At 65.7% G+C, this 57,671-nt stretch carries 47 protein-coding genes (2 of these 47 cut by a window edge); 32 read left to right on the top strand and 15 right to left on the bottom strand.

The annotated features are described in order from the left end of the window. Window positions 1-1,203 carry the 3' portion of a C4-dicarboxylate transporter DctA gene (dctA, locus tag PKKP23_RS03175; RefSeq protein ID WP_126875754.1) on the top strand. Its footprint begins 132 nt before the window's first position, so only the last 1,203 of its 1,335 coding nucleotides appear in the window; its start codon lies beyond the left edge, outside the window; its stop codon occupies window positions 1,201-1,203. 171 nt (window positions 1,204-1,374) lie between these two features. Further along, on the top strand, window positions 1,375-2,592 hold the full coding sequence (gene dinB / locus PKKP23_RS03170) for a DNA polymerase IV (RefSeq protein ID WP_126875753.1): 1,218 nt from the start codon (window positions 1,375-1,377) through the stop codon (window positions 2,590-2,592). Between the two features lie 185 nt (window positions 2,593-2,777). Here the strand turns inward: dinB and PKKP23_RS03165 are convergent, their stop codons facing one another. Further along, the gene (locus PKKP23_RS03165) at window positions 2,778-3,728 is read right to left on the bottom strand and encodes an ATP adenylyltransferase family protein (protein WP_126875752.1); all 951 of its coding nucleotides are present in this window, start codon (window positions 3,726-3,728) and stop codon (window positions 2,778-2,780) included. Window positions 3,729-3,867: 139 nt separating this feature from the next. Here PKKP23_RS03165 and PKKP23_RS03160 point away from each other — a divergent pair, with 139 nt between their 5' ends. Then, window positions 3,868-5,172: an amidohydrolase family protein gene (locus tag PKKP23_RS03160; RefSeq protein ID WP_126875751.1), complete on the top strand. Its 1,305-nt coding sequence runs from the start codon at window positions 3,868-3,870 to the stop codon at window positions 5,170-5,172. Between the two features lie 209 nt (window positions 5,173-5,381). On the opposite strand, the gene PKKP23_RS03155 is transcribed toward PKKP23_RS03160, so the two are convergent. Next, entirely contained in the window at window positions 5,382-7,484 is a 2,103-nt protein-coding gene (locus PKKP23_RS03155) for a M3 family metallopeptidase (RefSeq protein WP_126875750.1), read from the bottom strand. 519 nt (window positions 7,485-8,003) lie between these two features. Here PKKP23_RS03155 and PKKP23_RS03150 point away from each other — a divergent pair. Continuing rightward, window positions 8,004-9,224 carry an acyltransferase family protein gene (locus tag PKKP23_RS03150; protein ID WP_126875749.1) on the top strand — a complete coding sequence of 407 codons (1,221 nt, stop codon included), beginning with the start codon at window positions 8,004-8,006 and terminating at the stop codon, window positions 9,222-9,224. Window positions 9,225-9,226: 2 nt separating this feature from the next. On the opposite strand, the gene folD is transcribed toward PKKP23_RS03150, so the two are convergent. From folD to fixL, 3 genes are all read right to left on the bottom strand, one after another. Beyond that, window positions 9,227-10,081, bottom strand: a complete 855-nt coding sequence (gene folD / locus PKKP23_RS03145; protein WP_126875748.1) for a bifunctional methylenetetrahydrofolate dehydrogenase/methenyltetrahydrofolate cyclohydrolase FolD — start codon at window positions 10,079-10,081, stop codon at window positions 9,227-9,229. 410 nt (window positions 10,082-10,491) lie between these two features. Next, complete coding sequence (fixJ, locus tag PKKP23_RS03140; RefSeq protein WP_017777977.1) at window positions 10,492-11,136, bottom strand: oxygen response regulator transcription factor FixJ; 645 nt, start codon at window positions 11,134-11,136, stop codon at window positions 10,492-10,494. Next, window positions 11,133-13,646 carry an oxygen sensor histidine kinase FixL gene (gene fixL, locus PKKP23_RS03135; RefSeq protein ID WP_017777978.1) on the bottom strand — a complete coding sequence of 838 codons (2,514 nt, stop codon included), beginning with the start codon at window positions 13,644-13,646 and terminating at the stop codon, window positions 11,133-11,135. The genes fixJ and fixL overlap by 4 nt, the downstream gene beginning before the upstream one ends. A 273-nt stretch (window positions 13,647-13,919) precedes the next feature. Here fixL and aceE point away from each other — a divergent pair, with 273 nt between their 5' ends. The 3 genes from aceE (at window position 13,920) to lpdA (ending at window position 20,444) form a co-directional block, all read left to right on the top strand. Next, on the top strand, window positions 13,920-16,625 hold the full coding sequence (gene aceE, locus PKKP23_RS03130; RefSeq protein ID WP_126875747.1) for a pyruvate dehydrogenase (acetyl-transferring), homodimeric type: 2,706 nt from the start codon (window positions 13,920-13,922) through the stop codon (window positions 16,623-16,625). 89 nt (window positions 16,626-16,714) lie between these two features. Beyond that, the gene (aceF, locus tag PKKP23_RS03125) at window positions 16,715-18,418 is read left to right on the top strand and encodes a dihydrolipoyllysine-residue acetyltransferase (protein WP_126875746.1); all 1,704 of its coding nucleotides are present in this window, start codon (window positions 16,715-16,717) and stop codon (window positions 18,416-18,418) included. Window positions 18,419-18,671: 253 nt separating this feature from the next. Beyond that, window positions 18,672-20,444, top strand: coding sequence for a dihydrolipoyl dehydrogenase (gene lpdA, locus PKKP23_RS03120; RefSeq protein WP_126875745.1), 1,773 nt, complete (start codon window positions 18,672-18,674; stop codon window positions 20,442-20,444). Between the two features lie 260 nt (window positions 20,445-20,704). On the opposite strand, the gene PKKP23_RS03115 is transcribed toward lpdA, so the two are convergent. Next, window positions 20,705-21,271: a phasin family protein gene (locus PKKP23_RS03115; RefSeq protein ID WP_017777983.1), complete on the bottom strand. Its 567-nt coding sequence runs from the start codon at window positions 21,269-21,271 to the stop codon at window positions 20,705-20,707. A 795-nt stretch (window positions 21,272-22,066) separates the two neighbouring features. On the opposite strand from PKKP23_RS03115, the gene pbpG reads away from it, so the two are divergent. Then, window positions 22,067-23,233, top strand: coding sequence for a D-alanyl-D-alanine endopeptidase (gene pbpG, locus PKKP23_RS03110; RefSeq protein WP_017777984.1), 1,167 nt, complete (start codon window positions 22,067-22,069; stop codon window positions 23,231-23,233). 146 nt (window positions 23,234-23,379) lie between these two features. Here pbpG and PKKP23_RS03105 read toward each other — a convergent pair whose 3' ends face one another. Next, the gene (locus PKKP23_RS03105; protein ID WP_017777985.1) at window positions 23,380-24,192 is read right to left on the bottom strand and encodes an IclR family transcriptional regulator; all 813 of its coding nucleotides are present in this window, start codon (window positions 24,190-24,192) and stop codon (window positions 23,380-23,382) included. A 210-nt stretch (window positions 24,193-24,402) separates the two neighbouring features. On the opposite strand from PKKP23_RS03105, the gene PKKP23_RS03100 reads away from it, so the two are divergent. From PKKP23_RS03100 to iscX, 12 genes are all read left to right on the top strand, one after another. Next, window positions 24,403-25,134: a (Fe-S)-binding protein gene (locus tag PKKP23_RS03100; RefSeq protein WP_026122083.1), complete on the top strand. Its 732-nt coding sequence runs from the start codon at window positions 24,403-24,405 to the stop codon at window positions 25,132-25,134. 9 nt (window positions 25,135-25,143) lie between these two features. Further along, the gene (locus tag PKKP23_RS03095; RefSeq protein WP_126875744.1) at window positions 25,144-26,556 is read left to right on the top strand and encodes a lactate utilization protein B; all 1,413 of its coding nucleotides are present in this window, start codon (window positions 25,144-25,146) and stop codon (window positions 26,554-26,556) included. 221 nt (window positions 26,557-26,777) lie between these two features. After that, window positions 26,778-27,038, top strand: a complete 261-nt coding sequence (locus tag PKKP23_RS03090; RefSeq protein ID WP_126875743.1) for a hypothetical protein — start codon at window positions 26,778-26,780, stop codon at window positions 27,036-27,038. A 147-nt stretch (window positions 27,039-27,185) separates the two neighbouring features. Then, on the top strand, window positions 27,186-27,668 hold the full coding sequence (locus PKKP23_RS03085; RefSeq protein ID WP_126875742.1) for a low molecular weight protein-tyrosine-phosphatase: 483 nt from the start codon (window positions 27,186-27,188) through the stop codon (window positions 27,666-27,668). Window positions 27,669-27,814: 146 nt separating this feature from the next. After that, complete coding sequence (gene iscR, locus PKKP23_RS03080) at window positions 27,815-28,348, top strand: Fe-S cluster assembly transcriptional regulator IscR (protein ID WP_017777990.1); 534 nt, start codon at window positions 27,815-27,817, stop codon at window positions 28,346-28,348. 112 nt (window positions 28,349-28,460) lie between these two features. Next, window positions 28,461-29,684 (top strand): IscS subfamily cysteine desulfurase, encoded by a 1,224-nt coding sequence (locus PKKP23_RS03075; RefSeq protein ID WP_126875741.1) that lies wholly within the window; start codon window positions 28,461-28,463, stop codon window positions 29,682-29,684. Window positions 29,685-29,741: 57 nt separating this feature from the next. Continuing rightward, window positions 29,742-30,179: a Fe-S cluster assembly scaffold IscU gene (gene iscU, locus PKKP23_RS03070; RefSeq protein ID WP_017777992.1), complete on the top strand. Its 438-nt coding sequence runs from the start codon at window positions 29,742-29,744 to the stop codon at window positions 30,177-30,179. Between the two features lie 210 nt (window positions 30,180-30,389). After that, window positions 30,390-30,713: an iron-sulfur cluster assembly protein IscA gene (gene iscA, locus PKKP23_RS03065; protein WP_042301183.1), complete on the top strand. Its 324-nt coding sequence runs from the start codon at window positions 30,390-30,392 to the stop codon at window positions 30,711-30,713. Between the two features lie 117 nt (window positions 30,714-30,830). Further along, a complete protein-coding gene (gene hscB / locus PKKP23_RS03060) occupies window positions 30,831-31,358 on the top strand; it encodes a Fe-S protein assembly co-chaperone HscB (RefSeq protein WP_017777994.1) in 528 nt (175 codons plus the stop codon). Window positions 31,359-31,434: 76 nt separating this feature from the next. Beyond that, window positions 31,435-33,303, top strand: a complete 1,869-nt coding sequence (gene hscA / locus PKKP23_RS03055) for a Fe-S protein assembly chaperone HscA (RefSeq protein WP_126875740.1) — start codon at window positions 31,435-31,437, stop codon at window positions 33,301-33,303. 285 nt (window positions 33,304-33,588) lie between these two features. After that, window positions 33,589-33,930, top strand: a complete 342-nt coding sequence (gene fdx / locus PKKP23_RS03050; protein WP_017777996.1) for an ISC system 2Fe-2S type ferredoxin — start codon at window positions 33,589-33,591, stop codon at window positions 33,928-33,930. Between the two features lie 15 nt (window positions 33,931-33,945). Further along, complete coding sequence (iscX, locus tag PKKP23_RS03045) at window positions 33,946-34,143, top strand: Fe-S cluster assembly protein IscX (protein ID WP_017777997.1); 198 nt, start codon at window positions 33,946-33,948, stop codon at window positions 34,141-34,143. A 136-nt stretch (window positions 34,144-34,279) separates the two neighbouring features. Here iscX and PKKP23_RS03040 read toward each other — a convergent pair whose 3' ends face one another. The 5 genes from PKKP23_RS03040 to PKKP23_RS03020 all read right to left on the bottom strand — a co-directional run bounded on the left by PKKP23_RS03040 (window position 34,280) and on the right by PKKP23_RS03020 (window position 41,047). Continuing rightward, entirely contained in the window at window positions 34,280-35,017 is a 738-nt protein-coding gene (locus tag PKKP23_RS03040) for a glycine zipper 2TM domain-containing protein (RefSeq protein WP_126875739.1), read from the bottom strand. 368 nt (window positions 35,018-35,385) lie between these two features. Continuing rightward, window positions 35,386-36,912 (bottom strand): lysine--tRNA ligase, encoded by a 1,527-nt coding sequence (gene lysS, locus PKKP23_RS03035; RefSeq protein WP_126875738.1) that lies wholly within the window; start codon window positions 36,910-36,912, stop codon window positions 35,386-35,388. A gap of 34 nt (window positions 36,913-36,946) precedes the next feature. Further along, window positions 36,947-38,051 (bottom strand): peptide chain release factor 2 gene (gene prfB, locus PKKP23_RS03030; protein ID WP_126875737.1). Its coding sequence is split into 2 segments (ribosomal slippage): window positions 36,947-37,969 and window positions 37,971-38,051, totalling 1,104 coding nucleotides; the frame shifts between segments, so codons are not numbered across the junction. A 52-nt stretch (window positions 38,052-38,103) separates the two neighbouring features. Further along, complete coding sequence (gene recJ, locus PKKP23_RS03025; protein ID WP_126875736.1) at window positions 38,104-39,810, bottom strand: single-stranded-DNA-specific exonuclease RecJ; 1,707 nt, start codon at window positions 39,808-39,810, stop codon at window positions 38,104-38,106. Between the two features lie 118 nt (window positions 39,811-39,928). Continuing rightward, window positions 39,929-41,047, bottom strand: coding sequence for a regulator (locus PKKP23_RS03020; protein ID WP_126875735.1), 1,119 nt, complete (start codon window positions 41,045-41,047; stop codon window positions 39,929-39,931). 252 nt (window positions 41,048-41,299) lie between these two features. On the opposite strand from PKKP23_RS03020, the gene PKKP23_RS03015 reads away from it, so the two are divergent. From PKKP23_RS03015 to ftsB, 9 genes are all read left to right on the top strand, one after another. After that, window positions 41,300-42,553: a lipoprotein-releasing ABC transporter permease subunit gene (locus tag PKKP23_RS03015; protein WP_126875734.1), complete on the top strand. Its 1,254-nt coding sequence runs from the start codon at window positions 41,300-41,302 to the stop codon at window positions 42,551-42,553. Beyond that, entirely contained in the window at window positions 42,546-43,292 is a 747-nt protein-coding gene (gene lolD, locus PKKP23_RS03010) for a lipoprotein-releasing ABC transporter ATP-binding protein LolD (RefSeq protein WP_017778005.1), read from the top strand. Before PKKP23_RS03015 ends, lolD begins: the two co-directional genes overlap by 8 nt. A gap of 110 nt (window positions 43,293-43,402) precedes the next feature. After that, window positions 43,403-44,191, top strand: coding sequence for a TatD family hydrolase (locus tag PKKP23_RS03005; protein WP_126875876.1), 789 nt, complete (start codon window positions 43,403-43,405; stop codon window positions 44,189-44,191). A gap of 197 nt (window positions 44,192-44,388) precedes the next feature. Further along, entirely contained in the window at window positions 44,389-47,082 is a 2,694-nt protein-coding gene (locus PKKP23_RS03000; protein WP_126875733.1) for a ComEC/Rec2 family competence protein, read from the top strand. A 207-nt stretch (window positions 47,083-47,289) separates the two neighbouring features. Then, a complete protein-coding gene (locus tag PKKP23_RS02995; RefSeq protein WP_126875732.1) occupies window positions 47,290-48,093 on the top strand; it encodes an alpha/beta hydrolase in 804 nt (267 codons plus the stop codon). Between the two features lie 118 nt (window positions 48,094-48,211). Beyond that, window positions 48,212-49,873 (top strand): CTP synthase, encoded by a 1,662-nt coding sequence (locus PKKP23_RS02990; protein WP_017778010.1) that lies wholly within the window; start codon window positions 48,212-48,214, stop codon window positions 49,871-49,873. After that, the gene (kdsA, locus tag PKKP23_RS02985; protein WP_126875731.1) at window positions 49,870-50,724 is read left to right on the top strand and encodes a 3-deoxy-8-phosphooctulonate synthase; all 855 of its coding nucleotides are present in this window, start codon (window positions 49,870-49,872) and stop codon (window positions 50,722-50,724) included. The genes PKKP23_RS02990 and kdsA overlap by 4 nt, the downstream gene beginning before the upstream one ends. A 135-nt stretch (window positions 50,725-50,859) precedes the next feature. Continuing rightward, window positions 50,860-52,143 (top strand): phosphopyruvate hydratase, encoded by a 1,284-nt coding sequence (gene eno, locus PKKP23_RS02980; RefSeq protein ID WP_017778012.1) that lies wholly within the window; start codon window positions 50,860-50,862, stop codon window positions 52,141-52,143. Between the two features lie 86 nt (window positions 52,144-52,229). After that, a complete protein-coding gene (ftsB, locus tag PKKP23_RS02975; protein ID WP_126875730.1) occupies window positions 52,230-52,679 on the top strand; it encodes a cell division protein FtsB in 450 nt (149 codons plus the stop codon). Between the two features lie 30 nt (window positions 52,680-52,709). On the opposite strand, the gene PKKP23_RS02970 is transcribed toward ftsB, so the two are convergent. The 3 genes from PKKP23_RS02970 to PKKP23_RS02960 form a co-directional block, all read right to left on the bottom strand. Next, window positions 52,710-53,099 (bottom strand): hypothetical protein, encoded by a 390-nt coding sequence (locus tag PKKP23_RS02970; protein ID WP_126875729.1) that lies wholly within the window; start codon window positions 53,097-53,099, stop codon window positions 52,710-52,712. Between the two features lie 136 nt (window positions 53,100-53,235). Further along, complete coding sequence (hslO, locus tag PKKP23_RS02965) at window positions 53,236-54,186, bottom strand: Hsp33 family molecular chaperone HslO (RefSeq protein WP_126875728.1); 951 nt, start codon at window positions 54,184-54,186, stop codon at window positions 53,236-53,238. Window positions 54,187-54,320: 134 nt separating this feature from the next. Next, window positions 54,321-54,845, bottom strand: a complete 525-nt coding sequence (locus PKKP23_RS02960; RefSeq protein ID WP_017778016.1) for a gamma carbonic anhydrase family protein — start codon at window positions 54,843-54,845, stop codon at window positions 54,321-54,323. Between the two features lie 316 nt (window positions 54,846-55,161). Here PKKP23_RS02960 and PKKP23_RS02955 point away from each other — a divergent pair, with 316 nt between their 5' ends. The 3 genes from PKKP23_RS02955 to PKKP23_RS02945 all read left to right on the top strand — a co-directional run. Further along, window positions 55,162-55,992, top strand: coding sequence for a ferritin-like domain-containing protein (locus tag PKKP23_RS02955; RefSeq protein WP_126875875.1), 831 nt, complete (start codon window positions 55,162-55,164; stop codon window positions 55,990-55,992). A gap of 117 nt (window positions 55,993-56,109) precedes the next feature. After that, window positions 56,110-56,994, top strand: coding sequence for an alpha/beta fold hydrolase (locus tag PKKP23_RS02950; RefSeq protein WP_126875727.1), 885 nt, complete (start codon window positions 56,110-56,112; stop codon window positions 56,992-56,994). Window positions 56,995-57,164: 170 nt separating this feature from the next. After that, window positions 57,165-57,671 carry the 5' portion of a 3',5'-nucleoside bisphosphate phosphatase gene (locus PKKP23_RS02945; protein ID WP_126875726.1) on the top strand. Its footprint extends 324 nt past the window's final position, so only the first 507 of its 831 coding nucleotides appear in the window; it begins with the start codon at window positions 57,165-57,167; its stop codon lies beyond the right edge, outside the window.

Genomic DNA, 57,671 nt, shown 5'->3' with positions numbered 1-57,671 from the left:
TTCATCCGGCTGATCCGGATGCTGCTCGCGCCGATCATCTTTGCCTCGGTAGTGGTGGGCATTGCCCGCATGACGGACATTCACGCCGCGGGGCGCGTGGGCATGAAGGCGATCGTCTACTTCGAGATTGCGTCGACGTTCGCGCTCGGCATCGGTCTCGTCGTCGTCAACGTCGTGCAGCCGGGCCGCGGCATGAACGTCGATCCCGCACACATCGACAGCGCGGCCATCGCGAGCTATACGCACGCCGCCCATCAGCACGGCATGCTCGACTTCTTCATGAGCATCGTGCCCAACAGCGTGGTGGGCGCCTTCGCCAACGGCGAGATGCTGCCCGTCATCTTCTTTTCGGTGCTGCTCGCTGTGTCGCTTGCGCGACTGGGCCCGCGCGCCGCGCCCTTCGTCGACATGCTCGACATGTTCCTGCAGGCGATGTTCGGCGTGGTGCGCATCGTCATGTGGGTCGCGCCCATCGGCGCGTTCGGCGGCATGGCCTTCACGGTGGGGAAGTACGGCATCGGCACGCTTGCCTCGTTCGGCGAATTGATGCTGTGCCTCTACGTCACCTCGATCGCGTTCGTCGTGATCGTGCTGGGCCTCGCCATGCGGCTGTGCGGGCTGTCGTTATGGAAGTTCCTGCGCTACATCAAGGACGAGATTTTCGTGACCTTCGGCACCGCCTCCACGGAAGCGGTGTTGCCGCAGATGCTCATCAAGCTCGAAAAGCTCGGCTGCGCGCGGCCGGTGGTGGGCATGGTGCTGCCCACGGGCTACACCTTCAACGCCGATGGCACCGCGATCTACCTCACGATGGCGGCCATCTTCGTCGCGCAGGCCATGAACATTCACCTGAGCCTCGGGGACCAGCTGCTCGTGCTGGCCGTGCTGCTGCTGACCTCGAAGGGTTCGGCGGGCGTAGCGGGCGCGGGGTTCGTCGCGCTGGCGGCGACGCTTGCCTCGATGCGCAGCATTCCCGTCTCGGGCCTTGTGCTGCTGCTCGGCGTGGACCGCTTCCTCAACGAGGCGCGCGCCGTGACGAACCTGATCGGCAACGGCGTGGCCACGGTGGTCGTGGCGCGCTGGGAGAAGGCGATCGACATGAACCGCGCCCGCGCCGTGCTCGATCGCGGCGCGTTGGAGGCCGATGAGTTAGAGGCCGATGAGCCGGGGCGGCCGCTCGTGGGAGCGGAAGCCGAAGGCTGAAGTCCGGCGCGCCAGGGGCGTGGGCGCGGGCCATTCGCTCCGAGGCGATGGCGTGCCGGGCGTGGCACGGGCGACCGCGAGGCCGATTTCATGTCGCACTGCACGCTTGAAAAGCATACTGTGTTTTTGTACAGTACTGTCACCTCGAACGTGACGGATGCCGCCTGATCCATGCCGCCCGCGCCGGCTGACTCCCCCGCCCGCAAGATCATTCACTGCGATTGCGACTGCTTCTACGCGTCGGTCGAAATGCGCGACGACCCCTCGTTGCGCGGGCGGCCGCTCGCCGTGGGCGGCCGCCCCGACCAGCGCGGCGTGATTGCCACCTGCAATTACGAGGCGCGGCGCTTCGGCGTGCATTCGGCCATGTCGTCGGCGCTTGCCATGCGCAAGTGTCCGGACCTGCTGATCCTGCCGTCGGCCATGGAGAAGTACCGCATCGCGTCGCGTCAGATCATGGCCATTTACTACGACTACACGGCCGACGTCGAACCGCTTTCGCTCGACGAAGCCTACCTCGACGTCTCCCAATCCGACCGCTGCAAGGGCAGCGCGACGCTCATCGCCAGGGAGATTCGCGAGCGTGTGCGCGAGACGGTGGGCGTCACCGTGTCGGCGGGCGTGGCGCCCAGCAAGTTCATCGCGAAGATCGCTTCGGACTGGAACAAGCCGGACGGGCTTTTCGTGGTGCGTCCGCACGAGGTGGATGCCTTCGTCGCCGCGTTGCCGGTGCGCAAGATTCACGGTGTCGGCAAGGTGACGGCGGCGAAGCTCGAAAAGCTGGGCCTCACTACCTGCGCGCAACTGCGCGAGTGGCCGCTCGTGGATCTGCACCGGCACTTCGGCGTGTTCGGCCAGCGGCTTTACGAACTGGCGCGCGGCATCGACGAGCGCCCCGTCCGCGCGGACCGCGAGCGCAAGTCCGTGAGCGTCGAGACCACCTATGTGACCGATCTCCAGACGCTCGACGAATGCGCGGCCGAATTGCGGCGCCTCACGGCGCAACTGGATGCGCGCATCGAGCGGGCCGGTGCCGCTGCGGCCGTGCGCAAGCTGTTCGTGAAGATCCGCTTCGCCGATTTTCAGCGCACCACGGTGGAGTGCGTTGGCGAGGCGACGCATCTGCCTACGCTGCTCGCGCTGCTCGAGAAGGGCTTCGCTCGACGCAATCAGCCGGTGCGGCTGCTGGGCGTGGGCGTACGGCTGGAAGAGGACGACGCGGCGCTGCGCGGACAGTTCACGCTGTTCGATGAAGACGGCGAGGATGTGCCGCTGGCCCACGCCGAGGAAGCCGACGACGAAGGCGACGACGAAGCCGGCATCGAGGTCGACCAGCAGGCCGGCATCGACGAAGAGGCGCAAGGGCACGAGGATGATCGGCGCGCGTGATGCGGTGCGGCTGATGCCGTGACGACTGCTTCGCGGCGGAGGGCAGCGCGCTTGTTGCGTTGGGCCGTGCGAGGCCTGGCCGTGTCGCTTGCAGCCTTGTAGCCTTGCAACCTCGTCGCATCGAGTTGCGTCCTCGCGGAATCCGTGCGGGTCGCGAACCGTTGCCCCTTATCGGTTATCAACCATCAGCCAGGCGCTGCCGGCAATATCGTCGCCCCTGGCAGCGTCACGCGCTCCAGCAGCTTCATCGGCCCCCATCTTTTCACCACATCCAACTGCTGCGCGTCGCGCACGAACAGCGATCCCGCGAAGCCCAGCGCGTTGACCGATACGCCCTCCACGCATTCCGCGGCGCGCGGCACGACCAGCATCCAGCGGCGTGTGGCGAGCAGGTTGTACGGCCCCGATTGCAACTGCTCTCCCGTCGTCTCGATGCCGCTCATGCCTGCCGCCGCCAGCAGCGCGCGATAGGCGCTTTCGAGCCTGCGCGCGGCTTCGTCGCGAAATGCATTGTCGGCGGGCAGGTCGAGCCGGCAGAACGCGTGGCAAAACGGCAGTGCCGGCACCGATTGCGGTACCCCGCAGGCGGGCGGCACGTCGCGCCAGGCCGCTTCCATCGGCACGCTGCCGCCTGGGCCGCCATCAGACGCGAGCGGCACCATCTGCAGATGCTTGTGCGGCTGACTTGCGCCCGCGGCAGGGCCACCGTTGTAGAAGCCGAGCCCGTCAAACTCCGCCATGCAGGCCGCGAGCGCCGTGAAGTCGGCGAGGTCGAGCCATGCTTCCTGGCGTTCGAAGGCGCGCGTCACGATCAGCAGATGGTGATCGATGACGTTGAACTTGTTGAGCAGCGCGACGTGCGTGGGCGAAACGCTCGCGACGAACAGGTCGGGATCGTAGGGCAGGAAGGGGTTGCAAGGCGTGTGCGCTGCTGTGCGCACTGAAACTTGCGCCTCGCGAGCGCGCGCCTTGAGCGCGAGGCTCGACACCTGACGCACGACGAAGCGTACGCCGTGATCTTCAATCGAAGTCTCGGTGGTCTCGATGGGGCGCAGCGCCTCGCATCGCAGCGCGTGCTCCGTTTGCCGCAGCAGAGCCGGCCAGAGCGTGCCGGGTTGCAGTTCGAGTGTGTCCATGGCGATGCATGTTAGTACAACGCGGACGTCGGTCGGAAAGCGCCCACGTGCCGACGTAGTCGCGCCTTCACATCGACATGCCGGACTTCCCGCACACTTTCTGTCGCCGATAAAATCGACGGACACTCAGGAGCCGCTCATGGACCTCATCATCCGCCGCGCCGTGTTGCCCGGCATGTTCGCGTCGCATCAGAACGCCCACGGCGAAGCTGGGACCGTCGATATCGGTATCGAGGGCAGCCGCATTGCCGCCGTGGAGCCGCGGCTTGCCGCCACGGCGCGCGAAGAGATCGACGCTTCGGGTTCGCTCGTGAGCCCGCCGTTCGTGGACGCGCATTTCCACATGGATGCCACGCTCTCGTACGGCCTGCCGCGCGTGAACGCGTCCGGTACGCTGCTGGAGGGCATCGCGCTGTGGGGAGAGTTGAAGCCTCAACTGACGCAGGAAGCGCTCGTCGAACGCGCGCTCGAATACTGCGACTGGGCCGTGGCGCGCGGGCTGCTGGCTATTCGCAGCCACGTGGACGTCTGCGACAGCCGGTTGCTCGCCGTCGAGGCGTTGCTCGAAGTGAAGCGGCGCGTGGCGCCGTATCTGGACCTGCAACTCGTGGCCTTTCCGCAGGACGGTCTCTTGCGCAGTCCCGGCGCGTTCGACAATCTCAAGCGCGCCATCGCGATGGGGGTGGACGTGGTAGGTGGCATTCCGCATTTCGAGCGCACGATGGCCGACGGCTCGGAATCCGTGCGACTTCTGTGCGAGTTCGCGGCGGACCAGGGCCTGCGCGTAGACATGCACTGCGACGAGTCCGACGATCCGCTCTCGCGTCACATCGAAACGCTCGCGGCGCAGACGCATCGACTCGGCCTGCATGGCCGCGTGGCGGGCTCGCATCTCACGTCGATGCATTCCATGGACAACTACTACGTGAGCAAACTGCTGCCGCTCATGCGCGAGGCGGGCGTGGCCGCCATCGCGAATCCGCTCATCAACATCACGCTGCAGGGGCGCTCCGACACCTACCCGAAGCGGCGCGGCATGACGCGCGTGCCGGAACTCGCCGCGGCGGGCATCGAGGTGGCATTCGGCCACGACTGCGTGATGGACCCGTGGTACAGCCTCGGCTCCGGCGACATGCTCGAAGTGGCGCACATGGGCCTGCACGTCGCGCAGATGACGGGCCTGGACGCCATGCGCGCGGCGTTCGACATGGTCACCGTGAATCCGGCGCGCATCCTGGGGCTCGAAGGGTATGGCATTGCGCCGGGCTGTGAGGCGAACTGCGTGGTGCTCGACGCGCGTGATCCTGTCGAAGCGATCCGTCTGCGTGCGACGCGGCTCTCCGTGGTCAGGCGCGGCAAGGTGGTGAGCCGCATGCCCGCTGCGCGCGCGGCGCTTTCTCTCGAAGGACGGCCGCACGAGATCGATTTCCGGCTGCATCGCTGAGGTTGCTTTCGATCGCCTCACCGGGCTCACACGAGGCACCTACGAGGCACCTACGAGGCACACACAAGGCACACACAAGGCACACACAAGGCACACACAAGGCACATACAAAACAAAGCGCGCGGCGGAAGGTACCCGCTGCGCGCTTTTTTTTGCTTACCTGCTTGTCTGCCGCAGTCGCAAAATGCCGCGGCTGAGACCCGCAGACCTCAGTGCGACACCGTCTCCGTCATGCCGTTGTGGCGCAGCAGGGCGTCGATGGTCGGCTCCCGGCCGCGGAACGCCTTGAACGATTCCATCGCCGGCCGACTGCCGCCCACTTCCAGAATCTCGCGGCGATAGCGCGTGCCGGTGGCCGCGTCGAGCACGCTGCCGCTTGCGCTCTGTGCGGCTTCCTCGAATGCGGCGTACGCATCGGCCGACAGCACTTCGGCCCACTTGTAGCTGTAGTAGCCCGCCGCGTAGCCGCCCGCGAAGATGTGGCTGAACGTGTTGGGCCAGCGCGAGAAGGGCGCCTGCGCGATGACGTGGAAGCGCTCGTTGATCTCGCGGGCGAGGTCGTTGGCGCTCTTCGCGCCGGCCGCGTCGAAGTCGACGTGTAGCGCCATGTCGAACATCGAGAACACGATCTGCCGCAGTGTGCCGAGCCCGCTCTGGAAGTTCTTCGCTGCGAGCATCTTGTCGAACAGCTCGCGCGGCAGCGGCGCGGCGGTATCGACGTGCTGCGTCATGTCGGAGAGCACGTCCCACTCCCAGCAGAAGTTCTCCATGAATTGCGACGGCAGCTCGACCGCATCCCACTCCACGCCGTTGATGCCCGACACGCCCAGCTCGTCCACGCGCGTGAGCATGTGATGCAGCCCGTGGCCGAATTCGTGGAAGAGCGTGATGACTTCGTCGTGCGTGAAGCACGCGGGCCTGCCACCCACCGGCGCCGAGAAGTTGCAGGTGAGGTACGCGACAGGCGTCTGCACGTCGTTGTGGCCGCGGCGGCGGCGGGTGCGCGCGTCGTCCATCCATGCGCCGCCGCGCTTGCCTTCGCGCGCGTAGAGGTCGAGATAGAACTGCGCGACGAGCGTGCCGTCCGGGTTCTCGACGCGGAAAAAGCGCACGTCCGGATGCCAGACGGCGGCTTCGTCGCGGCGAATCTTCACGCCGAAGAGCGTTTCGGTGACCTTGAAGAGACCCTTGAGCACGACGTCTTCCGGAAAGTACTGCTTGACCTCGTTTTCCGAGAACGAATAGCGCTTCTGGCGCAGACGTTCGCCGGCGAACGCGACGTCCCAGGGTTCGAGCGCCGTGAGACCCAGCTCGGTGGCGGCGAACTCGCGCAGCTCCTTCCAGTCGCGTTCGCCGTGCGGACGCGCGCGCTTCGCGAGGTCTTCGAGGAAGCTCATGACCTGCTCGGGCGAGTCCGCCATCTTCGGCGCGAGCGACACCTCGGCGAAGTTGCGGTAACCGAGCATCTTCGCTTCTTCGGCACGCAGGGCCAGTTGTTCGGCGATGTTCTCGGTGTTGTCCCATTCGGGCTTGCCGCCGCCGTACACGGGCCCGAGTTCCGAGGCGCGTGTCACGTAGGCGCGATACATCGTCTCGCGCATCGCACGGTTCTCGGCGTACTGCATGACCGGGAAGTACGAAGGAAAGTGCAGCGTGAATTTCCAGCCGCTCTTGCCTTCCTTTTCGGCGGCTTCGCGGGCGGCGGCGACAGCGTCTTCAGGCAGGCCGGCAAGCTGCGATTCCTCGGTCGCGATGTACGCGTAAGCGTTGGTGGAATCGAGCACGTGGTCCGAAAAGGCCTTCGAAAGCGCAGCCTGGCGTTCCTGCAGTTCGGCGAAACGCGGCTTTTGGTCTTCGGGCAGTTCTGCGCCGGACAGGCGGAAGTCGCGCAGCGCGTTGTCCAGAATCTTGCGGCGCTCGCCGGAAAGCAGCGCGAAATCGCCGCTTGCGGCAAGGGCCTTGTACTTCTCGTAGAGCGCGAGGTTTTGCCCGACGCTCGACCAGAACTCGGTCACGCGCGGCAGGTTTTCGCCGTAGACGGCGCGCAGTTCGGGCGTATCGGCCACGGCATTGAGGTGGCCGATCACGCCCCAGGCGCGCGACAGCGGTTCGGTGGCGCGCTCCACCGGTTCCACGACGTCGACCCACGACGCGGGCGTGGCCGGCAGGCTCGCGCGCTCCACGGCGGCGTTCGCGTTGGCGAGCAGCACGTCGAGCGCGGGCGTGACGTGCTCGGGGCGGATGTCGCCGAAGCGCGGCAGATCGGAGAAGTCGAGAAGCGGATTCTTTTGTGTCGATGAGGTAGTGGACATGGTGCTTCCTGTCTGTCGCGGTGGGTTGCGGTGTCTGGGCAAAGGGATCACGGGCGCGGGCTCGCGTGCGGCTCGCCCGAAGCCGCGGCGGCGTGTTTCGGTCCGCCCTGTGCGTCCGGATACCGACATTATTGGGGCGCGGCGCGCTCTTTCCAACCCGCTCGCCGGGCTCTGTGCACGGTAGCAGAAGTTGCCGGGCCATGCTCGGGCGAGGCGCCCGCGCAGCTTGAGCCAGGGCACGGAACCGGCAAGAGGCGGACGAAGGGCGCCCGTCACGCCGTGCGGCAATCGGTATCGGATCGTGGGTGAGCGAACAGTTTTTCGCCGGGACGCGGCCCATCATGCAGGCTCGCCGCGGTGTCGGCTGCGAAGGCGCTGCCCACTTATTCGCGTGATCCTTCGCGTGACTCTTCGCGTGACTCTTCGCGTGACCCCGAGGGATCGCCAATCGATCCGCGCTTTCGCTGCGCCTGTTCGCATTTCCACTATCGCCGACGTCCGCCTACGGATGCTGCCGCCATGACCTTGCTTTCGCATGCCCTTGCACGCGGGACCCCGCCCGGCACACTGCGCCGCGGCAACAATTTCGATCTCGTGCGCCTCTTGGCCGCCGTCGCGGTGGTGTACTGCCATTCGTTTCTGATGCAGCCGGGCGACAGCGCGATTGACCCGGCCACCGCCACCCTTGGCTTCGACTCGTTCGGCGCGCTCGGCGTCTATGCGTTTTTCCTGATGAGCGGCATGCTCGTGACCGCGAGCTTCGTGCGGCAGCGCTCGGTCATCCGCTTCGTCGCGCTGCGCGTGGCGCGAATCTGGCCGGCGGTGGCCGTGGGTTCGCTGGTGGTCGTGCTGGTGCTCGGCCCGCTCTTCACGACACTGCCGTTGTCCACCTACTTCGGTTCGCGCGCGACGTGGATCAACCTCGACAATTTCAGGACCATCGTGCTGAAGGAGGGCTGGGTGCTGCCCGGCGTGTTCGAACACAACCGCTTCGCGCACGACATCTGCGCGCCGCTCTGGACGCTGCCCATCGAGGTGCGCTGTTATCTGATCGTTCTGGTGACAGGCACGCTCGGCTTGCTGACTTCACGGCGCGGCACGCTGGTGGCGTTGGCAATCGGACTGCTGGGGTTCGTGCTGCGCATCCACGTTCATCCGTTTCACATCGGCATGCGCGACTTTTCGGTGAAGGCGGGCGGCTATTCGTTCTGGCCGGAGCTGTTCTTCATGTTCGGCATGCTGCTCTACGCGTGGCGTGCCGCGGTGCGGCTCGACGGACGGGTCGCGCTGGGGCTCGTGGCGCTCTACCTCGCGCTGCATCATTCGGAGGCCGCGCAGCCGCTGTTCTATCTCGCCTTCGTCTACGGCGTGCTCTGGATGGCGACCACGCCCATGTTGCGCCGCCTCGTGCCGCGCAACGACTACTCGTACGGCATCTACATCTACGGGTTCGTGGTGCAGCAGTGCGTGGCCAATCTCGCGCCGCATCTCGATCATCTGACGGCCGTGCTGATCGCCGCGCCGTTCATTCTGGCGTGCGCGGCGCTCTCGTGGCACGGCGTGGAGCGTCCGGCGCTCAGGTGGGTGCGGGCGCGCACGGAGCGCGCCGTACGACGCCGCGCCGTGCTGGAATCGATGACCGGCGAAGGCGAGGCTGAAGAACTGACCGCGTGGGGCGAAGCGGGCGAGTTACCCGACGACGCCGCCCCGGGAATGGTGGGAGATGCGCCGGCGCGCTGAGGTCAACCCGCGGCAGCCCGCTCGGCCGCTTCGATCGTGTTGACGAGCAGCATCGTGATCGTCATCGGCCCCACGCCGCCCGGCACCGGCGTGATATGGCCCGCCACTTCCTTCACGCCCGCGAAATCAACGTCGCCGCGCAGCTTGCCGGCGTCGTCGCGGTTCATGCCTACGTCGATCACCGTGGCGCCCGGCTTCACCATGTCGGCGGTGAGAATGTTGCGCTTGCCGACGGCAGCGACCACCACGTCGGCCTCGCGCGTGTGCGCAGCCAGATCGCGGGTCTTGCTGTGGCAGATGGTGACCGTGGCGCCGGCTTCGAGCAGCAGCAGCGCCATCGGCTTGCCGACGATGTTCGAGCGGCCGATCACGACGGCGTTCGCGCCCGCGAGCGCAATGCCGTAAGCCTCGAACATCTTCATCACGCCATACGGCGTGCACGGACGAAAGAGCGGCTTGCCCGTCATCAGTGCACCGGCGTTCGCGACGTGAAAGCCGTCGACGTCCTTTTCCGGCGCGATTGCCTCGATCACCTTGTGGCTGTCGATGTGCGCGGGCAGCGGCAGCTGCACGAGAATGCCGTGGATCTTCGGGTCGCGATTGAGTTCGTCGATGCGCGCGAGCAGTTCCGCTTCGCTGAACGTGGCGGGATAGCGGTCGTAGGACGAGAAGATGCCGTTGTCTTCGCAGGCCTTCACCTTGTTGCGTACATAGACTTCGCTCGCCGGATTGTCGCCCACGAGTATGACCGCGAGGCCAGGCTGATGGCCGCGGGCGGTGAGCGCGGCGGCGCGTTGGGCTACGTCGGCGCGCAGCGTCTTGGAAAGGGCGAGTCCGTCGATCAGGGTGGCTGTCATGGTCGGTCGAAAGGGGCAGTTCGGAATGCGGGCGGCGCGTGTGAACGCTGCCATGCGGCGGCGCGGACGGGACACGTTTGGCGCGCATGGCCATGAACCTGTCGGTTCAGGGACAGCACGTGCCTTTTTGTGCTGCTGCGCGGCAGGCCGCTTTGAAGTCCGGAATTATACCTTTGCCGCCTGGCGTTCCTGCCGGGGAAAGGCAGCGAGCCTCGCGAAGTTCAGAGGCGGGCGGAGGGATGAAGGGAGCGGAGAGATGAAGCGAGCGGAGCGAAAACCACACATTGCGCCCGAACTGGCATTGCGCCCGAACTGGCACCGGGGGCGATAGCCCGGCATGCCGTCCGGTGCGGCGCTCCATGAGACGCCCGGTGGACCGGCATGCGGGACTTCGGCGCTCGCGCCTGCGCTTACTGCGCCTGCTGCGGCTTGTTCGACAACGCCAGACGCAGCAGGTCGGCCACCGTGTTCACGTTGAGCTTTTCCATGATGTTGGCGCGGTGCGCTTCCACTGTCTTGATGCTGATGCCCAGATCGTCGGCAATCTGCTTGTTGAGCCGGCCCGCGATGATGCGCTCGAGCACCTGATGCTCGCGCGCCGTGAGCTTGCCGAGCCGCTCGGCGGCCGCGCGCTGTTGCTGCACGCTCGAGCTTTCGCTGCGCGCCTTTTCCAGCATGCGCTCAACGAGCTTGCGCAGTTCGGCTTCGTCGAACGGCTTCTCGATGAAGTCCATCGCGCCCTTCTTCATGGTGGACACGGCCATCGGCACGTCGCCGTGGCCCGTCACGAAGATGATGGGCAGCGAGGCGTTTTCGGCGATCAGGCGCTCCTGGAGTTCGAGCCCGCTCATGCCCGACATCCGCACGTCCAGAATCAGGCACGCGATCTGTCCCGCCTGGTGCGCCGGCTGGTAGGCCTCCAGAAACTGTTCGGCCGAGACGAAGCACTGCACGCGGTATCCGTTCGCTTCCAGGAGCCAGCGCAGCGAGTCTCTTACGGCCTCGTCGTCGTCGACGACAAACACGGTTTCCTGGGTGGTGACTGGGCTGTTCATAGCTCTCCCGTAACGGTTTGGGGTGTCGGCACTTCGGACCCGCCGTGACTCGGGCCGTCAGGTTCGCCTATAGGCAGACTGCAGTGGAATGTGGCGCCCGTGACGTGACCGTCGCTTTCGACGTTGTTCACGACCCAGAGGCGCCCGCGATGGGATTCGATGATTGAGCGGCAGATGTTGAGGCCCATGCCCATGCCGTCGGACTTCGTGCTGTAGAACGGTTCGAAGAGCCGCTCGGCGGTGGCTTCGTCCACGCCCGGGCCCTGGTCGACCACGCTGATACAGACAAAGCCGCCGTCGAGCCTGACGACCACGCGGATCACCGGGTCCACGGCGTTCGGGCGCGCCTCGGCCATGGCTTCGGCGGCGTTCTTGAGTAGGTTGACGAGCACCTGTTCGATCAGCACCGGGTCGACGTAGATGACCGGCATGCGCGAGCGGATGTCCGTGACGATGCGGATGCGCCGTTTGCGCGCTTCGATTTCGGCGAGGCCCACAGCGTCGGCGACGATGTCCGAGACGCGGGTGGCCTGGCGTTTCGGTTCGCTGCGCTTCACGAATTCGCGGATGCGCTTGATGATCATGCCGGCGCGCACAGCCTGCTGGGCGGTCTTTTCGAGCACGGGCAACAGATTGTCAGGAGTAGTGCGCCCAGATTTAACCAGCGCAACGGTTCCGGAGCAATAGTTGTTGATCGCCGCGAGCGGCTGGTTGAGTTCGTGCGCGAGCGACGACGCCATTTCGCCCATCGTCATCAGACGGCTCGTGAACTGGAGTTTTTCGTCCTGCTGGCGCGCGAGTTCCTGGGCCTGCTTGCGCGTGGTGATGTCGGTGGCGATCTGCATCTGCGCGAGATGGCCGTCCACCCACTGGATGTACTGGCGCCGCACCTCGAACCACTTCTGGATGCTCTGCACGTAGACTTCCTGCGCGTCCGCCGTGCTTTCCGTGAGCGCCGCCGCGGGCAGGCCGGCGTAGGTGTCCACCATGTCGATCGAGTCAGAGGACGCCTGCGCGCTGTCGAAGCCGCCGCCCGCAAGCTCCAGGTGCCCGTCCGGACGGATGCCGAAGAGGTGCCGGTAGTAGCGGTTGGCGAACAGGAGTTCGGCTTCGTCGGCGGCCAGCACCGACACGGCGGCGTCGAGGCTTTCCAGCACCGTGGTGAAGCGCTCGTGCGCGGCGGCCAGTTCTTCGCGGGCGCGTTTGGGCTCGGTGATGTCCGTCATCGACGACATCCAGCCGGTCTGCCGGCCCGAACTGTCGATGAGCGGCGACACGTAGAGCCGCGCGTGAAAGAGTGAGCCGTCCTTGCGGCGCACGCGCAGCTCGAAGCCCGAGCTCGGTGCCTTGCCGCGCAGCGTCATGTCGAGCTGGCGCTGCATTTCCGGATACGCGTCTCGCGGCCAGTATGGAAACGGCGCCGTCTTGCCGACGAGGTCGCTTTCGTCCCAGCCCGTCATGCGGCAGAACGCGGGGTTCACGTGCGTGATGCGGCCGTGCATGTCGAGCACGCGCATGCCGATCAGCACCGAGTTTTCCATCGCGCGGCGGAAGAACGCTTCGGCATAGAGCGCCTGCTGCGCTTCGAAGCGCTGGCGCGTGTGCTTCCAGAGACTCCAGAGGCTCCAGAGCACGAAGCACGACAGACCCGCCACCAGCCACACCAGCGTGTTGTTGGTGAAGTTGGTCATCTGCGGGTATGCGTACACCCGCACTGAGACGCCCTGGCCCGGCGGATCGAGCGGCAGGTCGTAGAACTGGTCGCGCGGCAGCCGTGGGCGGGTCGACGTGGTGGCGAGCTCGCGGTTGTTGACGTCGATGATCGAGATCTTGTACTTGGCCGAAAGCTCGGGCGGGATGTCGTGCTTCAGGATGCCTTCGATCGAGAACACCGCGGCAATCGAGCCGAGGAAGTCGCGGTCGCGGTACACCGGCGTCTGCAGTGTGATGTAGCCGTTGCCGAGGTCGTCGTAGATGAGCGGCGAGTACACCTGGCGGCGCGTGCTGCGCGCTTCGCCGAAGGCGGCCTTCACGGCCTCGTCCATCTGGTTGTCGTTGGGGCGCGCGAGCCGCTGGCCGAGCACGGGCAGCGCCGTATCCGGCCAGCGCGGCGTCTGCGCGCTCGTGTACCAGTTCATGTAGAGGATCTCGGGATGCCCCTGCATGATGTCCGTGGTCGACACCTGAAACGAATGCGGATCGGCATGGCCCGCGGCGAGGTCGCGGGCAAGCGCCTGGAGCTGCTCCTGGGCGCCTGTCATCGAGAGGCGGATCTGCTGCTGCGCCCAGGCGACGTTGCGATACAGCGTGTCTTCCTGCTGTTGCTGCTCCCGGCGGTTGAGGCTCCACAAAATGAGGCTCATGACGATCAGAAACACGAGGATCGACAGGAGCGGCGTGAGCAGATAGGAATTGGACCACCACGGTCCGTGGTGCCAGCGGGTCGGCGAAGGCTCGCTCCGGTTGCCGGGCGGCCGCGCCGAGCGTGCGAAAAGCCGATCGGTCAACATGGCAGGATTGTAGCTCAGCGCATGTCACCTAAATGACGTGAAAAACGCAGCAAATCAAGGGCAATTCGGCGCAGACTGGCCGACGTAACGACGTCGGACCAGCAAATCTGGCGTGCGCTGCAGCAATTTTCCGCATTGTGAGAAACGATCTCGCGATCCAAAATTTTTGTTGCGCGGGCCCGAACGCAGTCATTACAATCGCCCGAAGCTGCGCGGCGGGGCTTGCGCCCGCGTCGTCCACTCATCAGCGACCGTTACATTCAGGAGACGAGCATGTCCGCTGTACCCGACGAAGTCCTCAAATATGTTGCCGCCGACAAGGACGACGATCCCCAGGAAACCGCAGAGTGGCTCGACGCGCTCGATGGCGTGATCTCCGCGGTCGGCCCCGACCGCGCCCACTACCTGATCGAGAAGCAGATCGAATTCGCCCGCGTACACGGCGAACACCTGCCGTTCTCGGCCAACACCCCGTACATCAACACGATTCCGGTCGCGCGCCAGGCCAAGAACCCCGGCGACCAGGACATCGAACATCGCATCCGCTCGTACACCCGCTGGAACGCCATTGCCATGGTGCTGCGCGCCGGCAAACACACCAACGTGGGCGGCCACATCGCGTCGTTCGCCTCGGCGGCCACGCTCTATGACGTCGGCTTCAACCATTTCTGGCACGCACCCTCCGTCGAGCACGGCGGCGACCTGGTGTTCGTGCAGGGCCACTCGTCGCCGGGCGTCTACTCGCGCGCGTTCCTGCTTGGCCGTCTCACCGAAAAGCAGCTCGACAACTTCCGCCAGGAAGTGGGCGGCGAGGGCATCTCGTCGTACCCGCACCCGTGGCTGATGCCGGACTTCTGGCAGTTCCCGACCGTGTCGATGGGTCTGGGCCCGATCATGGCGATCTACCAGGCCCGCTTCATGAAGTACCTGCAGGCGCGCGGCATCGCGAAGACCGAAGGCCGCAAGGTCTGGGCGTTCCTCGGCGACGGCGAGACGGACGAGCCGGAATCGCTCGGCGCGATCGGCATGGCCGGCCGCGAACGCCTCGACAATCTCGTGTTCGTGATCAACTGCAACCTGCAGCGCCTCGACGGCCCGGTGCGCGGTAACGGCAAGATCATCCAGGAACTCGAAAGCGAGTTCCGCGGCGCGGGCTGGAACGTGATCAAGGTGATCTGGGGCAGCCGCTGGGACGCGCTCTTCGCGCGCGACAAGACCGGCGCGCTGATGCGCCGCATGATGGAAGTCGTGGACGGCGAATACCAGACGTACAAGTCCGAGTCCGGCGCCTACGTGCGCGAGCACTTCTTCAACACTTCGGAGCTGAAGGCGCTGGTCGCCGACTGGTCCGACGACGATATCTGGAATCTGAACCGCGGCGGCCACGATCCGCACAAGATCTACGCGGCGTTCCACGAGGCGACCCAGACGAAGGGGCAGCCTACCGTGATCCTGGCCAAGACCATCAAGGGCTACGGCATGGGCGAGGCCGGCCAGGCCATGAACATCACCCACCAGCAGAAGAAGATGCAGGTGGACCAGCTCAAGAAGTTCCGCGACCAGTTCCGCCTGCCGATCAGCGACGAACAGATCGTCGACGTGCCTTACCTCACGTTCGAGGAAGGCTCGAAGGAACTCGAGTACATGCGCTCGCACCGCCAGACGCTGGGCGGCTATCTGCCCGCGCGCCGCGAGAAGGCCGAATCGCTGCCGGTGCCGGCGCTCGAAGCGTTCGAGCCGCTCTTGAAGGGCACGGGCGAAGGTCGCGAAATCTCCACGACGATGGCGTTCGTGCGGATTCTCAACATCCTTCTGAAGGACAAGGCGCTCGGCAAGCGCGTGGTGCCCATCGTGCCGGACGAGTCGCGCACGTTCGGCATGGAAGGGCTCTTCCGCCAGATCGGCATCTGGAACCAGGACGGCCAGAAGTACGTGCCGGAAGATTCCGACCAGCTGATGTTCTACAAGGAATCGGAAACCGGTCAGATCCTCCAGGAAGGCATCAACGAAGCCGGCGGCATGGCCGACTGGATCGCTGCCGCGACGTCGTACTCGACGCACGGCGAGATCATGGTGCCGTTCTACATCTTCTATTCGATGTTCGGCTTCCAGCGTATCGGCGACCTCGCCTGGGCGGCCGGCGATATGCGTTCGCGCGGCTTCCTGCTGGGCGGCACCGCTGGCCGCACGACGCTCAACGGCGAAGGCCTGCAGCACGAAGACGGGCACTCGCTGCTGTGGGCGGCGTCGGTGCCGAACTGCGTGAGCTACGACCCGACCTTCGGCTACGAGCTTGCCGTCATCATTCAAGACGGCCTGCGCCGCATGGTGCAGGAGCAGCAGGACGTGTACTACTACGTCACGGTGATGAACGAGAACTACGAGCACCCGGCCATTCCGCAGAGCGCGAGCCTGCAGGACGTGGCAGCGGACATCGTCAAGGGCATGTACGCGTTTCGCAAGGCCGAAGCCGACAGCAAGGCGCCGCGCGTGCAGCTGATGGGTGCGGGCACCATCTTCAATGAAGTGATCGCCGCGGCTGACCTGCTCAAGAACGACTGGGGCGTTGCCGCCGACCTCTGGAGCGTGCCGAGCTTCACGGAACTGGCCCGCGAAGGTCACGACATCGAGCGCTGGAACCTGCTGCATCCCACCGAGCCGCGCCGCGTCTCGCACGTCGAGAAGCTGCTCAAGGACACGCAGGGTCCGGTGATTGCTTCGACCGACTACGTGCGTGCGCTCGCCGACCAGATTCGCGGGCTCGTGCCGCGCCGCTACGTGGTGCTCGGCACCGACGGCTTTGGCCGTTCGGACACTCGCGAAAAGCTGCGCCACTTCTTCGAGGTGGACCGCTACTGGGTCACAGTCGCCGCGCTCAACGCGCTGGCCGACGAAGGCACGATCGATCGCAAGCTGGTCGCCGAGGCCATCGCGAAGTACGCGCTCGATCCCGCCAAACCCAACCCGATGACCGTCTAAAGCCATCACCCCCCGCGTGCCACGACGCGCGCCGCTTCCCGCGACCGGTTCGCGGCCCGGCGGCGCGCGCGGCCCAGGAGACACCAACAATGAGTCAATCGATTGAAGTAAAGGTGCCGGATATCGGCGATTACAAGGACGTGCCTGTAATCGAGATTCTGGTGAAGGCGGGCGATACCGTCGAGAAGGAACAGTCGCTCGTGACGCTCGAGTCGGACAAGGCGACCATGGACGTGCCGAGCCCGGCCTCCGGCACCGTCAAGGACGTGCGGGTGAAGGTGGGCGATGCCGTGTCCGAAGGCTCGCTCATCGTCGTGCTGGAAGGCGGCGATGGCGCGGCCGCCGCGCCGAAGGCGAACGGCGCCGCAGCGCCGGCGCCCGCAGCAGCGGCGCCTCAGGCGGCTCCCGCTCAAGCGGCGGCCGCTGCACGTGCTGCCGCTGCACCGGCGGCAACGGGCGGTGTGCAGGAAGTGAAGGTGCCCGATATCGGCGACTACAAGGACGTGCCGGTCATCGAGGTCGCCGTGAAGGTGGGCGATCGCGTGGAGAAGGAGCAGTCGCTCGTCACGCTCGAATCGGACAAGGCCACCATGGACGTGCCGAGCCCTGCGGCCGGCGTCGTCAAGGAACTCAAGGTCAAGGTGGGCGATGCGGTGTCCGAAGGCACGCTGATCCTGCTGCTCGAAGCCGAAGGCGCGGCGGCGGCTCCGCAAGCTGCGCCGGCTGCGGCGAAGGCGCCGGTCGAGGCGCCCTCGGATGCGCCGCAGGTGCCGCAACGCGCGCCGGTCGCGCAACCGTCGGCGCTCGCGCAGGCTCCGTTGATTCCCGCGGGCGAAGGCGGCGCGCGGCAGGCAAGCCATGCGTCGCCGTCCGTGCGCAAGTTCGCGCGCGAACTGGGCGTCGATGTCTCGCAGGTGCGCGGCACGGGTCCGAAGGGCCGCATCACCCAGGAAGACGTCACGGCCTTCGTGAAGGGTGTGATGACCGGCCAGCGCGCGCCGGCGGCAGCCGGTGCGCCGGCAGCGGCAGCCGGTGCGCCGGCAGCGGCAGGCGGCGGCGAGCTGAATCTGCTGCCGTGGCCGAAGATCGATTTCGCGAAGTTCGGCCCGATCGATCCGAAGCCGCTCTCGCGCATCAAGAAGATTTCCGGCGCGAACCTGCACCGCAACTGGGTCATGATTCCGCACGTCACGAACAACGACGAGGCGGACATCACCGAGCTCGAGGCGCTGCGCGTCCAGCTGAACAAGGAAAACGAGAAGGCGGGCGTGAAGTTCACCATGCTCGCGTTCGTGATCAAGGCCTGCGTCGCGGCACTCAAGAAGTTCCCGACCTTCAATGCGAGCCTCGACGGCGACAACCTCGTCTTCAAGCAGTACTACCACGTCGGTTTTGCTGCCGACACGCCGAACGGTCTCGTCGTGCCCGTGATCCGCGACGCGGACAAGAAGGGCCTCGTCGATATCGCGAAGGAAATGAGCGAGCTCTCGAAGCTGGCGCGCGAAGGCAAGCTCAAGCCCGACCAGATGCAGGGCGGCTGCTTCTCGATCTCGTCGCTGGGCGGCATTGGCGGCACGAACTTCACGCCGATCATCAATGCGCCCGAAGTCGCCATCCTGGGACTCTCGCGCAGCGCGATGAAGCCGGTGTGGGACGGCAAGCAGTTCGTGCCGCGCCTCACGCTGCCGCTTTCGCTGTCGTACGACCACCGCGTGATCGACGGCGCCGAGGCAGCGCGCTTCAACGCGTATCTGGCATCCATCCTGGCCGATTTCCGGCGTGTGATTCTCTGATCGTCCGGCGGGGCGCCGTTGGGCCAGGGCGAGCGGGGGTCGTGTTGCGCGACCCGCTCGTCCCCCCAGGTTGCCCGGCTTGCTGATGCGCCTGCCGCTGTGTCGCGGGCCCATTGCCTGCCGTTCAACGGCATGACGGCCGCGGCTCCAGGCCTCGTGCTGTATGTTGCACAAGCGGTTTCGCACAGCGGTTTCGCACAGCGGTTTCGCGCGGCGCACCGCCACCACGATCTGCAAAAAGAAGGGGACGTGAATGAGTCTCGTCGAAGTGAAAGTGCCGGATATCGGCGATTTCAAGGATGTCGACGTCATCGAAGTCAACATCAAGCCCGGTGACGTCATCGAGAAGGAGCAGTCATTGCTCACGCTCGAGTCGGACAAGGCGTCCATGGAAGTGCCCAGCGACGTCGCGGGTACGGTCAAGGAAGTGCGTATCAAGCCGGGCGATAAGGTGTCCCAGGGCACCGTGGTCGCACTCGTGGAAGCAGGCGCCGCGGCAACTGCGGCACCGGCCGCTCCCGCACCGGCTGCGGCGCCTGCTCCGGCCGCCGCTACCCCGCCGGCAGCACCGAAGGTCGCTGCCGCCGTGCAGGCAGGCAGCTACAGCGGCAATGCCGACATCGAATGCGACATGCTCGTGCTGGGCGCGGGCCCCGGCGGCTATTCGGCCGCGTTCCGCGCGGCGGACCTCGGCATGAAGACGGTGCTGGTGGAGCGCTATTCGACGCTTGGCGGCGTGTGTCTGAACGTGGGCTGCATTCCCTCGAAGGCGCTGCTGCACACGGCGCTCGTGATGGACGAAGCCGAAGCGCTGGCCGGTCACGGCATCACGTTCGGCAAGCCGCAGATCGACCTCGACAAGCTGCGCGCGTTCAAGGCCGGCGTCGTGAAGAAGCTCACGGGTGGCCTTGCCGGCATGGCGAAGGCGCGCAAGGTCGAAGTGGTGACCGGCGTCGGCACGTTCGTCGATCCGAACCATATGGAAGTGCAGGGCGAGGCCGGCAAGAAAGTGGTCCGCTTCAAGCAGGCGATCATCGCGGCGGGCTCGCAGGCCGTGAAGCTGCCGTTTCTGCCCGACGATCCGCGTGTCGTCGACTCCACGGGCGCGCTTGAACTGCCGCAGATTCCGCAACGCATGCTCGTGATCGGCGGCGGCATCATCGGTCTCGAAATGGCGACGGTCTATTCGACGCTCGGCGCGCAGATCGATGTGGTCGAAATGCTCGACGGCTTGATGATGGGCGCGGACCGCGATCTCGTGCGCGTCTGGGAGAAGTACAGCGGCAAGCGTTTCGCCAAGCTGATGCTGAAGACGAAAACCACGAAGGCCGAGGCGAAGCCCGACGGCATCTACGTGTCGTTCGAGGGCGAGGCGGCGCCGGACGGTCCGCAGCGCTACGACCTCGTGCTGGTGGCGGTGGGGCGCAGCCCGAACGGCAAGAGGATCGGTGCGGAGAAAGCGGGCGTCGCGGTGACCGATCGCGGCTTCATCGAAGTCGACAAGCAGATGCGCACCAACGTGCCGCACATCTTCGCAATCGGCGACGTCGTCGGTCAGCCGATGCTCGCGCACAAGGCCGTGCACGAAGGTCACGTCGCGGCGGAAGCGGCGCACGGCGAGAAAGCGTACTTCGACGCACTGCAGATTCCGTCGGTGGCTTACACGGATCCGGAAGTGGCGTGGGCGGGCAAGACCGAAGACCAGTGCAAGGCCGAGGGCATCAAGTACGGCAAGGCCGTGTTCCCGTGGGCCGCGTCGGGCCGCGCAATCGCCAATGGTCGCGACGAGGGTTTCACCAAGCTGATCTTCGACGAAGAGACGCATCGCGTGATTGGCGGCGGCATTGTCGGTCTGAATGCGGGCGACCTCATCAGCGAGGTGTGCCTCGCAATCGAGATGGGCGCGGATGCGACGGACATCGGCAGGACGATCCATCCGCACCCGACGCTCGGCGAGTCCATCGGCATGGCGGCGGAGCTGTACGAAGGCGTCTGTACCGACCTGCCTCCGCAGAAAAAGAAGTAAGCGCGTTAGGTGCCGGCGCGAGGCCGGGCTCACTAATCCGTGAGCCCGCGTTTCCCAGGATGCGGTTCCCAGTTCGAACGCGGCTTTCCACGCAGTTCGGACGCCCCTGGAACGCAGGCAAATGAAAACGGCGCACCCCGCAAAGGGTGCGCCGTTCCTGTTTCAGCGGGCTTCCGGCAGGCCGACAGCGCTTACCGCGTTGCCTGAGCGGCTCAGGCGTCGCCACGCTCCGCGCGCACACGCCTGTTCCCATCTGTTCCTTAGACAGCCTTCTTGGCCGATGCCGAGCGCGAAGCTTGCGCGGCAGCCTTCGACGCAGCGGCCGTAGCGGCGTTGAAGTTGCTTTCGGCGATCTCGACGGCCTGCTTGGTAGCCTTGTGAACCGTTTCGTACGTCGTGTTCGCGGCGGTGATGGCCGACTTGATCACGGCGACGGCGGTTTCCGAACCGGCCGGAGCGTTCTTGGCGACGTTGTCGACGAGCGATTGGACCTTGCGGTTCTGGTCTTCGTACTGCGCTTCGGCGACACGTGCGAATTCGGCTTGCGTGGCCGAGGCGATTTCATACAGATGACGGCCGTACGACAGCACCTTTTCGGCTACCGGCTGCGTGAGGCTGGCTTGCAGTGCGAGCAGTTCCTGCGCGTCTTTTGCCGACAGCACGCGCTGGGCGTTTTCCTGGCCTTCCGCGATGGTCGACTTCACGACCTGGAGGTTCAGCTCGACGAGTTTCTCCATGCCCTCGAACGCCTTGCCGGTCAGGCCGAAGAGGGTTTCGAGGTTGGCCTTCTGCGCAGCGACGATTTGCTCGGGGGTCAGCAGATTCATGTTTTCGCTCCTGGGAACGGCCTGTCTGGCGCAGACCGTGTTGATAAGTGGCAAGACGGTGGGACTCCGCTGCGTCGCGTGTTCCATTTGTGCGTCGCAACATTGAACGTGATTTTAGGATACGTGCACCAAAAGTCAAGCGCTTTTTGTGCGGCGCACAACATCAATAAATTCTCGATAAAACAGTTGGTTATGCCGGGCGCATGTCACTTCGGCGGGCTGGTGCGCAGTCCGGCTTGCACCAGTCGGGTGCGCGTGCATTCGCAATAGTCTGCCGTTGGCCCACGCGGGCGACGTGCGCAGCACCCAGCATTCCGAACGTCGACATCGACCCCCCTGGGATATATCCGTAGGGCATCAGGTAAACCGAATGGGTCGCGGAACGTTAAAGTTAAATTACGGTCGAACGCGCGGTCTGTGCGGCACGACCGTGACAGTCGAAAGGCGAATGCCACAAGAACTGTCCGCATTTTCGACACGCTCGTCCCGAGCGACCAGGCGACGCGCCACGAGGCGGCGCTCGCCAGAGCGATCGTATTTCCCCTGATCAAGAACATCCTCGAGTCTGCCGTTAATCCGGGAAAGTCTCTCATCGGAAGGTGAGAGGGCGCCGGACGCGCCGGGGAACGCTGCGCGATTGATTGCTTTTCTGCATCAATCGGGTGGTCTTTATTGTGCTTATCAATAGGACCTTACGATTCGGTTTAAGGTGCACTGATAAGTGCTTAATATTGCTAATTTTTCGTGGTTTTACTACACTGGCGGAAAAATCCTGCCGCTCCTTCCAGAACACCAATGAAAACCGACTTGCTTTCGTCGCTAAAAGTGATCCACGGCGCGGCACTCAGCACCGCACTGTCGGTGGCTGCTTCCGTGGTCATTGGCGCGGCTTTCGCCGTGCCCGCTGACGCTTTCGCAGCGTCGAGCACCGCTCCTTCCCAATCGCACCAGGGCAAATCGGCGAAAAAGCCGGGCGCAAGCCATAAAACCGTGGCCCGGTCCTCGAAGGTCGTAGCCAAATCGGCCGCGGCGACTGCGGACGTCGCTCGTCCGGTCGCGAAGAAACGGCGCGTCACGTACACGATGGGCCGCCATCACGGCGTGCGCCGCGTCGCGTTCGAACCGCGTACGCCGTCAGCCGGCCAGGCGTTCGGCCTCCACGAAACGCCCGACGCGCTCATGCTGCGTTCGAGCGTCGCGTACGTGGTGGACCAGAACACGATGGAGCCGCTCTTCGACAAGAATTCGACCGCCGTCGTGCCTATCGCCTCGATCACGAAGCTGATGACCGCGATGGTCGTGCTCGACTCGAAAGAGTCGCTCGCGGAGCAGATCGAAGTCACCGACGAGGACCGCGACTACGAGAAGAACACGGGCTCGCGCCTGGCCGTGGGGTCGGTGCTCTCGCGCGAAGACATGCTGCACATTGCGCTGATGGCGTCCGAAAACCGCGCGGCAGCCGCGCTGTCGCGTTACTACCCGGGCGGCCGTCCTGCCTTTATCGCCGCGATGAACGCGAAGGCGAAGCAACTCGGCATGACGGATACGCACTTCGAGAACTCGACGGGCCTGACGAGCCTCAACGTCTCGAGCGCCCGCGATCTCGTGAAGATGGTGAACGCCGCGTACCAGTATCCGCTGATCCGCCGGTTCTCGACCGATCGCAGCTATGAGGTGTACACGGGCCGTCGTTCGCTCGCCTACAACAGCACGAACGCGCTGGTGCGCGGCGCGAATTCGACGTGGGACATCGGCCTGCAGAAGACCGGCTTCATCAACGAAGCAGGCGAGTGCCTCGTGATGCAGGCGACCATCCACGGCCGCCCGATGATCATGGTGCTGCTCGATTCGTCGGGCAAGTATTCGCGCTTCGCCGACGCCACGCGTCTGCGCACGTGGCTCGACAATGGCGGCGATCAGCCGCACATCACGAGCGCGGACGCAGGCGGCGCCGGCACCTGATCGACGTCTCTGCCTGCCGGCGCGTATAACCGTGCCGGTCGCTGCAACAAAAAGCCCGCTTCATCAAGCGGGCTTTTTTCATGGCCGCTGCGACATATTGTGTGACACGTATGTCGCAGCGGCCGAGGTTCTACGAGCTTGGGTGCTTACGCCGCTTGCGAACTGCCGTGCGTACTCGCCTCGGCTGCCTCGGGATGGTAGCCGAGCGCTTCCGAAATGCTCAGCGCCGTGCGGCTCAGATGGGCGAGCCACGAGTCCTGCAGCCGGTCGGCCGGTGCGGAGAGCGACAGGCCGGCCACCAGCTTGCCCGTATCGTCGTAGATGCCCGCGGCGATGCATCGCACCCCGAGCTCCAGTTCCTCGTTGTCGCGTGCGCATGCCTGCTGGCGCACATGCATGAGCTCGCGTTCGAGCCGGGCGAGGTCCGTGATGCTGTTCTGCGTGTGGCCCGAGAGGCCCGTGCGTGTGGCATAGGCGCGCACACGGCTGGCCTCGTCGGCGGCGAGGAACAGCTTGCCGACGGAAGTGAGGTGCAATGGCGCGCGGCCGCCGATGGCGCGCACCACCTGCATGCCGGAGCGCTCGGAATAGGCGCGTTCGATGTAGACGATCTCGTCGCCCTGGCGCACGGACAGGTTCACGGTCTGGCCCGTGAGGCGATGCAGCTCGCGCATGGGTTGCAGCGCAGCATCGCGCACGGAGAGGCGCGCCTTGACGAGATTGCCGAGTTCGAGCAGCCGCATGCCGAGCCGGTACGTGCCCGGATCGGACCGGTCCACAAGCCGGCACGTCACCATGTCGTTGAGAATGCGGTGGGCGGTGGAGGGGTGAAGTTCGGTGCGCTGCGCTAGCTCTTTCAGGCTCACAGGGTCGCTGTGCGCGGCCAGTGCATCGAGCAGGCGCATCATGCGTTCGATCACCTGGATCGAAGTCTTGGGATCCGGATTGGTGTCGCTCATTGGAACCAGGGCGGTTGACGCGTCAAACAACGAAGCCACGATTGTATCTCGTATAGTGAAAAAATGGGCGTATCCCGGGCGTTCGGGGTGTTCGGGGTGAATTTTCCGCTGCGACGCGGCATGCGCCGGGGGTTTTTCAGGTCGCGCGCGAACGTTGGTCGTCGACGCCAAAAGCCGCATAATCGAGGGCGTTTTTTCTGAGGAGCGCCCATGCGAGTCGGATTGTTCGTCACCTGCCTGATCGACCTGATGCGTCCCGAGATCGGTTTTTCGGTCATCAAGCTGCTCGAGCAGGCGGGCTACGAAGTGGTCGTGCCGCCGGCCCAGACGTGTTGCGGTCAGCCTGCCTACAATTCCGGCGAACGCGGCGTGGCCCGCGACCTCGCCGAGAAGATGCTGCGCGAGTTCGAGCAGTTCGATTACGTCGTGGTGCCCTCGGGCTCGTGCGGCGGCATGATCCGCGTGCATTACGGCGACCTGCTGCGCGACGACCCGGAACTCATGAGCCGTTACGGGCGGCTGCGCGGCCGCGTATTCGAACTTACGGACTTTCTCGTCAACGTCGCGAAGGTGCAGCTGCAGCCGGGCGCGTTCAAGGGGCCCGTCACCTACCACGATTCGTGTTCCGGGCTGCGCGAGCTCGGCGTCAAGGCGCAGCCGCGCGCGCTGCTTGCGCAGCAGGGCGTCGAAGTGGTCGAGATGAAAGACTGCGAGCACTGCTGCGGCTTTGGCGGCACGTTTGCCGTGAAGTACGGCGATATCTCGACCGCGATCGTCGACGAGAAGTGCGCCAACGTGCACGCGAGCGGCACAAGCACCGTGGTGCTGGGCGACCTCGGCTGCATGCTGAACATCGAAGGCCGGCTGCGCCGCACGGGCGACACGTCGACGCGCGTGCTGCACATCGCACAGGTGCTGGCGGGCGACGCCGGCAAAGACTAAGGGGCACGCATGCAAGTCCAGTCGATGCAGTTCAAGGCGCGGGCGGGGCAGAAACTCGCTGACGTTCGCCTGCAGCAGAACCTCACGAAGCTCTCGACGAAGTTCGTGTCGGCGCGTGCCGTGGCCATGACCGATATCGACTTTCCCGCCACGCGGGCCGCGCTCAAAGAGCGCCGCAACCGCGCGCTGGAGAATCTCGACGTCTGGATCGAGACCTTCGAGCGCGAGGCCGCGCGCCGCGGCGTGACCGTCCTCTATGCCGAGACGACGCGGGACGCGGCGCAACTCGTGGCCGACATCGCCCGCCGGCACGACGTGAAGAAGGTGATCAAGACGAAGTCGATGGTCTCGGAGGAAATGCGCCTCAACGAGGTGCTGGGCCAGATGGGCGTGCAGTCCATCGAGACCGATCTCGGCGAGTACATCCTTCAGATCAATCACAACGAGCCGCCCAGCCACATCATTGCGCCCGTCGTGCACAAGGATAAGGAAGAGATCGCCGACCTGTTCGCGAAGACCCACGAGCGGCCTCGCCTGACCGAGATTCCGCAGATGACGCGCGAGGCGCGCGAGGTGCTGCGCCCGCATTTCCTCTCGGCGGACATGGGCGTGACGGGCGGCAACTTCCTGATCGCGGAGACGGGTTCGGTCGCGCTCGTGACCAACGAGGGCAACGAGGGCATGTGTACTGTCATGCCGCGCGTGCACGTGGCGGTGACCGGTATCGAAAAAATCCTGCCGACGCTCGAAGACCTCGCCACTGCAATGCGGTTGTTGCCGCGCTCGGCGACCGGGCAGGCGATCTCGAACTATTTCTCCGTGCTGACGGGCCCGTGTGGCGCGGACGACCAGGACGGCCCCGAGCACATGTACGTCGTGCTCGTGGACGGCGGTCGCACGGGGCTCATCGGCGGCGACTTCCAGGAGATGCTGCGCTGTATTCGCTGCGGCGCCTGCATGAACCATTGCCCCGTGTACCAGAAGGTGGGCGGGCACGCCTACGGCTGGGTCTATCCTGGGCCGATGGGGTCGGTGCTCACGCCGAGCTACGTGGGCCTCGACAAGGCGCTCGACCTGCCGCAGGCGGCGACGCTCTGCGGCGAGTGCAACAGCGTGTGTCCGGTGGGCATCCCGCTCTCCGACCTGCTCCGCAAGCTGCGCGAGAAGCAGGTGGAGCGGCATCTGCGTCCGTGGCGCGAGCGGGCGGGGCTGGCTGTCTGGGGCTGGCTCGCGTTGCATCCCGAGGCGTATTCGCTCTTCACGCGGCTTGCCGTTCGCGTGCTGGAAAAACTGGGCGGCAAGAACCGGGCGATCGCGCGCCTGCCGCTAGCCGGCGGATGGACGGATACGCGCGACATGCCGGCGCCTGTCGGGCGGACCTTCCGCGAACTCTACGCGGCGCAGCGCAGCCACGTCGGGTAGGGCGAAGCGGCGGTTCGAAACTGCGGTTCTGTCGGCCCGTGCCTCAACGTGGCGCGGACGTTGTCGCGCGTTCTGTCAAAGAGTTCCGCCGCTTCGCGAGCACTGTTTATCCCGAGACAACAGAGTGTTCACTTCGGGCGGGTTTTTCCCGATTGCCGGCGCTCTTATCATTTCGACTGCCGCCCGTGCGTGCCGCGGGCCACCCGTCGAGAGAGCGCATCATGAGAAAGAAAATATCGCTTTACTGGCCACTGGCCATCGCTACGCCGCTGCTCATAGCCGTCGCTGCCGCCAGTCTGGCGAGCCTCTATGGACCACGCGATTCCGCCTCGCATGCCCCGCAACTGCCGTTGGGCAACGACCAGTTCGCCGCCGAACTCGCGCGTACGGTGTCGTACGGCCTTGTCGACAGCGAGGCGCCTGTGGCTGCGAAGACGACCGAACGGGCGGGCGCGGCCCTGGGTTCGTCGCAGGCACTCTGAGTTCGTGGCCGGCTTGTCTTTCGTTACGCCGTTGTCCTCCGCGCGGTCGCTCCGGTCCGGCGCGTGAGGCTGCGGGCGCGATCGAGCGGGCCTTTGTATAATCGCCGCTCAGCTTTTTTTCGCCGCTCGCTCGCGCCGCTTTTTCCGATGAATACGGTCTCGATCTGTTTCGTCTGCCTCGGGAACATCTGTCGTTCCCCGACCGCGGAGGGCGTGATGCGGCATCTGGTGAACGAGGCGGGGTTCAAGGAGCGCATCCATATCGACTCGGCCGGCACGGGCGACTGGCATATCGGCGAAGCGCCGGACCCACGCGCCCAGCATGCAGCCGGCGCACGCGGCTACGATCTCTCGGCGCTGCGCGGCCGCCAGGTCGGGCGTGCGGATTTCGAGCGGTTCGACTTCCTACTCGCCATGGACGAGGCGAACGTGGCGGCGCTGCACAGCGTGTGCCCGCCGGCGTTGCGCCACAAGATTCGGCTGCTGATGGAATTTGCGTCGCCCGGTGCGGCGCGCGAAGTATCCGACCCGTATTTCGGCGGGGCGGAGGGTTTCGAAGCCGTCCTGGATCAGTGCGAGGCGGCCTGCGCCGGCCTGTTGGCCGTGCTGCGCGAGCGTCTTGCGGCGTGACGCAAGACGGGCAGTTGCAGTTTTGTTCCTTTTTTGCCCCTTTCGGGGCGTTCCGATAACCCGAATCATGTCATGGATACTTGACTAAAAGAGTCATGTATTTATACTTGACGAAAATTGTCGAGAATTGCGGTTCCCCATACATCATGAGACTCACCACGAAAGGCCGTTTCGCCGTCACGGCGATGATCGACCTGGCGTTGCGCCAGGAGCAGGGCCCGGTGACGCTGGCCGGTATCAGCCAGCGCCAGCACATCTCGCTGTCCTATCTCGAACAGCTGTTCGGCAAGCTGCGCCGTCATGAAATCGTCGAGTCCGTGCGCGGACCGGGCGGCGGCTACAATCTTGCCCGCCGTGCCGAGGACGTGACGGTCGCCGACATCATCATCGCGGTCGACGAGCCGCTCGATGCCACCCAGTGCGGCGGCAAGGGCACGTGCGACGGCACGAAGCAGGTCGACGGCCACTGCATGACCCACGAGTTGTGGTCCACGCTGAACCAGAAAATGGTCGAGTACCTCGACTCGGTGTCGCTCAAGGATCTCGTCGACCAGCAGCGGGCGCGCGAAGGCGCGGCCGCGGCGGTGCTGCGCGATCGCCGCACCGAAGCCAAAGCGGTCGAGCCCGTGCGGGCCACGCCGAAGGGACCGAACTCCATCTTCAACATGGCCAGTTCCTGAGCCTCGCTGCGCGTCTCGCGCAAAGCGGCTGGCGTGTCGATTCCGCCAGTTTTGCCGCGAGGCGCCGCGGGCTGGAGCATGCAAGCAACACACCGATTTCCCGGAGCGATAGATGAATAACGATATTCCCCACTTGCCCATCTACATGGACTACAGCGCGACGACGCCGGTCGATCCGCGCGTGGTGGACAAGATGATCCCGTATCTGCGCGAGCAGTTCGGCAACCCCGCCTCGCGCAGCCACGCGTATGGCTGGGACGCCGAGCACGCCGTCGAGGAAGCGCGCGAGAATGTCGCGGCGCTCGTGAATGCCGATCCGCGCGAAATCATCTGGACTTCGGGCGCGACGGAGTCGGACAACCTCGCCATCAAGGGCGCGGCGCACTTCTACAAGAGCAAGGGCAAGCACATCGTCACGGTGAAGACCGAGCACAAGGCCGTGCTCGACACCTGCCGCGAACTCGAACGCGAAGGGTTCGAAGTCACGTATCTGGACGTGAAAGACGACGGCCTGATCGACCTCGACGTATTCAAGGCTGCCCTGCGTCCCGACACGATCCTCGTTTCCGTCATGCACGTGAACAACGAAATCGGCGTGATTCAGGACATCGCGACGATCGGCGAGATCTGTCGCGAGAAGGGCATCATTTTTCACGTGGACGCCGCGCAGGCCACGGGCAAGGTCGAAATCGACCTGCAGAAACTGAAGGTCGACCTGATGTCGTTTTCTGCGCACAAGACCTATGGCCCGAAGGGCATCGGCGCGCTCTACGTGCGCCGCAAGCCGCGCGTGCGCATCGAGGCGCAGATGCACGGCGGCGGCCACGAGCGCGGCATGCGCTCGGGTACGTTGGCCACGCACCAGATCGTCGGCATGGGCGAGGCGTTCCGCATTGCCCGCGAAGAAATGGCAACGGAAAACGAGCGCATCCGTATGTTGCGCGACCGCCTGTTCGCCGGCCTTTCGCAGATCGAGGAAGTCTATGTGAACGGCGACATGGAGCAGCGTGTCCCGCACAACCTGAACATCAGCTTCAACTTCGTGGAAGGCGAGTCGCTGATCATGGCGGTGAAGGACGTGGCGGTGTCGTCCGGGTCGGCGTGCACGTCGGCGTCGCTGGAACCGTCGTACGTGCTGCGCGCGCTTGGCCGCAACGACGAACTGGCGCACAGCTCCATTCGCTTCACAGTAGGCCGCTTCACGACGGAGCAGGAAGTCGACTACGTGATCAATCTGCTGAAGAACAAGATCGCCAAGCTGCGCGAGCTGTCGCCGCTTTGGGAAATGCACCAGGACGGCATCGACCTGTCCACCATCCAGTGGGCCGCGCACTGAGCGCGCCGATTTCGGCGGCGACAGGCGAGAGACTCGAAACGAATCAAGGAGTGAATCATGGCATATAGCGACAAGGTTCTGGATCATTACGAAAACCCGCGCAACGTCGGTTCGTTCGCGAAAGACGACGATGCGGTGGGCACCGGCATGGTGGGCGCTCCGGCCTGCGGCGACGTGATGAAGCTGCAGATTCGCGTGGGTGCGGACGGCGTGATCGAAGACGCGAAGTTCAAGACGTACGGCTGTGGCTCGGCGATCGCGTCGAGTTCGCTCGTGACGGAATGGGTGAAGGGCAAGACGCTCGACGAGGCGCTCTCGATCAAGAACACGCACATCGCCGAAGAACTCGCGCTGCCGCCGGTGAAGATCCACTGCTCGATTCTCGCGGAAGACGCGATCAAGGCCGCGGTGGCGGACTACCGTCAGCGTCATGGCGCGCAGACGCCCGCCACGGCCGAAGCCGCGGACGCCGAAGCGAAGCACGCAGCGGCTTGAGTGGCAAGCGAGCCGCTGCGAAGCGGCAAGCAAGAGCGGTAACCAGGCGGCAACTGAGCAGCAAAACAGCCTGTCCGGCTGACGGGCAGGGCCAGTGGCAAGTGGTTTAACGAACGGATGCAGGCAGGGTTGCGCGGCGGCGCTGATGCTGGAAACGTTCCGGAGCATTCCGGGGCGCAGCAAGGCGGCGCTTCGTGCGACGAAGACGCTATGGCTATTACGTTGACGGAAAAGGCGGCACAACACGTGCAGAAGTATCTGTCCCGGCGCGGCAAAGGCATCGGGCTGCGGCTCGGCGTGCGTACGACGGGCTGTTCGGGTCTTGCGTACAAGCTCGAGTATGTCGACGAGCTGTCGGCGGAGGACCAGGTGTTCGAGAGCAACGGCGTGAAGGTCATAGTGGACCCGAAAAGCCTGGCCTATATCGACGGCACCGAGCTCGACTTCGCACGCGAGGGCCTGAACGAAGGCTTCAAGTTCAACAACCCGAACGTGAAGGACGAGTGCGGCTGCGGCGAGTCGTTCCGCGTATAAGCGGGCGCACGCACAAGAAAGGCGGCACGGGCCGCCTTTTTTTGATTCGCGTCCGGCATGCCGCCGGATAGCCGGCCTTTTCACGACGTTGTTTCCACCCACCTGTTCCTTTTGAGCATGGCCTCGCTGACCGATAGCCACTTCGCCCTGTTCGGCCTGCCCGAGCAATTCGCCATCGAGACGAACGCGCTCGACGAGGCCTATCGCACCGTGCAGTCGCAGGTGCATCCGGACCGCTTCGCGGCGGCCGGCGACGCGCAAAAGCGCATTGCGATGCAATGGGCGACGCGCGCCAACGAGGCCTACCAGACGCTGCGCAACCCGCTGCGTCGCGCGACGTACCTGCTGCATCTGCGCGGCATCGACGTCGGCGCCGAGAACAACACGGCGATGGAGCCGGCCTTTCTGATGCAGCAGATGGAATGGCGCGAGAGCATCGAAGACGCGGCCGCGGCGAAAAACGTCGGTGCGCTGGACGCGCTCCTGGCCGAACTGCGCGACGAAGAGCGTGCCCGCCTCGACAAGCTCGCGGCGCTGCTCGACAGCGGCGCCAACCAGGCGGCGGGCGAAGCGGTGCGTCAGCTCATGTTCATCGAGCGCGTGGCGGCGGACATCGATACGCAGATCGAGCGGCTCGAAGGCTAAGCGCGCGGCCACGACACGAACACACCTACATTGACGGGCCACGCGGCCCGTGAGAGATCAGAGACACACATCACAGATGGCCCTACTGCAAATCTCCGAACCCGGCATGGCGCCCGCGCCGCACCAGCGGCGGCTCGCCGTCGGCATCGACCTCGGCACCACGAACTCGCTCGTCGCGGCCGTGCGCAACGGCCTGCCCGACGTGCTGCCCGACGAGGAGGGCCACGTGCTGCTGCCGTCGGTCGTGCGTTACCTGGAAAAGGGCGGACGCCGCATCGGCCGCGTGGCGAAGGCGGAGGCGGTGCTCGATCCGCGCAATACGATCGTGTCCGTGAAGCGCTTCATGGGGCGCGGCAAGCATGAAGTGGAGGGCGCCGAAAACGCGCCCTACGATTTCGTGGACGCGCCCGGCATGGTGCAGATCCGTACCGTGGACGGCGTGAAGAGCCCGGTGGAAGTGTCCGCGGAAATTCTGGCGACGCTGCGGCAACGCGCGGAAGACACGCTCGGCGACGAACTGGTGGGTGCGGTGATCACGGTCCCCGCGTATTTCGACGACGCCCAGCGCCAGGCCACCAAGGACGCCGCGCGTCTTGCCGGCCTCAACGTGCTGCGCCTGCTCAACGAACCCACCGCGGCGGCGATTGCCTACGGTCTCGACAACGGCGCCGAAGGCCTCTACGCCGTGTACGACCTGGGCGGCGGCACGTTCGACCTCTCGATCCTGAAGCTCACGAAGGGCGTGTTCGAGGTGCTGGCGGCGGGCGGCGACTCGGCGCTCGGCGGCGACGATTTCGATCACGCGTTGTTCCGCCAAGTGCTCGGCGAAGCGGGGCTCGACGCGAAGACGCTTGAGCCCGAAGACGTGCGCCTGCTGCTCGACCACGTGCGCGTGGCGAAGGAAGCGCTCTCGGCCGCGCCTACGGCGAGGATCGAGGCGACGCTCGCCAACGGCACGAAGCTCGACCTCACTGTGGACGAAGCGACCTTCGAAACGCTCACGCGCGACCTCGTACAGCGCACGCTTGGTCCGACGAGAAAGGCCCTGCGTGACGCAAAGGTGACGCCCGCCGACATCAAGGGCGTGGTGCTTGTCGGCGGCGCGACGCGCATGCCGGTGATCCGCCGTGCGGTAGAAGCGTTCTTCGGGCAGCCGCCGCTCACGAATCTCGATCCGGACCAGGTGGTGGCGCTCGGCGCGGCGATCCAGGCCGATCTGCTCGCCGGCAATCGCGGCGAAGACGACTGGCTGCTGCTCGATGTGATTCCGCTGTCGCTCGGCATCGAAACAATGGGTGGCCTCGCCGAGAAGATCATCCCGCGCAACTCCACCATTCCGGTGGCGCGCGCGCAGGATTTCACGACGTTCAAGGACGGTCAGACCGCCATGGCGATCCACGTGGTGCAGGGCGAGCGCGAACTCGTGTCCGACTGCCGCTCGCTTGCGCGTTTCGAGTTGCGCGGCATTCCGCCGATGGCCGCCGGCGCCGCGCGCATCCGCGTGACGTTCCAGGTGGACGCGGACGGCCTGCTGTCCGTGTTCGCGCGCGAACAGTTGTCGGGCGTGGAGGCGTCGGTCGTGGTGAAGCCCTCGTACGGCCTTGCCGACGACGACATCGCGAAGATGCTCGAAGACAGCTACACGTCGGCCGAGATCGACATGCGGGCACGCGCGCTGCGCGAAGCGCAGGTCGAGGCGCAGCGCCTGATCGAAGCAACCGGCGCGGCGCTCGCAGCCGACGGCGAACTGCTCGATGCCGCCGAGCGTGCGGAGCTGGACCGCCTCGTGGCCGGCTTGCGCGAGGTCGCGGCAGGCGAAGATGCCGATGCCATCGAGGCCGCGACCCAAGCGCTCTCCGAAGGCACCGACGAATTCGCCGCGCGCCGCATGGACAAGGGCATCAAGCGCGCGCTGGCCGGGCGTCGGCTCGACGAGATCGGGTGAGCGGGGCCTTTCGTCATATCGCTTTCGGGTCGCAACGCTCGCTTCATCGCGGCGGTCGCGGCTCGTACGCTTTCGACGTCCACGAAGTCCACTCGGCGCTGCGCGCAAGGGGGCCCGAGAGGCGCCCGCAATGCGGCTGTGTACGTGCGACAAGCCCGCGCGACAAGCCCGCGCCGTCAGCGATTTCCCGATGCTGCGCCGCGCGCGCCCCAGGTAAAATGATGCGGAACCCGATCGTCGACGACCGGTGGCCGCGCCCGAACCGCTAATCAAACGGAATTGGTCATGCCTCAAATCGTTGTGCTGCCCCACGTCGAACTGTGCCCGGATGGCGCCGTCATCGAAGCTACGCCTGGCAAGAGCATCTGCGATACGCTGCTCGACGCCGGCATCGAGATCGAGCACGCGTGCGAGAAGTCCTGCGCGTGCACGACCTGCCATGTCGTCGTGCGCGAAGGTTTCGAAGCGCTCACGCCGTCCGAGGAAGACGAGGATGACCTGCTCGACAAGGCATGGGGCCTCGAACCCACTTCGCGTCTGTCGTGCCAGGCGATCGTGCCGCAGAGCGAGGACCTCGTGATCGAGATCCCGCGCTATTCGATCAACCACGCGAAAGAGAACCACTGACAGGAGCGAGCCGCCATGAAATGGACCGACACGCAAGACATTGCGATGGCCCTCACGGACACCCATCCGCAGGTCGATCCGCAGTACGTGCGTTTTACGGATCTGCACCGCTGGGTGACCGAACTCGAGGGCTTTGACGACGACCCGAACCGGTCGAACGAAAAGATTCTGGAGGCGATTCAGGCGGCGTGGATCGAAGACGCCGACTACTGACGGGAAGTGGATCGTTCGCGCGATCAGGAAACGAAAAAGGCGATTCGCACATTTTGCGAATCGCCTTTTTCGTATCGGGACATCGGAGCGTTGCCAGCGAGCGCCGGGGCCGCCAGCGAGGCGCTCTCGCAGTGAGTCAGTAAGCCACCAGCGTGCCGTTCTCGATGCGTACGCGCTGGCCTTGCTGGAACGGCGGCGCCTGGTGATACGTGAAGTAGCGGGTCTTGCCGTTCTCCATGTGCACGCGCACCGAGTAGCTGGTGGTGCTGCGCAGATGCTTTTCCACCGAATTGCCGGCGAGACCGCCACCCAGCGCGCCGAGCAGCGTCATGGCCGTGCGTCCGTTGCCCGAACCGAACTGGTTGCCGACCACGCCGCCCGCAACGGCACCGCCTACTGCGCCGATACCGGTTCCGTGGCCTTCGGTGCGTACGGCCGAGATCGCTTCCACGGTGCCGCAACTCTGGCAGTACGCGGGCTGTGCCGGTTCACGCTGCGCGTAGGGCTGTTGCTGGGCATATGTCTGCGGTTGCTGTCCCGGTGCGGCTTGTTGCGCGTACTGAGCTTCCTGGCCCGGCGCGGGCTGAGCAGGGGCCCGTTGAACCGGCACCGGTTGCTGCGTCTGCGTGGGTTGTTGCGTTTGGGCGTACGTGTTGGGGTTCGCCGGCTGCGAAGAATCGACCACGGGCTGCGACGCAATGGCCGCGGACTGAACCTGATTGTTCTCGGCGCTGCCGCTCGTGGCCTTCGGGAACAGGCCGGTAATGGCTGCGGTGGCGGCGAGGCTTGCCACGATGACAGCGCCCGCGGCGACGGCAATGAGCGGATGAAGGCGGCGCGTCTGTGTGGGTTGAACGTTGGTCGGGTTATTCATTTATGGCCTCCGTCGTGACAGAGTCGGTGTTTATCAGACCAAGTGTCGCCCACTTCGATCCATCCGACTTTTTCACTTTGTAACCAAATCCGGCGGGCAGCCGGCGAGGAGAGGCGAGGCTACGCTCCGGTCCGGCAAAACCGCGTCGGTGCGGCCTTTGGCCGCTGCACCGCCACGCGGCACGGAAACGGGATCGAATCCATTTACCGATAGTTACAAGCATCGGGAAAAGCCAGGAACGTATGCTGCATGCGCCACGCGCGGTGAGGGGGAGCGCAAACAAAAAGCGCCGGGCGATATGCCCAGCGCTTTCTCAGATCAACCCACCGGCGGTTTCGCCGCAATACGCCGACGGCGCCACTCTGCGATCAGTCTTCGCGACGCAGGTGCGGGAAGAGGATCACGTCGCGGATGCTCGGGCTGTCCGTGAGCAGCATGACGAGCCGGTCGATGCCGATGCCGCAGCCACCGGTCGGCGGCATGCCGTATTCCAGGGCGCGGATGTAGTCGGCGTCGTAGTACATCGCTTCCTCGTCGCCGGCGTCCTTCTGCTCGACCTGCTTCTTGAAGCGTGCAGCCTGGTCTTCCGGATCGTTGAGTTCCGAGAAGCCGTTCGCGATTTCGCGCCCCGTGATGAACAGCTCGAAACGCTCGGTGATGCCCGGCACTTTGTCCGACGCGCGTGCGAGCGGCGAGACTTCCACCGGGTAGTCGATGATGTAGGTGGGCTCCCACAACTGCGATTCCGCGGTTTCTTCGAAGAGCGCGAGTTGCAGCGCGCCGAGTCCCGAGTTCAGGAACTTGGGTTCGGTGGTGTCCACGCCGAACTTCTTCAGTTCGGTGCGCAGGAACGCTTCATCGCCCAGTTGGGCCGGCGTGTAGTCCGGCGCGTACTTCTGGATGGCCTGCGTGATCGTGAGCCGATGGAACGGCTTGCCGAGATCCAGCTCACGGCCCTGGTAGACGAGGGTGGCCGTGCCGAGCGAATCGATGGCGGCCTGGCGGATCAGCCGCTCGGTGAAGTCCATGAGCCACGTGTAGTCGGTGTACGCGGCGTAGAACTCCATCATCGTGAATTCCGGGTTGTGGCGCGGCGAGACGCCCTCGTTGCGGAAATTCCGGTTGATCTCGAACACGCGCTCGAAGCCGCCCACGATCAGCCGCTTCAGATACAGCTCCGGCGCGATGCGCATGAACATTTCCATGTCGAGCGCGTTGTGGTGCGTGATGAACGGCTTGGCCGCCGCGCCGCCCGGAATGGGGTGCAGCATCGGCGTTTCCACTTCCATGAATTCGGCGTCGGACATGAAGCGGCGAATCGACGAGATCGCCTTCGTGCGCGCCACAAAGGTCTTGCGTGCCTCGGGCGTCACGATCAGGTCGACGTAGCGCTGGCGGTAGCGCATTTCTTGGTCTGCGAGGCCGTGGAACTTGTCCGGCAGCGGACGCAGCGCCTTCGAGAGCAGGCGCAGTTCCGTGCAGCGCACCGAAAGCTCGCCCTTGTTGGTGCGAAACAGCACGCCGCGCGCCGCGACGATGTCGCCCAGGTCCCACTTCTTGAACGCGTCGTAGGTGGCTTCGCCCACGTCGGCGGGCGTGATGAAGAACTGGATCTGGCCCGAGCCGTCTTGCACCGTCGCGAAGCTCGCCTTGCCCATCACGCGCTTGAGCATCATGCGGCCGGCCACGGCCACGTCGAGCGCTTCGGCTTCGAGCGTTTCCTTGGTGGCCTCGGCGTAGGCCGACTGCAGTGCCGCGGCCTGGTGGGTGGGACGGAAGTCGTTGGGGTAGGCGACGCCTTGCTCGCGCAGCGCGCGCAGCTTTTCGCGGCGCTCGGCCATGATCTGGTTGTCGTCCAGTTCGGGGGCGGCGTTCGGCTGGGTGGGTTCGGTCATGATCGGTTGATGTTCGGTAGCGGGCCGGCGCGGCTTATACGCCCTGCTTGAGGCTCGCGCTGATGAAGTCGTCGAGGTCGCCGTCGAGCACCGCTTTCGTGTTGCTCATTTCGACGTTGGTGCGCAGGTCCTTCACGCGGCTCTGGTCGAGCACGTAGGAGCGAATCTGATGGCCCCAGCCCACGTCCGACTTGCTCGATTCGAGCTTGTCCTGCTCGGCCTGGCGCTTGCGCAGTTCAGCCTCGTAGAGGCGCGACTTCAGCATGGCCATTGCTTCGGCGCGGTTGCGGTGCTGCGAGCGGTCGTTCTGGCACTGCACGACGATGCCGGTCGGAATGTGCGTGATCCGCACGGCCGAGTCGGTCTTGTTGATGTGCTGACCGCCCGCGCCCGACGCGCGGAACGTGTCGATGCGCAGATCGGCCGGATTGATGTCGATTTCGAACGACTCGTCCACCTCGGGATACACGAACACCGACGAGAACGAGGTGTGGCGCCCGCCCGACGAATCGAACGGCGACTTGCGCACGAGGCGGTGAATGCCGGTTTCGGTGCGCAAAAAGCCGTAGGCGTATTCGCCTTCTACCTTGATGGTCGCGCTCTTGATGCCGGCCACGTCGCCTTCGGACTCTTCGAGCACTTCGGCCTTGAAGCCCTTGCGTTCGCAGTAGCGCAGGTACTGGCGCAGCAGCATCGACGCCCAGTCGCACGCTTCGGTGCCGCCGGCGCCGGCCTGGATGTCGATGAAGGCGTTGTTCGGGTCCGCGGGGTTCGCGAACATGCGGCGGAATTCGAGGTCGGCGACGCGCTTCTCGATGGCGGCCGCGTCGGCTTCGCAGGCGACGAGCGTGTCTTCGTCGTTTTCCTCGCGGCCCATCTCGAACAGTTCCTGCGTGTCACGCAGGTCGTTGCTGATGCCGGTGAGGGAGGTGACCACGCCTTCGAGCAGCTTCTTTTCCTTGCCGAGTGCCTGGGCGTGCTTCGCATCGTCCCAGACGTTCGGGTCTTCGAGTTCCTTGTCGACTTCGGCTAGACGCGCAGATTTGGCGTCGTAGTCAAAGATACCCCCGAAGCTCGTCTGCGCGACGGCGCAGGTCGGCGAGAGAGCTTTCGATCGCGTTCAGACGTTCCGCTTCCATGTCGGTCCTGATTTGATGCTGTAAAAACGTGAAATTATAGCCGATCGCGCGGTCACGCCGCCGCGTGTTCCACGATCAGCTGCACCCGCGAAACGCCGTTCCAGGTGTCGGAGGCGAGCCGGTAGGCGAGCATGGCGCGCGCCGGCAGCAAGTCGGTGTGGTTGAACCAGATCGCGTTGTAGCGCTGGCGGCCGCGCAGCAGTTGCAGTTTGAGATGCCGGTCCTTCACGAGCGCCTGCGAGACCACGTCGAATTCGCCCGAAAAGACCGGCGCAGGGAAGCCCTGGCCCCAGACCGCGGCATCGAGCATCTCGACGAATTGCGGCGTGAAGTACGCGTCTTCGAGTTCGCCGTCGGTCTCCACGATGCGCGCGAGCGCGTCGTCGGACAGCCATTCGCGCCCCACGGACTCGAACGCGGCGGTGAAGCGCGCCACGTCGGCACAGGCGATCGTGAGGCCGGCCGCCATGGCGTGGCCGCCGAACTTCAGGATCAGCCCCGGCTCGCGCTTCGAGACGAGGTCGAGCGCATCACGCAGATGAAAGCCCGCAATCGAGCGGCCCGAGCCGCGCGCGAGCACGCCAGTCTCGTCGGCGGGCGCGAACGTGAATACGGGGCGATGGAAACGTTCCTTGAGCCGCCCCGCGACGATGCCGATCACCCCTTGATGCCAGGCGGGGTTGAAGAGCGTGATGGTGGCGGCGCCTGCGGGGTCGACGAGCGCGAGGTCGTCGAGCGCCTGTTGCTGCATGCCGGCCTCGATCTCGCGGCGCTCGCGGTTCATCGCGTCGAGCTGCTGCGCGAGTTGCCAGGCGCGGCCCACGTCGTCGGTGGTGAGGCATTCGATGCCGAGCGACATGTCCGAGAGACGTCCCGCCGCGTTCAGCCGCGGGCCGAGCGCGAAACCGAGGTCGAAGCCCGAAGCGCTGCGCGCGTCGCGTCCCGCGGCCCGAAAGAGCGCGGCGATGCCCGGCTGCATGCGGCCGTTGCGGATGCGCTGCAGGCCTTGCGCGACGAGCACGCGGTTGTTCGCGTCGAGCTTCACGACGTCGGCCACGGTGCCGAGCGCCACGAGATCGAGCAGGCCGTCGAGCCGCGGCTCGGCGCGTGCGTCATTAAAGGCGCCGCGCCGGCGCAGTTCCGCGCGCACGGCGAGCAGCACGTAGAACATCACGCCCACGCCTGCAATGCATTTGCTCGGAAAGCCGCAGCCCGGCTGGTTCGGGTTGACGATGGCGCGTGCGGCGGGCAGCGTGTCGCCGGGCAGGTGATGGTCGGTGACCAGTACGTCGATGCCGAGCGCGTTGGCCGCCTCCACGCCCTCGACGCTCGCAATGCCGTTGTCCACGGTGATGAGCAGATCGGGCTTGCCGCCCGGCCGGGTTGCCGCGAGTGCGACGATCTCCGGCGTGAGCCCGTAGCCGTACTCGAAGCGGTTCGGCACGAGGTAGTCCACCTCGCCGCCGAACATGCGCAGGCCGCGCACCGCGACGGCGCAGGCGGTGGCGCCGTCGCAGTCGTAGTCGGCCACCACGAGCATGCGGCGTTTTGCTTCGATGGCATCGGCCAACAGCGCGGCGGCTTTGTCGCAGCCGCTCAGCATGGCGGGTGGCGTGAGGCGCGCGAGGCCGGTTTCGATCTCGCCCGGTTCGCACACGCCGCGCGAGGCGTAGAGGCGCGCGAGCACGGGATGCAGGCCGTGCCGGATCAGGACTTCAACGTCAGCCATGGACGCTGCGCGGGTAACGATTCGGGTCATGCTGTTCGGTGCGTGCTGCTGCGGTTGTGGCGGTGGTGGTGGTTGTGGCAGTTGTTCGGGCGTCGGCGCAGGGCGGCCGGCCGGAGCGGATGCCTGAGCGGATGCCGAAGCGCCGCGCTCATTCGATGAAAAGCGACGCGAAGATGCGCCGGCGCCAGAATTTGCGCAGGTCGCCGCGCGTGACGGCGAGCGTGACCGAGCCCGTGTCGCCGCACAGCGTGAGTTCGAGCGCGCGCAGTTCGCCCTTTTGCAGCGCGGCGAGGGCGGGCGCGAACCAGTCGCGTTCGAGCGCCGCGAATGCCGCGTTCCAGCGTGCCCAGTCCTGTTCGACGAACGGTACGGAGAACGGATCGAGTTCGACGAGCGTTGCGCCGTCGTCCGGGCGCGGTTGCGCTTCGCGCAACGCCGCGAACGCCACGAACGTCGCGGGCGGTGTGTCGTGCGGCGTTTGTGCCGCGAGTGCGAGGCCACGCGTAGCGACCGCATCCGAGTACACGCGAGCGAACGGGCTCGTGACGGGTTGCGCCGCGCCCTGGCCGTGGAACCAGATCGAATTGACGGCCGGCAGGCCGCGCGCCTCGCGCGCCTCGTTCACGGGATGCTCGAACCAGGCCATCTGGATCTCGTTCTGCAGCTTCATCCAGAGGCGCGAGCGTTCCCCGGTATGGGCCTCATGCGGCAGCCAGATTTCGATGTTGCGGCCGCTCGCGCGCAGCGGCGAGGCGCCCGCGAGCGTGCCGAACGCGTCGCTCGAGAGGTACCAGCGTCTTGGCGTCGGCGCCTCCATGCGTACGCCCAGTTCTTCGATGAGCGGCCGCGCGAGGTCGTGGAGCACGGCGGCTTCTTCGTCGGTCAGTTCGAGCGCGGCCGGATCGACCAGCACGAGATGGTCGTGCGCAATGCGCACGTGCACGGGTTCCACGCATGCCCACGTGGCATCGCCCGGCTTGCCGCCGTCGGCGCGCAGCATGTACGGCGCGAGCGGCGCTTCGTCCGCCGCCGCGGCGCCGGCGGGCACCGCGCCGAAGCGGCGTGCCACCCAGCGCTCGTGCGGCAGCGTGCGCTGAAAGTCTTCGCCGATCACACGCTCCACGAGCGTCGCACGCGCCACCAACTGGTCGAGCGCGGGGTGGGCGAGATGGGCAAGCGCGGTGGAAGCGTCGGCTGCGGAGGGCAGCGCGAAAGGCAGGAGCAGGTGCAGACGGTGGAGGGGTTCGACGTGCATGATGGTGCGCATTGTATGGCAAACTTCGCGGTTGATTTGATCGCCACGGCGCGCCGGGACGGCTGCGGGACGGAACCATCGGCCGCCATCCGCGCCCAACTCGACAATGGGCTGACTGGGCTGACGATGCGCGGCCGGCTCGCCACACGTTGCAAGATGGTCCGCACTGCGTCCGCCCGGCGCGTCGCAGCGCAGTTGCACGACAGGCATCACCACAGGAATCACCACAGGAATCACGCGCCGGGGGCGCAAACAAGGATTCGCTTGAAACTTCCCTACGAATATCAGATCGGCCTGCGCTACACGCGCGCAGGCAAACGCACGACCGGCAACGGCTTCATCTCGTTCATCGCGCTCGTTTCCATGTCGGGCATCGCGCTCGGCGTGGCGGCGCTCATCGTGGTGCTCTCGGTGATGAACGGCTTTCAGCGCGAAGTGCGCGACCGCATGCTCTCGGTGCTTGCGCACGTCGAAATTTTTTCGCCGACGGGATCGATGCCCGACTGGCAGCTCACTGCGAAAGAGGCGCGGCAGAACCCCTCGGTGATCGGCGCGGCGCCGTATGTGGATGCCCAGGCGCTTCTGACGCGCGGCGATACCGTGAGCGGCGTGGCGCTGCGCGGCGTGGAGCCGTCGCTGGAGCCGGAAGTCTCCGATATCGGTAAGGAAATGAAGGCGGGGCAACTGACCGATCTCACGCCGGGCAGCTTCGACATCGTGCTGGGCGCGGATCTCGCGGCCAACCTCGGCGTGCAGATGGGCGACAAGATCACGCTTGTCGCGCCCGAAGGCTCCATGACGCCCGCGGGCATCCTGCCGCGCCTCAAGCAGTTCACCGTGGCGGGCGTGTTCGAGTCGGGCCACTACGAATACGACAGCACGCTTGCGCTCGTGAACATCCGCGACGCTCAAGCGCTTTACCGGCTGCCGGCGCCCACCGGCGTGCGGCTGCGCCTGAAGGACATGCAGCGCGCGCCCGAGGTCGCGCACCAACTGGCGCGCACGCTTTCGGGCGACCTCTACATCCGTGACTGGACACAGCAGAACAAGACCTGGTTCTCGGCCGTGCAGATCGAAAAGCGCATGATGTTCATCATCCTCACGCTGATCATCGCGGTGGCCGCGTTCAATCTCGTCTCGTCGCTCGTGATGACGGTCACCAACAAGCAGGCCGACATCGCGATTCTGCGTACGCTCGGCGCGCAGCCGGGCTCCATCATGAAAATCTTCGTCGTGCAGGGCGTGACCATCGGCTTCGTCGGCACGGCAACGGGCGTCGCGCTGGGCTGCCTCATCGCCTGGAGCATCCCGTGGCTCGTGCCGATGATCGAACACCTGCTCGGCGTGCAGTTCCTGCCGCCGTCCGTCTACTTCATCAGCGAGCTGCCTTCCGAGCTGGTTGCCTCCGACGTGATTCGCATCGGCGGCATTGCCTTCCTGCTCTCGGCGCTCGCTACGCTCTATCCCAGCTGGCGCGGCGCGAAGGTTCGCCCGGCGGAGGCGCTGCGCTATGAATGATCTCTCTCTTGCTGCCGCGAAGGCCGCAGGCCCGGCCGGCCACTCGCCTTACGTGCTCGAAGCGAGCGGCATCTCGAAGTCGTTCGTGCAGGGCGGCCTCGACGTGTCGGTGCTCACAGACGCGGAACTCGTCGTGAAGCGCGGCGAGAAGCTCGCCATCGTGGGCGCCTCGGGGTCGGGCAAGAGCACGCTGCTGCACGTGCTGGGCGGGCTCGACGAACCCAGCGCGGGCGCCGTGTCCGTGCTCGGCAAGCCGTTCACGCAGCTTTCCGAGCGCGAGCGCAACGATCTGCGCAACCGCGCGCTCGGCTTCGTCTATCAGTTTCACCACCTGCTGCCCGAGTTTTCCGCGCTCGATAACGTCGCGATGCCGTTGCGCATTCGCCGCATGGCGACCGAGGACGCGCGCCGCGAAGCGCTCGCGATGCTCGAGCGCGTAGGGCTGGGACATCGGGCGAAGCACCGGCCGGGCGAGCTGTCGGGCGGCGAACGGCAGCGCGTGGCGATTGCGCGGGCGCTGGTGACGAAGCCCGCCTGCGTGCTCGCCGACGAGCCTACCGGCAACCTCGACGGCACCACCGCCGACACGGTGTTCAACCTGATGCTCGAGCTTTCCGAAACGCTCGAAACGAGTTTCGTGATCGTCACGCACGATCCCGACCTGGCCGGCCGTTGCGACCGCATCCTGCGGCTGCGCGACGGCACGCTGCACGAGGAGCCGTTGGCGCATCACGGCTGAACCTGCGGCGCGTTTCGATGGTTCGATCGCAGGATCGCCGGATCGAGCAGCGGACGCGCCGCAAGCCGGGCCCGCGCCTTGCGGCGGCCCGTCGCGAGGAGGGCATTGCCATGTGGATCGATACGCACTGTCATCTCGACGCGGCCGAGTTCGACGAAGACCGCGAGACGGTGGCGCGCGCGGCGCGGCAAGCGGGCGTGGGCCGCATCGTGATTCCGGCCGTGGGGCGCGAGAATTTTGCGACCGTGCGCGAGCTTGCGCATCGCGTGGAAGGCGGCACCTACGCGCTCGGCATTCATCCGCTCTTTACGCCGCACGCGGACGAAGCGGACCTCGACCGGCTGCGCATGGAAATCGAGGCAAGCATGGACGACGAGCGCTTCGTCGGCATCGGCGAAATCGGGCTCGATTTTTTCGTGCCCGGGCTCGACGAGGCGCGCCAGCAGCACTTCTACCAGGCGCAACTCGAACTGGCGCGCGCGTTCGATCTGCCCGTGATCTGCCACGTGCGCAAATCGCAGGACCAGGTGCTGAAGGGGCTCCGACGGCACGGCGTGCATCGCGGCATCGCGCATGCGTTCAACGGCAGCTTCCAGCAGGCGCAGGCTTATCTCGATCACGGCATCCACCTCGGCTTCGGCGGCAATCTGACGTTCGAGCGCGCGCTGCAGATCAGGCGGCTCGCGCAGCAACTGCCGCTCGATGCGATCGTTGTCGAGACCGATGCACCCGACATTGCGCCCTCATGGATCTATCGCGGCCGCAACACGCCGGATCAGGTCTCGCGCATCGGCGCGGTGCTGGCCGAACTGCGCGGCATGAGTGAGGACGCACTCGCCCTCGGCACAACGGCTAACGCGCACGCCGCGCTGCCGCGGCTCGCGCTTTCGTCTTCATAATCGTTTCCTGTTAGAGGTGGCCTCGCGCGGCTCGCCTTCGTCTTCGTTTGGCTTTTGCGCAACGAAGGGCGAGGCGGCTGCGCGGTTGGTTTTCGATGCGCTCGAAGCAACGCGTGGCCGGATGTCGTACCGTCCGGGCGGCGTTCGTGCCGATACGGCTTCGCATCGGAATGGGCCGCGCTGGATCGGGAGACGGCATGCGGGCAGTGTGGTGCGGGTTTGCGTTAGGCGTGGTGGGGTTGCAGCAGCAGGCGGCGTTGCCGGGCGTGCGCGTTGTCATGGCGTGGTTGCTGGTTGCAGCGATGTCGGTGGGCGCGGCGGCTGCGGTGTTGCGAGGCGGCCGCAGGCGATTCGTTCGTGCTGGTGGCTGGTGCGCCATCTGGATAGCCGCGGCCTGCATCGGATTCGTCTATGCGGCATGGCGCGCCGAGACGCGGCTCGCGTACGAGCTGCCCAAGACGTGGGAAGGGCGCGACATCGACGTGCAGGGCTATATCGAGAACCTGCCCGCCGTGGATGCCAACGGTGTGCGCTTTCAGTTCGCAGTGGAATCCGCGGTGCTCGTGGGCGCGGCGACCGAAGCGACCGAAGTGGCCGAAGCGCAGCATCTTGCCGCGCCCAAACGCTTTGCGCGGCGCCTGCAGCTTTCGTGGATCGCACGTGACGCGCCGGTGCCGACGCTGGAACCCGGGCAGCGCTGGCGTCTCACGGTGCGGCTGAAACGTCCGCATGGCACGGCGAACTTCGGCGTGCGCGACGCGGAAGCTGCGCTCATTGCGCGCAACGTGCGAGCCACGGGCTACGTGAGCGCCACGCAGAACGCGCAGCGCCTCGCCGGCGACGAACGCGGCGTGGGCATCGCGCTTGAACGCGCACGCATGGCGCTGCGCGAGCGCATCGTCGCAGCACTGGGCGACGCGCCGCATCGCGGCATCGTGGTTGCGCTGGCGAACGGGGCCCAGGATCTCATCGGCGACGACGACTGGCGGCTGATGCGGCGCACCGGCACGAGCCATCTGGTGGCGGTGTCCGGTCTGCATATCGGTCTGGTGGCCGGCATGGTGGGCTGGCTCGTTGCTGCCTTGTGGCGGCGCTCGTGTTTCGTCGGACGCGACTGGCCGCTGATCGTGCCTGCTCAGAAAGTTGCCGTGGTCGGCGGTGCACTGGTGGCGGCCTTATATGCCGGGCTGGCCGGTTTCAACGTGCCGGCCCAGCGCGCGTTGTGGATGCTTGCCGTGATTGGGCTTGCGTTCGTGAGCGGCCGTCAGGTAGCCCGGTCCACGGCGCTCGCGTGGGCGCTCGGCATCGTGCTGGTGATCGACCCGTGGGCGGTGGTGTCGGCAGGGTTCTGGCTGTCGTTCGGCGCGGTCGCGGCCATCTTCTTCGCGATGTCGCGCACGGTACGGCGACGGGAAGCGACGTCCGCGCACGGGCTCGATGACGTGGAGCGCGACGCGGATGGACTGCGCAGCCACGACCATCGCCCGCAACGAATGGCGCAACGAATGGCTCAACTCGCAATACGCATTCGGCGAATGAGCAGCGCAGTCGGCGCATGGCTGCGCGAAGGCGCTCACGTGCAGTTCGCCGTGACCATCGCGCTCGCGCCGCTCACGGCCTGGTGGTTTGCGCAGATCCCGCTCATCGGACCGTTTGCGAATGCGTTCGCCATTCCCTGGGTGAGCGTCGTCGTGACGCCTATCGTGCTCGCCGGGTGCGTGCTGCCCGCGCCGCTCGATGCGCTGGCTTTTCGTGCCGCGCACGAATTGCTCGTGTGGCTCGCAGTGGCGCTGCAAGGGGTCTCGCGTCCTGCGTGGGCGCTGCTTCATGTGCCGACGCCCAGCGCCTGGGCGCTCGCCGCGGCGGCGGTGGGCGTGCTCTGGTGCCTCGCGCCGCGCGGCTGGCCGTTACGCTGGGCGGCGCCGCTCGCCTTGCTGCCGTTGCTCGCGCCGCCGCCGTCCGGGCCGGCCGAGGGCGCGTTTCGTCTGACCGCGCTCGACATCGGTCAGGGTTCCTCTGTGCTGATCGAAACGGCGCGGCACACCTTGCTGTTCGACGCCGGGCCCGGGCCCGAATCGACGCGCGCCGGCGAGCGCGTGGTCGTGCCGTACCTCGATGCGAGCGGCGTGCGGCGGCTCGATGCGTTGGTGGTGAGCCACGACGACTCCGATCATTCGGGCGGCGCGGCGGCGGTGCTCGACGGTGTCGAGGTGGGGCAGATGCTGGCCGCTGTCGCGCCCTCGCATCCGCTGTGGGCGGCAGCGCGTGCAGCCGGCGCGCAGACCGTGCAGTGCGCGGCGGGGCAGCGCTGGCAGTGGGACGGCGTCGCCTTCGAGATGCTGTGGCCGGATCCCGGCCCGCTGCGCGGCAAGACCAACGAGCATTGCTGCGTGCTGCGCGTGACGGCCGCGGTGCCGGAAAGTTCGGCGATGGGCGCGGCAGCAGGCGCATCGGCGCGGGCCACTTCAAACGCTACGCCAGTGCCTGACCCGCCTTTGCCATCTGCACTCCTCAGCGCGGATGCAGACGCGCAAACCGAACGCGCGCTGATCGCCCGCAACCGCGCGGCCTTGCGCGCCCAGGTGCTGGTCGTGCCGCATCACGGCAGCGCGACCTCGTCTACCGAGCCGTTCCTCGATTCCGTCGAGCCGCTCGTCGCGATATTTCAGGTAGGCTATCGCAACCGTTTCCACCACCCGAATCCGCGCGTGCTCGCCCGCTACGAGGCGCGTGAGGCGACGCTCACGCGCAGCGACGTGGACGGCGCGGTCAGGCTCGATGTGGCGACGGTTCGACGCGATGCCGCGGGCGCGCAGGCGCAAAACGCGCTGTCGTCGCTCGTGCCTGAGCGCTATCGCGAGACGCATCGGCGCTACTGGATGGATCGCTAGCGCGAAGGCAGGAGCGAGCAGGTGGAACGGGCCTTCAGGCGCGGCACGGGCAACGCTTCCACGACCGGCGGCGAAGAGCAGCGGGACGCGAAGCATCCGCGAGCGCCGTCGAGAACTATCGAGAACCGTCGAGAACCATCGAGAACCATCGAGAACCATCGAGAACCATCGAGCACCGTCGAGAACCATCAAGGAGACAACACGCATTTGAAGAACGTCATCCACTTCTCGCACGCGAACGGTTTTCCGGCGCCCACTTACCGGACGCTCTTCGCCGAACTCGCCGACGACTACGAGATCCGCTTCGTCGAGCGCATTGGTCACGACCCGCGGTATCCCGTCACGCGCGACTGGCCGCATCTCGTCGAGGAGCTGCTCGCGGACGTCGAACGTTCGTACGAGCAGCCGGTATGGCTCGTCGGTCATTCGCTGGGCGGGTATCTGTCGCTCATGGCGGCGTTGCGGCGCCCGCAGTGGGTGAGGGGCGTCGTGATGCTCGACTCGCCTGTGATCGCCGGCTGGCGCAGCAGCGTGCTGCGTGTCTCGCAGTGGACCGGGCTCGACGAGCGGCTCTCGCCCGCCGCGGCAACCCGCACGCGCCGCACGCACTGGGCGAGCCGCGACGAGGCGTGGCGGCACTTCCATGCGAAGCCGGCGTTCGCGCGCTGGGACGAGCGCGTGCTGTCCGACTACATCGACTTCGGTATTCCGCAAACGGCGCCCGACGGCGGCCGCTCGCTCGCGTTCGATCGGCGCATCGAATACCTGATCTACCGCACGTTGCCGCATACGCTCGGTGCACGGCTCGCGCATGGTGCGCCGGTGCCGGTCGGGTTCATCGCGGGCACGCGCTCGAAGGAGATTCGCCAGGTGGGACTCGCGGCGACGCAGCTCGCCGCGGGCGGCAACATCGAATGGATGGAAGGCAGCCATCTCTACCCGATGGAGCGGCCCATCGATACCGCGCGCGCGGTGCTCGGCATGCTGCGCCGGCTCGAACGCGGAGGGTAGCGGCGCGTTGCTTCGCGGCACACTTCGCCGCCCCCTCGCGTGGTGATTTTTGCGGGGACGGATTCCAGGAAAGGCGAGCCTTTACGGTATAATCCGTTTTTCCCGCGAGCATCCAGCGATGACCAAATATGTTTTCGTCACCGGCGGCGTAGTTTCATCCCTCGGCAAGGGTATTGCCGCCGCCTCTCTCGCCGCGATCCTCGAATCGCGCGGTCTGAAAGTCACCCTCCTCAAGCTCGATCCCTACATCAACGTCGACCCCGGCACGATGAGCCCGTTTCAGCACGGCGAAGTGTTCGTGACGGAAGACGGAGCGGAAACCGACCTCGACCTCGGCCACTACGAGCGCTTCATCAGCACGAAGATGCGCAAGGCCAATAACTTCACCACGGGCCAGATCTACGAATCGGTGATCCGCAAGGAACGCCGCGGCGATTATCTCGGCAAGACGGTGCAGGTCATCCCGCACATTACCAACGAAATCCAGGCGTTCATCGAGCGCGGCGCGGCATCGGCCACGTGTGGCGAGCCGGACGTGGCGATCGTGGAAATCGGCGGCACGGTGGGCGACATCGAATCGCTGCCGTTCCTCGAAGCCGCGCGCCAGATGAGCCTGCGCATGGGCCGCAACAACGCGTGCTTCATCCACCTCACGCTGGTGCCGTTCATCGCAACGGCGGGCGAACTGAAGACCAAGCCCACGCAGCACAGCGTGCAGAAGCTGCGCGAGATCGGTATCTATCCGAATGTGCTGCTGTGCCGCGCCGACCGCCGCATTCCCGACGACGAACGCCAGAAGATTTCGCTCTTCTCGAACGTGCCGCAGGACGCCGTGATTTCGGTGTGGGACGTGGACAGCATCTACAAGATTCCGCAGATGCTGCGCGACCAGGGGCTCGACGCGATCGTGTGCGAGGAACTGAAGCTCTCGCCGAAGCCCGCGGACCTCTCCGTGTGGTCGGAGATGGTCGAGAAGCTCGAGCATCCGAAGCATGAAGTGACCATCGGCATGGTCGGCAAGTACGTCGATCTCACCGAGTCGTACAAGTCGCTCATCGAAGCGCTCAAGCACGCGTCGATCCATACGTCGACGAAGGTCAACATCGAGTACATCGACTCCGAGCAGATCGAGACCGAGGGCGTCGAAAGCCTGAAGCGTCTCGACGCGGTGCTCGTGCCGGGCGGCTTCGGCCGGCGCGGTACCGAAGGCAAGATCAAGGCGATCCAGTACGCCCGCGAGGCGAAGGTGCCGTACCTCGGCATCTGCCTCGGCATGCAGCTCGCCGTGATCGAGTTCGCGCGCCACGTGGTGGGCCTCAAGGACGCCAACAGCACCGAGTTCGATCCGGAAACGCCGAACCGCGTCGTCGCACTCATTACCGAGTGGTACGACCGCGAAGGCAAGGTCGAAAAGCGCGACGAGGAGTCGGACCTGGGCGGCACCATGCGCCTCGGCTCGCAACGTTGCCCGATCAAGCCGGGCACGATGGCCTCGGAGATCTACGGCAAGGACGTCAACGAGCGTCACCGCCACCGCTACGAGGTCAACAACCGCTTCGTGCCGCAGCTCGAAACGGGCGGCCTCGTCATCAGCGCGCGCACGCCGAGCGAAGATCTGCCGGAAATGATGGAGCTGCCGCGCGACCTGCATCCCTGGTTCGTCGGCGTGCAGTTTCACCCCGAGTTCACGTCGACGCCGCGTGACGGCCATCCGCTCTTCAAGGCGTATGTCGAAGCGGCGCTCGCTTGCCAACAGTCGCGCGTCAAGGAGCAGGCATGAAGCTGTGCGGGTTCGAGGTCGGTCTCGACAAGCCGTTTTTCCTGATCGCGGGCACCTGCGTGGTCGAGTCGGAGCAGATGACGATCGACACGGCCGGTCGCCTCAAGGAAATCTGCGCGAAGCTCGGCGTGCCGTTCATCTACAAATCCTCGTACGACAAGGCCAATCGCAGCAGCGGCAAGTCGTTTCGCGGGCTCGGTATGGACGAAGGGCTGCGTATTCTCGGCGAAGTGAAGCGCCAGCTCGGCCTGCCGGTGCTGACCGACGTGCATAGCGAAGCTGAAATCGAACCGGTTGCTTCGGTGGTGGACGTGCTGCAGACGCCGGCGTTTCTGTGTCGTCAGACCGATTTCATCCACGCCTGTGCGCGTTCGGGCAAGCCGGTCAACATCAAGAAGGGCCAGTTCCTCGCGCCGCACGACATGAAGAACGTGATCGACAAGGCGCGCGAAGCGGCCCGCGAAGCGGGGCTCTCCGAAGACCGCTTCCTCGCCTGCGAACGCGGCGTTTCATTCGGTTACAACAATCTCGTGTCCGACATGCGTTCGCTTGCGATCATGCGCGAGACGGGCGCGCCGGTCGTGTTCGACGCCACGCACTCGGTGCAGTTGCCGGGCGGGCAGGGCACGAGTTCGGGCGGTCAGCGTGAGTTCGTGCCGGTGCTGGCACGCGCGGCCGTCGCGACGGGCGTGGCGGGGCTCTTCATGGAAACCCACCCGCGCCCGGCCGAGGCGAAGTCGGACGGTCCCAACGCGGTGCCGCTCAACCGCATGGCGGACCTGCTCGAAACGCTGCTCACGCTCGACGAGGCCGTGAAGCGCAAGCCGTTCCTCGAGCACGATTTCAACTGATGCGCGTCCCGCGCGGGCGCGCGTCGTGTGGGGTGCCCGCCGCGAGCCGCGTGCGGCAGCGATGCCCGGACGATGCCCGGGCGGTTCGAACGCCGTCGTCGCCGTAAGAATTCAACGTCATTTCCTGAGGAAACCATGAGTGCAATCGTAGACATCATCGGTCGTGAGATTCTGGATTCGCGAGGCAATCCCACTGTCGAATGCGACGTGTTGCTCGAGTCGGGCACGATGGGCCGCGCGGCGGTGCCGTCGGGCGCGTCCACCGGCTCGCGCGAGGCGATCGAACTGCGCGACGGCGAAACCGGCCGCTACGGCGGCAAGGGCGTGCTGAAGGCGGTCGAGCACATCAACACCGAGATTTCCGAGGCAATCATGGGCCTCGACGCGTCGGAACAGGCGTTCCTCGACAAGACGCTGCTGGAGCTCGACGGTACGGACAACAAGTCGCGTCTGGGCGCGAACGCGCTGCTCGCGGTGTCTATGGCCGTGGCGAAGGCCGCCGCAGAAGAAGCAGGGCTGCCGCTCTACCGCTATTTCGGTGGATCGGGCGCGATGCAGTTGCCGGTTCCGATGATGAACATCGTCAACGGCGGCGCGCACGCGAACAACAGCCTCGACATCCAGGAATTCATGATCGTCCCGGTGAGCCAGCCGACCTTCCGCGAAGCGCTGCGTTGCGGCGCGGAAGTGTTCCACGCGCTCAAGAAGATTCTGTCGGACCGCGGCATGAGCACGGCCGTGGGCGACGAAGGCGGTTTCGCGCCGAACTTCGGCAGCAACGATGAATGCCTCTCCACGATTCTCCAGGCCATCGAGAAGGCCGGCTACCGTGCCGGTGAAGACGTGCTGCTCGCGCTCGATTGCGCGGCGAGCGAGTTCTATCACGACGGCAAGTACCAGCTCGCGGGCGAAGGTCTGCAGTTGTCGTCGGCGGAGTTCACCGACTACCTCGCCACGCTGGCCGACAAGTTCCCGATCGTCTCGATCGAAGACGGCATGCACGAAGGCGACTGGGACGGCTGGAAGCTGCTGACCGAGCGCCTCGGCAAGAAGATCCAGCTCGTAGGCGACGACCTCTTCGTTACCAACACGCGCATCCTGAAGGAAGGCATCGAGAAGGGCATCGCGAACTCGATCCTCATCAAGATCAACCAGATCGGCACGCTGACCGAAACGTTCGCCGCCATCGAGATGGCCAAGCGCGCGGGTTACACGGCTGTGATCTCGCACCGCTCGGGCGAAACCGAAGATTCGACCATCGCCGACATCGCGGTGGGCCTGAACGCTGGTCAGATCAAGACTGGTTCGCTCTCGCGCAGCGACCGCATCTCGAAGTACAACCAGCTGCTGCGTATCGAAGAAGACCTCGGTGATATCGCGAGCTACCCGGGCAAGTCGACGTTCTACAATCTGCGTTGATGAACGTCAGCGCCGTTCCTGGTTTTTGATCCTTCCCCGTCGCCCTGCGTATAGCGCAGGGCGACTTGTATTGTCCGGCTCCTTTCATGCGGCTTGTCACTGTCGTTCTGATCATTCTGCTGGTGTTGATCCAGTACCCCCTCTGGTGGGGGCATGGCGGCTGGCTGCGTGTCCATGAACTGCAGCAGCAACTGGCCGAGCAGCAGAAGAAAAACGCTGACGAAAAGCTGCGCAACGAGCGCATTGCCGGCGAGGTGCAGGATCTGCAGAGCGGGACGTCCGCCGTCGAAGAGCGGGCGCGCTACGAAATGGGCATGGTGAAGGACAGCGAGGTATTCGTGCAGTTCGTCTCGCCGAATGCGCCGCTGCCTGCATCGAACAACGTGGCGCCGAATACTTCGACGCGCGGGGAAGTTTCGGCGGCGCCCGTGCGTGTGGTGCCGAATCCGGAATCTCGTGCGAAGCCCGACAAGAAACATGCGCGCGCCGCAAAGGACGCGCACGGCAAGAACGTCAAGCCGAAGAGCACTGGCTGAACACCGGCAGTGGTGACGCCATCCGTATTGTCACCATCCCCATCCCCAGCCCGGATAACCGTATCCGATTCCCGTCCCCCAGCCGTGTCCCCACCCGCCGTCGTAGTAGCTGCCGTAGACCGTCATGGGCGCCGGCGGCGAGTAATAGCGCGACCACGTTTCGGCTGCCTGTTCGGCGGCGATGGCGCGGTTCTGGTCGGCGAGCACCTGCTTGTCGATCGCGTCGTAACGTTGTCGTTCTTGTGGCGTCAATGCCTGGGCGCCTGTTGGCACGCCGGACGGGTCGGCGGGCAGGCGGCTATAGATGGGCGAGGGGCCCGGCGGGTCCATCATGCAGCCGCTCAAGGCGACTGCCACGCCCAGCGTCGACAGGGCGAAGCGCGTACGCAGCGCGAGCGAGGGACGGTTGTGAGCATTCATGGCGACCTCCATCAGTCGGACGCCTAAACAAGATCACCCCGCGAGGCGCCGCCGTTTAACACTTTCTGTTGCTCCCGCGGTGTCCTGACGGACTGAGCGGAAGCGATGCGCATTCGTGCCGGTTCAGCGCAGCAGCTCAGTGCCGCTGTCCGGCCGCAGGCGCGACTCCTTCTGAGAGACCGCTCGCGACGAAAAGTTGCGCGACGTCCACAGGGTCGAATTCATACCGCTGATTACAGAAGTCGCAATGAATTTCGACGTGGCCGCGTTCCTCGATCACGCTGTCCACTTCCGGGCGGCCCAGCATCTTGAGCATGGCGCCCACCTTTTCGCGAGAACACGAACACTCGAAGCGCGCCGGCGCCGGATCGAAATGGCGCACGTTCTCCTGCCAGAAGAGCCTGCGGAACACCGTCTGCGGCTCTTCCTTCAGCAGTTCTTCCTGCGAGAGCGTATTGCCGAGCGTGCACACGCGCTCCCACGTGTCGGCGTCGAGTTCGCCGGGATGCGGCACGATCCCGCCGTCGCCGGGCAGTTTCTGCAGCAGCATGCCGACCGCGCGTTCGGTGTTCGCTGCGAGCCACAGACGCGTGTCCAGCTGCTCGGAGTGGTGCATGTAGTGCTCGAGCACGGCCGCGACAGACTGCAGCGGACCGTCTTCGCCGTTGAGCGGCACGATGCCCTGATAAGGCTGCTGCCCTGGCACCTTGCTGTGCGGATCCAGCGTGATCACGCAACGGCCATTGCCGTTGACGTTCACGAGATCGACAAGGCTTGCTTCTTCGCCGATTACATTTGGCGTGGCGTCTCCGTAGCGTGCCGTGGCACGCATCGACAGTTCCGAATTGCACTGCACGACCAGCATCTTGACGGGCCCGTCGCCGAAGATCTGCATGATCAGCGTGCCGTCGAACTTCAGATTGGCGCACAGCAGCGCGCACGCGGCCATCATTTCGCCAAGCACGGTCTGCACGGGCGCAGGGTACGTCCGGCGCGTCAGTACTTCCTGCCACGTATTGCGCAGCGAGACGATCTCGCCGCGCACCGGGGCCGCACTGAACATGAATTTCTGCAACTGGTCGCTCACAATATTTCCTTCGCTGAATTACACGGCGTTGCGCTGCCTGCGCGCTGCCGCTGTCTTGCCTGTTCCTTGCTGGCGAGGCCTGCGGGATGCCCCGGACACGGATGATGCGTCGTGGTCAGGCGGCCCCATCGGCACTAGCCGATCCGCACGAGGTTCGCCTTGAACCAGGCGCGGCGTTCCGCATAGTTGTCTGCGTTGCGGCGCAGTTTTGCGATGTCTTCCTCCGTTAGCTCGCGCACCACCTTGGCGGGCGCACCGAGGATGAGCGAGTTGTCGGGGAACACCTTGCCTTCCGTCACCACGGCGCCGGCACCCACCAGACAGTTGCGGCCGATCACCGCGCCATTCAAGACCACGGCCTGAATGCCGATCAGCGCGCCTTCCTTGATCGTGCAGCCGTGCAGCATGGCCTGGTGGCCGACCGTCACGCCGGCTTCGATCGAGAGCGGATAACCGGGGTCGGTATGCAGCACCGCGCCTTCCTGGACGTTGCTGCCGCGGCCGATCGTGATCGGTTCGTTGTCGCCGCGGATAGCCGCGCCGAACCAGACGCTCGAATTTTCGTCCAGCGTGACTTTGCCGATGACGGTCGCCGTGTCCGCGACGAACACGCTTTCGTGGATGGTCGGGGCGGCGTCGCCAAGCTTGTAGATTGCCACGGGGAACTGTCTCCTTCAGATGGGGTGGGGGCGCCGCTGGTTGGACGCGCGGGGCGCTGCAAGGTCAATCCCGTATTGTAAATGGATGCGTGAAGAGGCCGTCTGGCACAATGCCGCCGTGCGCCGCCGCGCCCGTTTTCCATCTTGCTGCCGTATGAATTCCGCCCGTCCCGACTCAAATTCCCCGGCCGTCGTCGCTGCGAGCCATGGCGAGGAAGCGGCTTTGCCGGCTGTTTCCCGTTCCGCCCCTTGCGCCAGCGGGCAGGGTGGGGCCGCCTGCTCGGCCGCCGCAAATGCTTCCGGCTCCGGGCTTCAGGTGACGGGCGCCCGCGCTGTTGCGCTGACTGTACTGACCGAGTGCGACCCGGCGACGAAGGCCCGGGCAGCAAGCGCGCTGTACGCAAGCGTGCTTGCCGGTACCGCCCAATGCGACCCGGCGCGAACGTTCGACGAACCGGCTGCGCTGCCGGGCCGCCCCGCACGGCCCGAACTGGTCGAACCGCGGTTACTCCAGCGGCGCAGCATGCGCACCGTAGAGGGGCGGGCGGTCCTGCTGCACGCGCTTGCGCATATCGAGTTCAACGCGATCAATCTTGCGCTCGATGCTGTCTGGCGCTTTGCCGGCATGCCCGAGCGCTTTTATCGCGACTGGCTGAAGGTTGCTGCCGAAGAGGCGCATCATTTTTCGCTGCTTGCCGCGCGGCTAGCCGACTTCGGCGCGACCTACGGCGACTTTCCCGCACACGACGGTCTGTGGGAAATGTGCGAACGCACGCGCGACGATGTGCTGGCCCGCATGGCGCTCGTGCCGCGCACGCTGGAGGCGCGCGGCCTCGACGCGTCGCCGCCCATTCGCGCGCGCCTCGTCCAGGCGGGCGACCATGCCTCCGCCGCCATCCTCGACGTGATCCTGCGCGACGAAGTGGGGCACGTTCTGATCGGAAACCATTGGTTCCGGCACCTGTGTACGGAGCGGCGGCTCGATCCGCACGAGACCTGGCTCGCGCTGGCCGAGCGCTACAAGGCCCCGCGCCTGCGTGGTCCATTCAATTTCGACGCCCGGCGCGAGGCCGGATTCGACGAGGCGGAGCTGACCGCGCTGACAAAGCTCGCCGCCGGTGAAGACGCTGCTGGCGGAGATGGCTGAAAAAAGCGACGGGCAACCGGCGCAGCAGCACATCGAAGCCACAAAAAAGCGGTGCCCGGCGCCGGCTACTCGCTACCGCTATAATAGAACGATCATTCTTTTTTGCGGCAGGCGCACATGAATGCTCCCCAGTCCGATTTCGTCACCGTCCGCGGCGTCCGTTTGCACACCTTGCGCTGGGGCCGCCCCGACGCCCCAACGCTGTTCATGTTGCACGGCTGGATGGACGTCGCCGCGTCGTTCCAGTTCGTCGTCGATGCCCTGGGCGGCGACTGGCAGGTCATCGCGCCCGACGCGCGCGGATTCGGTCTCTCCGACTGGCCGGTCGCCGAGCGCGGCGGCGGCACTTACTGGTTCCAGGAATATCTCGCCGACCTTGACGCGTTGCTCGATCACTACGCGCCCGAGGGGCAGGTGAATCTCGTCGGGCACAGCATGGGCGCCAACGTGGTGTGCCTGTATGCGGGCGTGCGGCCCGAACGCGTGCGGCGCGTCGTGGATCTGGAAGGCTTCGGTCTCGCGCCGGCCCGTGCCGCGCAGTCGCCGGGACGACTGCGGGCCTGGCTCGACGATCTGCGTGAGCCGTCAGCGCTGCGCCGCTACGCGTCGCTCGACGACGTCGCCGCGCGCCTCATCAAGACCAATCCGCGTCTGCACCCTGCGCGCGCGGGTTTTCTCGCGCGCCACTGGTCGAAGCCGGACGGCGAGGGCGGCTACATGCTGCTCGCCGACCCCGCCCACAAGCTGCGTGGGCCGCTGCTGTACCGGCTCGACGAAGTCATGGCGGTGTGGTCGAAGGTCGCCGCGAAGGTGCTTCATGTGGAGGCCGCTGCGTCGCCCACGCTCGCGCAATTGGCAGGCGACATTCCGCTCGACGAATTCAAGGCGCGTTTCCGCGCGTTTCCCGACTGGCGCGAGAAGATCATCGACGACGCCGGTCATATGGTTCATCACGATCAGCCCGAACAGGTCGCCGCGCTGATCGAAGCGTTCTGCGCGTGAGGCTGGGAATACGAGTTTGTGCGAGTTTGTGCGCATAAGGATTGCTTCTCGGACCGAGGTGGCACGATGGAGGCATATCGGGCACCGCCCACCTCGCGGCGGAGTCTGCCTTGCCTCAACCGCGCTTACTGCATTGCAGTAGAATGATTGCTTAACTTTTTTCTTTCCCAATGAACGCTGACCTGCACTGCCATTCGACCGTTTCAGACGGTCAGCTCGCGCCCGCCGTCGTGGCGCAGCGCGCGCGCACGGGCGGTGTCACGCTGTGGTCGCTGACCGATCACGACGAGGTGGGCGGCCAGGCGCAGGCGCGCGAAGCTGCCGCGGCGCTTGGCATGCGGTATCTGTCTGGTGTGGAGATATCGGTCACCTGGGCATCGCGCACGGTGCACATCGTGGGGCTCAACATCGATCCGCAGAACGATGATCTCGTGGCGGGCCTTGCGCGCACGCGCAACGGACGCGCGGCGCGTGCCGAGGCCATCGCCGAGCGGCTCGCCGAACTCGGCATACCGGACGCCTACGCGGGCGCACTCGAATTCGTCTCGAATCCCGATCTGATTTCGCGTACCCATTTCGCGCGCTTCATGGTCGAGAAGGGCTATGCCGCCTCGACTCAGGACGCCTTTACCCGCTTTCTCGGCGACGGCAAGCCCGGTTACGTGCCGCATCGGTGG

It is taken from the genome of Paraburkholderia kururiensis JCM 10599 = LMG 19447, assembly GCF_003986935.1.
Lineage (GTDB): Bacteria > Pseudomonadota > Gammaproteobacteria > Burkholderiales > Burkholderiaceae > Paraburkholderia > Paraburkholderia kururiensis.
This window is presented reverse-complemented; position numbering and strand designations above follow the sequence as displayed.

Bases quoted from the DNA above. Each gene is read 5' to 3' on its own strand.
- aceE (WP_126875747.1), top strand. From the start codon at position 13,920: ATGTCCGCTGTACCCGACGAAGTCCTCAAATATGTTGCCGCCGACAAG.
- iscA (WP_042301183.1), top strand. From the start codon at position 30,390: ATGGCTATTACGTTGACGGAAAAGGCGGCACAACACGTGCAGAAGTAT.
- fdx (WP_017777996.1), top strand. From the start codon at position 33,589: ATGCCTCAAATCGTTGTGCTGCCCCACGTCGAACTGTGCCCGGATGGC.
- PKKP23_RS03040 (WP_126875739.1), bottom strand. From the start codon at position 35,017: ATGAATAACCCGACCAACGTTCAACCCACACAGACGCGCCGCCTTCAT.
- PKKP23_RS02990 (WP_017778010.1), top strand. From the start codon at position 48,212: ATGACCAAATATGTTTTCGTCACCGGCGGCGTAGTTTCATCCCTCGGC.
- iscU (WP_017777992.1), top strand. From the start codon at position 29,742: ATGGCATATAGCGACAAGGTTCTGGATCATTACGAAAACCCGCGCAAC.
- PKKP23_RS03000 (WP_126875733.1), top strand. From the start codon at position 44,389: ATGCGGGCAGTGTGGTGCGGGTTTGCGTTAGGCGTGGTGGGGTTGCAG.
- PKKP23_RS03155 (WP_126875750.1), bottom strand. From the start codon at position 7,484: ATGTCCACTACCTCATCGACACAAAAGAATCCGCTTCTCGACTTCTCC.
- PKKP23_RS03165 (WP_126875752.1), bottom strand. From the start codon at position 3,728: ATGGACACACTCGAACTGCAACCCGGCACGCTCTGGCCGGCTCTGCTG.
- dinB (WP_126875753.1), top strand. From the start codon at position 1,375: ATGCCGCCCGCGCCGGCTGACTCCCCCGCCCGCAAGATCATTCACTGC.
- lysS (WP_126875738.1), bottom strand. From the start codon at position 36,912: ATGACCGAACCCACCCAGCCGAACGCCGCCCCCGAACTGGACGACAAC.
- PKKP23_RS03075 (WP_126875741.1), top strand. From the start codon at position 28,461: ATGAATAACGATATTCCCCACTTGCCCATCTACATGGACTACAGCGCG.
- iscR (WP_017777990.1), top strand. From the start codon at position 27,815: ATGAGACTCACCACGAAAGGCCGTTTCGCCGTCACGGCGATGATCGAC.
- PKKP23_RS03005 (WP_126875876.1), top strand. From the start codon at position 43,403: ATGTGGATCGATACGCACTGTCATCTCGACGCGGCCGAGTTCGACGAA.
- PKKP23_RS03105 (WP_017777985.1), bottom strand. From the start codon at position 24,192: ATGAGCGACACCAATCCGGATCCCAAGACTTCGATCCAGGTGATCGAA.
- PKKP23_RS03150 (WP_126875749.1), top strand. From the start codon at position 8,004: ATGACCTTGCTTTCGCATGCCCTTGCACGCGGGACCCCGCCCGGCACA.
- eno (WP_017778012.1), top strand. From the start codon at position 50,860: ATGAGTGCAATCGTAGACATCATCGGTCGTGAGATTCTGGATTCGCGA.
- ftsB (WP_126875730.1), top strand. From the start codon at position 52,230: ATGCGGCTTGTCACTGTCGTTCTGATCATTCTGCTGGTGTTGATCCAG.
- hscB (WP_017777994.1), top strand. From the start codon at position 30,831: ATGGCCTCGCTGACCGATAGCCACTTCGCCCTGTTCGGCCTGCCCGAG.
- PKKP23_RS03115 (WP_017777983.1), bottom strand. From the start codon at position 21,271: ATGAATCTGCTGACCCCCGAGCAAATCGTCGCTGCGCAGAAGGCCAAC.
- lolD (WP_017778005.1), top strand. From the start codon at position 42,546: ATGAATGATCTCTCTCTTGCTGCCGCGAAGGCCGCAGGCCCGGCCGGC.
- PKKP23_RS03085 (WP_126875742.1), top strand. From the start codon at position 27,186: ATGAATACGGTCTCGATCTGTTTCGTCTGCCTCGGGAACATCTGTCGT.
- recJ (WP_126875736.1), bottom strand. From the start codon at position 39,810: ATGACCCGAATCGTTACCCGCGCAGCGTCCATGGCTGACGTTGAAGTC.
- lpdA (WP_126875745.1), top strand. From the start codon at position 18,672: ATGAGTCTCGTCGAAGTGAAAGTGCCGGATATCGGCGATTTCAAGGAT.
- hscA (WP_126875740.1), top strand. From the start codon at position 31,435: ATGGCCCTACTGCAAATCTCCGAACCCGGCATGGCGCCCGCGCCGCAC.
- fixJ (WP_017777977.1), bottom strand. From the start codon at position 11,136: ATGAACAGCCCAGTCACCACCCAGGAAACCGTGTTTGTCGTCGACGAC.
- folD (WP_126875748.1), bottom strand. From the start codon at position 10,081: ATGACAGCCACCCTGATCGACGGACTCGCCCTTTCCAAGACGCTGCGC.
- PKKP23_RS02970 (WP_126875729.1), bottom strand. From the start codon at position 53,099: ATGAATGCTCACAACCGTCCCTCGCTCGCGCTGCGTACGCGCTTCGCC.
- iscX (WP_017777997.1), top strand. From the start codon at position 33,946: ATGAAATGGACCGACACGCAAGACATTGCGATGGCCCTCACGGACACC.
- PKKP23_RS03095 (WP_126875744.1), top strand. From the start codon at position 25,144: ATGCAAGTCCAGTCGATGCAGTTCAAGGCGCGGGCGGGGCAGAAACTC.
- PKKP23_RS02950 (WP_126875727.1), top strand. From the start codon at position 56,110: ATGAATGCTCCCCAGTCCGATTTCGTCACCGTCCGCGGCGTCCGTTTG.
- PKKP23_RS03160 (WP_126875751.1), top strand. From the start codon at position 3,868: ATGGACCTCATCATCCGCCGCGCCGTGTTGCCCGGCATGTTCGCGTCG.
- PKKP23_RS03020 (WP_126875735.1), bottom strand. From the start codon at position 41,047: ATGCGCACCATCATGCACGTCGAACCCCTCCACCGTCTGCACCTGCTC.
- pbpG (WP_017777984.1), top strand. From the start codon at position 22,067: ATGAAAACCGACTTGCTTTCGTCGCTAAAAGTGATCCACGGCGCGGCA.
- PKKP23_RS03100 (WP_026122083.1), top strand. From the start codon at position 24,403: ATGCGAGTCGGATTGTTCGTCACCTGCCTGATCGACCTGATGCGTCCC.
- kdsA (WP_126875731.1), top strand. From the start codon at position 49,870: ATGAAGCTGTGCGGGTTCGAGGTCGGTCTCGACAAGCCGTTTTTCCTG.
- aceF (WP_126875746.1), top strand. From the start codon at position 16,715: ATGAGTCAATCGATTGAAGTAAAGGTGCCGGATATCGGCGATTACAAG.
- PKKP23_RS03090 (WP_126875743.1), top strand. From the start codon at position 26,778: ATGAGAAAGAAAATATCGCTTTACTGGCCACTGGCCATCGCTACGCCG.
- fixL (WP_017777978.1), bottom strand. From the start codon at position 13,646: ATGTTGACCGATCGGCTTTTCGCACGCTCGGCGCGGCCGCCCGGCAAC.